54 protein-coding genes (1 of these 54 cut by a window edge) are annotated in these 55862 nt (G+C 66.7%); 33 read left to right on the top strand and 21 right to left on the bottom strand.

Translation table 11 applies throughout. The features are described 5' to 3' along the window. The 6 genes from ACP4XC_RS21185 to ACP4XC_RS21160 form a co-directional block, all read left to right on the top strand. On the top strand, positions 1-1389 hold the 3' portion of the coding sequence (locus ACP4XC_RS21185) for an NAD(P)-binding domain-containing protein (protein WP_427172702.1). It extends 12 nt beyond the left edge of the window; the window shows 1389 of its 1401 coding nt (coding positions 13-1401); its start codon lies beyond the left edge, outside the window; its stop codon occupies positions 1387-1389. Between the two features lie 45 nt (positions 1390-1434). Beyond that, a complete protein-coding gene (locus tag ACP4XC_RS21180) occupies positions 1435-1857 on the top strand; it encodes a low molecular weight phosphatase family protein (RefSeq protein WP_427172701.1) in 423 nt (140 codons plus the stop codon). A 2-nt stretch (positions 1858-1859) separates the two neighbouring features. Continuing rightward, on the top strand, positions 1860-2225 hold the full coding sequence (locus tag ACP4XC_RS21175) for a hypothetical protein (RefSeq protein ID WP_427172700.1): 366 nt from the start codon (positions 1860-1862) through the stop codon (positions 2223-2225). A 156-nt stretch (positions 2226-2381) separates the two neighbouring features. Further along, positions 2382-3128: an ANTAR domain-containing protein gene (locus ACP4XC_RS21170; RefSeq protein WP_427172699.1), complete on the top strand. Its 747-nt coding sequence runs from the start codon at positions 2382-2384 to the stop codon at positions 3126-3128. A gap of 269 nt (positions 3129-3397) precedes the next feature. Beyond that, positions 3398-4858, top strand: a complete 1461-nt coding sequence (locus ACP4XC_RS21165) for an aminotransferase class I/II-fold pyridoxal phosphate-dependent enzyme (protein ID WP_427172697.1) — start codon at positions 3398-3400, stop codon at positions 4856-4858. Positions 4859-5066: 208 nt separating this feature from the next. Further along, positions 5067-6173 carry a DUF2795 domain-containing protein gene (locus tag ACP4XC_RS21160; RefSeq protein WP_427172696.1) on the top strand — a complete coding sequence of 369 codons (1107 nt, stop codon included), beginning with the start codon at positions 5067-5069 and terminating at the stop codon, positions 6171-6173. Positions 6174-6281: 108 nt separating this feature from the next. Here ACP4XC_RS21160 and ACP4XC_RS21155 read toward each other — a convergent pair whose 3' ends face one another. After that, positions 6282-7310, bottom strand: coding sequence for a LacI family DNA-binding transcriptional regulator (locus ACP4XC_RS21155; protein WP_427175190.1), 1029 nt, complete (start codon positions 7308-7310; stop codon positions 6282-6284). A 162-nt stretch (positions 7311-7472) separates the two neighbouring features. Here ACP4XC_RS21155 and ACP4XC_RS21150 point away from each other — a divergent pair, with 162 nt between their 5' ends. Together ACP4XC_RS21150 and ACP4XC_RS21145 are read left to right on the top strand one after the other, a co-directional pair. Next, complete coding sequence (locus ACP4XC_RS21150) at positions 7473-8408, top strand: dihydrodipicolinate synthase family protein (RefSeq protein WP_427172695.1); 936 nt, start codon at positions 7473-7475, stop codon at positions 8406-8408. Between the two features lie 117 nt (positions 8409-8525). Then, entirely contained in the window at positions 8526-9923 is a 1398-nt protein-coding gene (locus ACP4XC_RS21145) for an MFS transporter (RefSeq protein WP_427172694.1), read from the top strand. A gap of 154 nt (positions 9924-10077) precedes the next feature. Here the strand turns inward: ACP4XC_RS21145 and ACP4XC_RS21140 are convergent, their stop codons facing one another. Together ACP4XC_RS21140 and ACP4XC_RS21135 are read right to left on the bottom strand one after the other, a co-directional pair. Further along, entirely contained in the window at positions 10078-10635 is a 558-nt protein-coding gene (locus ACP4XC_RS21140; RefSeq protein ID WP_427172693.1) for a YceI family protein, read from the bottom strand. Positions 10636-11091: 456 nt separating this feature from the next. After that, the gene (locus tag ACP4XC_RS21135) at positions 11092-14235 is read right to left on the bottom strand and encodes a fibronectin type III domain-containing protein (protein WP_427172692.1); all 3144 of its coding nucleotides are present in this window, start codon (positions 14233-14235) and stop codon (positions 11092-11094) included. A 647-nt stretch (positions 14236-14882) separates the two neighbouring features. On the opposite strand from ACP4XC_RS21135, the gene ACP4XC_RS21130 reads away from it, so the two are divergent. The 3 genes from ACP4XC_RS21130 (at position 14883) to ACP4XC_RS21120 (ending at position 16974) form a co-directional block, all read left to right on the top strand. Then, positions 14883-15521, top strand: a complete 639-nt coding sequence (locus ACP4XC_RS21130) for a protein tyrosine phosphatase (RefSeq protein ID WP_427172690.1) — start codon at positions 14883-14885, stop codon at positions 15519-15521. Between the two features lie 129 nt (positions 15522-15650). Beyond that, entirely contained in the window at positions 15651-16208 is a 558-nt protein-coding gene (locus ACP4XC_RS21125; RefSeq protein ID WP_427172689.1) for an RNA polymerase sigma factor, read from the top strand. Beyond that, positions 16201-16974 carry a hypothetical protein gene (locus ACP4XC_RS21120; RefSeq protein ID WP_427172688.1) on the top strand — a complete coding sequence of 258 codons (774 nt, stop codon included), beginning with the start codon at positions 16201-16203 and terminating at the stop codon, positions 16972-16974. The genes ACP4XC_RS21125 and ACP4XC_RS21120 overlap by 8 nt, the downstream gene beginning before the upstream one ends. 38 nt (positions 16975-17012) lie before the next feature. Here the strand turns inward: ACP4XC_RS21120 and ACP4XC_RS21115 are convergent, their stop codons facing one another. Together ACP4XC_RS21115 and ACP4XC_RS21110 are read right to left on the bottom strand one after the other, a co-directional pair. Beyond that, on the bottom strand, positions 17013-17591 hold the full coding sequence (locus tag ACP4XC_RS21115; protein ID WP_427172687.1) for a COG4315 family predicted lipoprotein: 579 nt from the start codon (positions 17589-17591) through the stop codon (positions 17013-17015). Between the two features lie 113 nt (positions 17592-17704). Continuing rightward, entirely contained in the window at positions 17705-17845 is a 141-nt protein-coding gene (locus tag ACP4XC_RS21110; RefSeq protein ID WP_427172686.1) for a hypothetical protein, read from the bottom strand. A gap of 61 nt (positions 17846-17906) precedes the next feature. Here ACP4XC_RS21110 and ACP4XC_RS21105 point away from each other — a divergent pair, with 61 nt between their 5' ends. Genes ACP4XC_RS21105 through ACP4XC_RS21095 form a run of 3 tightly spaced genes read left to right on the top strand, consistent with a single transcriptional unit; the run spans position 17907 to position 20275 of the window. Continuing rightward, positions 17907-18407 (top strand): sigma-70 family RNA polymerase sigma factor, encoded by a 501-nt coding sequence (locus ACP4XC_RS21105; protein WP_427172685.1) that lies wholly within the window; start codon positions 17907-17909, stop codon positions 18405-18407. Beyond that, entirely contained in the window at positions 18404-19078 is a 675-nt protein-coding gene (locus tag ACP4XC_RS21100; protein ID WP_427172684.1) for a zf-HC2 domain-containing protein, read from the top strand. The genes ACP4XC_RS21105 and ACP4XC_RS21100 overlap by 4 nt, the downstream gene beginning before the upstream one ends. A gap of 39 nt (positions 19079-19117) precedes the next feature. Continuing rightward, positions 19118-20275 (top strand): pyridoxal phosphate-dependent aminotransferase, encoded by a 1158-nt coding sequence (locus tag ACP4XC_RS21095; protein WP_427172682.1) that lies wholly within the window; start codon positions 19118-19120, stop codon positions 20273-20275. 76 nt (positions 20276-20351) lie between these two features. On the opposite strand, the gene ACP4XC_RS21090 is transcribed toward ACP4XC_RS21095, so the two are convergent. From ACP4XC_RS21090 to ACP4XC_RS21080, 3 genes are all read right to left on the bottom strand, one after another. Then, entirely contained in the window at positions 20352-21101 is a 750-nt protein-coding gene (locus ACP4XC_RS21090; protein WP_427172680.1) for a DUF1206 domain-containing protein, read from the bottom strand. Positions 21102-21337: 236 nt separating this feature from the next. After that, positions 21338-22291, bottom strand: coding sequence for a tRNA (guanosine(46)-N7)-methyltransferase TrmB (trmB, locus tag ACP4XC_RS21085; RefSeq protein ID WP_427172679.1), 954 nt, complete (start codon positions 22289-22291; stop codon positions 21338-21340). A gap of 49 nt (positions 22292-22340) precedes the next feature. Then, positions 22341-22739, bottom strand: coding sequence for a hypothetical protein (locus tag ACP4XC_RS21080; protein WP_427172678.1), 399 nt, complete (start codon positions 22737-22739; stop codon positions 22341-22343). Between the two features lie 183 nt (positions 22740-22922). Between ACP4XC_RS21080 and ACP4XC_RS21075 the strand changes: the two genes are divergently transcribed. Beyond that, positions 22923-24167, top strand: coding sequence for an MFS transporter (locus ACP4XC_RS21075; protein ID WP_427175189.1), 1245 nt, complete (start codon positions 22923-22925; stop codon positions 24165-24167). A 52-nt stretch (positions 24168-24219) separates the two neighbouring features. Here ACP4XC_RS21075 and ACP4XC_RS21070 read toward each other — a convergent pair whose 3' ends face one another. From ACP4XC_RS21070 to ACP4XC_RS21060, 3 genes are all read right to left on the bottom strand, one after another. After that, positions 24220-24618 (bottom strand): hypothetical protein, encoded by a 399-nt coding sequence (locus ACP4XC_RS21070; protein ID WP_427172677.1) that lies wholly within the window; start codon positions 24616-24618, stop codon positions 24220-24222. A gap of 177 nt (positions 24619-24795) precedes the next feature. After that, positions 24796-26085: an MFS transporter gene (locus tag ACP4XC_RS21065; RefSeq protein ID WP_427172676.1), complete on the bottom strand. Its 1290-nt coding sequence runs from the start codon at positions 26083-26085 to the stop codon at positions 24796-24798. Between the two features lie 17 nt (positions 26086-26102). Further along, a complete protein-coding gene (locus ACP4XC_RS21060) occupies positions 26103-27392 on the bottom strand; it encodes a M20 metallopeptidase family protein (RefSeq protein WP_427172675.1) in 1290 nt (429 codons plus the stop codon). Positions 27393-27565: 173 nt separating this feature from the next. Between ACP4XC_RS21060 and ACP4XC_RS21055 the strand changes: the two genes are divergently transcribed. Further along, positions 27566-28597: an Lrp/AsnC family transcriptional regulator gene (locus ACP4XC_RS21055; protein WP_427172674.1), complete on the top strand. Its 1032-nt coding sequence runs from the start codon at positions 27566-27568 to the stop codon at positions 28595-28597. Between the two features lie 120 nt (positions 28598-28717). Then, positions 28718-30103 (top strand): MFS transporter, encoded by a 1386-nt coding sequence (locus tag ACP4XC_RS21050; protein ID WP_427175188.1) that lies wholly within the window; start codon positions 28718-28720, stop codon positions 30101-30103. A gap of 9 nt (positions 30104-30112) precedes the next feature. On the opposite strand, the gene ACP4XC_RS21045 is transcribed toward ACP4XC_RS21050, so the two are convergent. Together ACP4XC_RS21045 and ACP4XC_RS21040 are read right to left on the bottom strand one after the other, a co-directional pair. Further along, the gene (locus ACP4XC_RS21045; protein WP_427172673.1) at positions 30113-31618 is read right to left on the bottom strand and encodes an amino acid permease; all 1506 of its coding nucleotides are present in this window, start codon (positions 31616-31618) and stop codon (positions 30113-30115) included. A gap of 487 nt (positions 31619-32105) precedes the next feature. Continuing rightward, positions 32106-32387, bottom strand: a complete 282-nt coding sequence (locus ACP4XC_RS21040) for a hypothetical protein (RefSeq protein WP_427172672.1) — start codon at positions 32385-32387, stop codon at positions 32106-32108. A gap of 121 nt (positions 32388-32508) precedes the next feature. On the opposite strand from ACP4XC_RS21040, the gene ACP4XC_RS21035 reads away from it, so the two are divergent. The 8 genes from ACP4XC_RS21035 to ACP4XC_RS21000 all read left to right on the top strand — a co-directional run bounded on the left by ACP4XC_RS21035 (position 32509) and on the right by ACP4XC_RS21000 (position 39946). Continuing rightward, positions 32509-33177: a response regulator transcription factor gene (locus ACP4XC_RS21035; protein ID WP_427172671.1), complete on the top strand. Its 669-nt coding sequence runs from the start codon at positions 32509-32511 to the stop codon at positions 33175-33177. A gap of 32 nt (positions 33178-33209) precedes the next feature. Next, a complete protein-coding gene (locus ACP4XC_RS21030) occupies positions 33210-34391 on the top strand; it encodes a sensor histidine kinase (RefSeq protein WP_427172670.1) in 1182 nt (393 codons plus the stop codon). Positions 34392-34490: 99 nt separating this feature from the next. Further along, positions 34491-34754 carry a hypothetical protein gene (locus ACP4XC_RS21025; protein WP_427172668.1) on the top strand — a complete coding sequence of 88 codons (264 nt, stop codon included), beginning with the start codon at positions 34491-34493 and terminating at the stop codon, positions 34752-34754. Between the two features lies 1 nt (position 34755). Then, positions 34756-35718 carry an FAD:protein FMN transferase gene (locus tag ACP4XC_RS21020; protein ID WP_427172667.1) on the top strand — a complete coding sequence of 321 codons (963 nt, stop codon included), beginning with the start codon at positions 34756-34758 and terminating at the stop codon, positions 35716-35718. Then, the gene (locus ACP4XC_RS21015) at positions 35711-36268 is read left to right on the top strand and encodes a ferric reductase-like transmembrane domain-containing protein (RefSeq protein ID WP_427172666.1); all 558 of its coding nucleotides are present in this window, start codon (positions 35711-35713) and stop codon (positions 36266-36268) included. Before ACP4XC_RS21020 ends, ACP4XC_RS21015 begins: the two co-directional genes overlap by 8 nt. Next, positions 36265-37518 carry an NADH-ubiquinone oxidoreductase-F iron-sulfur binding region domain-containing protein gene (locus tag ACP4XC_RS21010; RefSeq protein WP_427172665.1) on the top strand — a complete coding sequence of 418 codons (1254 nt, stop codon included), beginning with the start codon at positions 36265-36267 and terminating at the stop codon, positions 37516-37518. The genes ACP4XC_RS21015 and ACP4XC_RS21010 overlap by 4 nt, the downstream gene beginning before the upstream one ends. Continuing rightward, entirely contained in the window at positions 37515-37760 is a 246-nt protein-coding gene (locus ACP4XC_RS21005; protein WP_427172664.1) for a ferredoxin, read from the top strand. The genes ACP4XC_RS21010 and ACP4XC_RS21005 overlap by 4 nt, the downstream gene beginning before the upstream one ends. Before the next feature lie 287 nt (positions 37761-38047). Beyond that, on the top strand, positions 38048-39946 hold the full coding sequence (locus ACP4XC_RS21000; RefSeq protein WP_427172663.1) for a DEAD/DEAH box helicase: 1899 nt from the start codon (positions 38048-38050) through the stop codon (positions 39944-39946). A 92-nt stretch (positions 39947-40038) separates the two neighbouring features. Here the strand turns inward: ACP4XC_RS21000 and ACP4XC_RS20995 are convergent, their stop codons facing one another. The 5 genes from ACP4XC_RS20995 to ACP4XC_RS20975 form a co-directional block, all read right to left on the bottom strand. After that, positions 40039-40689 (bottom strand): MBL fold metallo-hydrolase, encoded by a 651-nt coding sequence (locus ACP4XC_RS20995; protein WP_427172662.1) that lies wholly within the window; start codon positions 40687-40689, stop codon positions 40039-40041. Positions 40690-40710: 21 nt separating this feature from the next. After that, complete coding sequence (locus tag ACP4XC_RS20990; protein WP_427172661.1) at positions 40711-41724, bottom strand: aldo/keto reductase; 1014 nt, start codon at positions 41722-41724, stop codon at positions 40711-40713. A 78-nt stretch (positions 41725-41802) separates the two neighbouring features. Continuing rightward, a complete protein-coding gene (locus ACP4XC_RS20985; RefSeq protein WP_427172660.1) occupies positions 41803-44004 on the bottom strand; it encodes a putative bifunctional diguanylate cyclase/phosphodiesterase in 2202 nt (733 codons plus the stop codon). 173 nt (positions 44005-44177) lie between these two features. Further along, a complete protein-coding gene (locus ACP4XC_RS20980) occupies positions 44178-44873 on the bottom strand; it encodes a nucleoside/nucleotide kinase family protein (protein WP_427172659.1) in 696 nt (231 codons plus the stop codon). Positions 44874-44931: 58 nt separating this feature from the next. Next, positions 44932-46053: a LacI family DNA-binding transcriptional regulator gene (locus tag ACP4XC_RS20975; RefSeq protein WP_427172658.1), complete on the bottom strand. Its 1122-nt coding sequence runs from the start codon at positions 46051-46053 to the stop codon at positions 44932-44934. Positions 46054-46259: 206 nt separating this feature from the next. Here ACP4XC_RS20975 and ACP4XC_RS20970 point away from each other — a divergent pair, with 206 nt between their 5' ends. Next, the gene (locus ACP4XC_RS20970; protein WP_427172657.1) at positions 46260-48278 is read left to right on the top strand and encodes a glycogen debranching N-terminal domain-containing protein; all 2019 of its coding nucleotides are present in this window, start codon (positions 46260-46262) and stop codon (positions 48276-48278) included. On the opposite strand, the gene ACP4XC_RS20965 is transcribed toward ACP4XC_RS20970, so the two are convergent. Beyond that, a complete protein-coding gene (locus ACP4XC_RS20965) occupies positions 48268-48933 on the bottom strand; it encodes a HutD/Ves family protein (RefSeq protein ID WP_427172656.1) in 666 nt (221 codons plus the stop codon). The genes ACP4XC_RS20970 and ACP4XC_RS20965 overlap by 11 nt on opposite strands. A 120-nt stretch (positions 48934-49053) precedes the next feature. On the opposite strand from ACP4XC_RS20965, the gene ACP4XC_RS20960 reads away from it, so the two are divergent. From ACP4XC_RS20960 to ACP4XC_RS20940, 5 genes are all read left to right on the top strand, one after another. Beyond that, complete coding sequence (locus ACP4XC_RS20960; protein ID WP_427175187.1) at positions 49054-49650, top strand: phosphoribosylanthranilate isomerase; 597 nt, start codon at positions 49054-49056, stop codon at positions 49648-49650. 46 nt (positions 49651-49696) lie between these two features. Further along, positions 49697-50731, top strand: a complete 1035-nt coding sequence (locus tag ACP4XC_RS20955; protein WP_427172655.1) for an LLM class flavin-dependent oxidoreductase — start codon at positions 49697-49699, stop codon at positions 50729-50731. Between the two features lie 81 nt (positions 50732-50812). After that, positions 50813-51358: a YceI family protein gene (locus ACP4XC_RS20950; protein WP_427172653.1), complete on the top strand. Its 546-nt coding sequence runs from the start codon at positions 50813-50815 to the stop codon at positions 51356-51358. Positions 51359-51433: 75 nt separating this feature from the next. After that, the gene (locus tag ACP4XC_RS20945; RefSeq protein ID WP_427172652.1) at positions 51434-51688 is read left to right on the top strand and encodes a hypothetical protein; all 255 of its coding nucleotides are present in this window, start codon (positions 51434-51436) and stop codon (positions 51686-51688) included. An 86-nt stretch (positions 51689-51774) separates the two neighbouring features. Beyond that, the gene (locus ACP4XC_RS20940) at positions 51775-52176 is read left to right on the top strand and encodes a YccF domain-containing protein (RefSeq protein ID WP_427172651.1); all 402 of its coding nucleotides are present in this window, start codon (positions 51775-51777) and stop codon (positions 52174-52176) included. Between the two features lie 7 nt (positions 52177-52183). Here ACP4XC_RS20940 and ACP4XC_RS20935 read toward each other — a convergent pair whose 3' ends face one another. Both ACP4XC_RS20935 and ACP4XC_RS20930 read right to left on the bottom strand, forming a co-directional pair. Then, a complete protein-coding gene (locus tag ACP4XC_RS20935; protein ID WP_427172650.1) occupies positions 52184-53053 on the bottom strand; it encodes a DUF4031 domain-containing protein in 870 nt (289 codons plus the stop codon). A 37-nt stretch (positions 53054-53090) separates the two neighbouring features. Then, positions 53091-54422, bottom strand: coding sequence for an FAD-binding oxidoreductase (locus ACP4XC_RS20930; protein ID WP_427172649.1), 1332 nt, complete (start codon positions 54420-54422; stop codon positions 53091-53093). 184 nt (positions 54423-54606) lie between these two features. Between ACP4XC_RS20930 and ACP4XC_RS20925 the strand changes: the two genes are divergently transcribed. Then, positions 54607-55017, top strand: a complete 411-nt coding sequence (locus ACP4XC_RS20925) for a TOBE domain-containing protein (protein WP_427172648.1) — start codon at positions 54607-54609, stop codon at positions 55015-55017. Next, positions 55017-55838: a molybdate ABC transporter substrate-binding protein gene (gene modA, locus ACP4XC_RS20920; RefSeq protein WP_427172647.1), complete on the top strand. Its 822-nt coding sequence runs from the start codon at positions 55017-55019 to the stop codon at positions 55836-55838. The genes ACP4XC_RS20925 and modA overlap by 1 nt, the downstream gene beginning before the upstream one ends. Positions 55839-55862 lie beyond the last annotated feature (24 nt).

Genomic DNA, 55862 nt, shown 5'->3' with positions numbered 1-55862 from the left:
CACAACTTCCCCGTTGCTGTCATCGGAGCCGGGCCCATCGGCCTTGCCGCGGCAGCGCACCTGCTTGAGCGCGGCCTGGAACCGCTCATCTTCGAGGCCGGTCCGGCCGCGGCGGCGGCCATTGAGCAGTGGCGCCATATCCGGCTGTTCTCACCATGGCAGTTCAATGTCGATGCAGCTGCGCTCCGCCTGCTGGACGCCACGGGCTGGGAATCTCCTGGGTCGGGGGACCTGCCCACCGGTGGCGAACTCATCGACGAGTACCTCGCGCCCCTGGCTTCACTTCCCGCGATCGCGTCCCGTCTGCACACCGGCGCCCGGGTCCTGGCCGTGACCCGGCAGGGCATGGACAAAACCCATAGCCGAAACCGCCGGGCCACGCCGTTCGTGGTCCGCGTCGAACACGCCGATGGAGAGGTGCGAGATTACCAGGCCGCCGGCGTCATTGACGCGTCGGGCACCTGGTCCACCCGCAACCCGCTGGGAACCTCCGGCCTGCCCGCTGTTGGTGAAGCAGGCGCGGCTGCACGTATCTCCTCTCCGTTGCCGGACGTCCTGGGCCGCGACCGCGGGATGTTCCAGGGCCGCACGTCGCTCGTGGTGGGCGCCGGCCACTCGGCCGCCAACACCGTGATCAACCTTTCCGAGCTCGCTGCCGAGGTTCCCGGAACGAAGACCGTGTGGGCGATCCGCGGTGCCTCTGCCGCCAGGGTCTACGGCGGCGGTGACGCCGACGGGCTTGCCGCCCGCGGGCGGCTCGGCAGCCGGCTTCGCCGCCTCGTGGAGTCCGGCGCCGTGGAACTTCACACCGGATTCGGAATCGCCGCCCTCTCAACGGCCGACGGCGCCCTCACCCTGACCTCCACCGACGGCCGGACGCTCAAGGCCGACGTCGTGGTTCCGGCCACCGGGTTCCGCCCCGACCTGGGTATCCTCAGCGAACTCCGGCTGGAACTGGACCCCGCCGTGGAAGCCCCCCGTGAGCTTGGCCCGCTGATCGATCCCGAATTCCACTCCTGCGGGACGGTGGAGCCGCACGGCGCCAGGATGCTGGCCCACCCGGAGGAGGACTTCTATATTGTGGGCATGAAGTCCTACGGCAGGGCTCCCACTTTCCTGCTCGCCACCGGCTACGAGCAGGTCCGCTCCGTCGCCGCGGCCCTGGCGGGGGACCAGGAAGCGGCCGACTCCGTCCAGCTCGAACTTCCCGAAACCGGGGTCTGCTCCTCCGACATCGGCACCAGCTGCGACGTTCCCGGGGCCGTGCCTGCCGGGGCCGCGCCTGCGGGGTTCGTGGCCGAAACCTCCGGCGGCTGCTGCGGAGCCCCCGAACCGGTCCTCGTCGGGTTCCCCACCGGATTGACCCACGGCCGCTCCGGCGGGAACTGATCTTGTGCCCTTTCAACCCCACTCAGACATGGAAGAATCAAACCCATGACCTCAACCCCGAAAGCACCCAGCGTCCTGTTCGTCTGCAGCAAGAACGGTGGCAAATCCCAGCTAGCCGCCGGGTTGATGAAACAGCTTGCCCACGGCGCCGTTACCGTGCACTCCGCCGGGACCCAACCCGGTAAATCGCTGAACCCCAAGTCCGTGGACTCGCTGGCGGAACTCGGCATCGACATCACCGGCGAACAGCCCAAGCCCATCACCGACGAGGTCCTGGACGCGGTCGACGTCGTCATCGTCCTGGGCAACGAGGCAAAAGTCGAACCCCGCGAAGGCACCCGTCTTGAATTCTGGAATACGGAGGAACCCTCCGAGCGCGGCATCGAAGGCATCGAACGCATGCGTCTGGTCCGGGATGACATCAAGGCCCGGGTCCAGGAGCTGCATGCGGAGCTCACCGGGAACTGACCGTGACCGCGCCCGCTCCTCACCAGGCCATGCATGTTGAGCTGCTGACCATTCCGGGCTGCCCCCACGGCGTCTCGGCCAGGGAACTGTTCGCCAGCGCATTGGAGCTGGAAGGCATTGACCCGGCGCTGCTCACGGTCAGGGAAATCGCCACAGACGCTGATGCGGCAGCAGCGTCATTCCGCGGTTCCCCCTCCTTCATCATCGACGGGACCGATCTATTCCCCTCCAACGCGGCACCGGCGCTCGCATGCAGGGTGTACGCAGACCCGCGCGGATTCTCAGGGCAGCCGGACCTGGAATCCCTTCGCAAAGCGATCCGCGGCGTCGGGCTGCGGGACAGGCTGCGGGCCGGGCCAAAGAACTGAATCGTCCGGATCCGGACAGAGCGGCCGCCCGTCTTCGCCGTGGGTCTTCGCCGTGGACTCGAGGACGTGACCATCACAGAGCCCGGACCTGTCGGTTCTGTGGCAGACTGCGGAGACCGGCCGTGCGCCGGCAGAGCTGATTTGGGGGATCTACATTTGGGTTCGGACTCTTTCGGCGAATCGCCACCCGCTATCGACGTCACGCTGCAGGAGCTGGTCCTGGAAGCCGCCCACTTCGGGGAGTTTCTGGCCGGACTGGCAGCCCTGGCTGCGACCGTTCTTTCACACCCGGGAACCCGGCTGAGCTGCGGGATCACCGTTACCCGCGCAAAGAAGCCCGCCACGGTGGGTGGCAGTGATGCGGGCGCCCGCGCTTTGGAGGAGCTGCAGACCGAAACCCGCCACGGCCCGGGCCTGAGCGCCATCGTTGAACAGGCCACCATCCTCGTCCCGGACCTGAACCATGAGCAAAGATGGCCTGACCTTGTCCACGGAGCCTCGGGACGCGGAGTGCGCTCGATCCTCTCAGTCCCGCTCCCCGCCGAGGGCAAATCCCGGGGTGTGCTGACCCTCTACGCCAAACGGGTGGACGCTTTCTCCCCCGACGATCTCACTACCGCTCAGGGCTTCACCCGCCGCGCCTCACGGGTGCTGCGGATGGCACTGCGAATCGCGCAGCTCAGCGAGGTACGCGATGATCTCACGGCCGCCATGCACTCCAGGTCAAGAATCGACATGGCCCTGGGAATGGTCATGGCCCAGAACCGGTGCAGCCGCGACAAGGCCTTCAGGATCCTGGAACACGCCGCCAACACCCGGGAAACCAAACTCCACCAGGTCGCGGCATCGGTCATCGCCTCGGTCTCGGGCGAGAAAGACATCAGCACGCATTTCAACGAATAATCCAGCGACGACGAGGTCCCGGCGGCCGGCACGCAGCACGTCCGGTGGTCATGGCCGTAGTTCCGGAAGCGTTGAAAAACACGCCGGGGGGCCGCATTCTTTCTCCACGATGGGCTACCTTGGGATGATAAGCCTGCTTAGCTTTGGCGCCCCCGGGCCCGCTTCTTTCAGGGGAGCCCCTCCCCGTTGCGGAAGCGAAACTGTCATGGGTGCGCCGTTTCGCGGGCCTGACCTGAGGCTGCCAATCCACAAGCGGAGAAGAGAGCACCATGGACCAAAGCGAAGCACCCCTCATAGAGGCCCTGGCCGAGTACCACCGTCTGGATCGCTATGGCTTCACCCCGCCCGGGCACAGACAGGGCCGCGGAGCGGACCCCAGGGTCCGTGAAATCCTCGGCGCCGATACATTCCGTTCGGACGTGCTGGCCTCGGCCGGCCTGGATGACCGTTCGTCCTCGGGCGGGTACCTGAAGAAAGCCGAGCAGCTCATGGCGGAGGCTGTCGGGGCCGAGCAGGCTTTTTTCTCCACCTGCGGCAGCTCGTTGTCCGTCAAAGCGGCGGTCCTCGCGGTCGCCGCCGGCAAGGGGGACCTTCTCGTCAGCCGGGACGCCCACAAATCGATTGTCGCCGGGCTGGTTTTTTCAGGGATCCAGCCGCGCTGGATTCGGCCGCGCTGGGACCCCAAGCTGCACCTGGCGCACCCGCCGTCTCCGGCCGATGTAGAGGAGATGTGGGAACGGTATCCCGACGCCGCAGGGGTGCTCATCGTGAGCCCGACCCCGTACGGGACCTGTGCGGACATCGCCGCGATCGCGAAAATCTGCCACGAGCGTGGCAAACCCCTCATCGTGGATGAGGCCTGGGGTGCGCATCTGCCCTTCCACGGGGATCTGCCCACGTGGGCGATGAACGCCGGTGCCGATATCTGCGTGGTGAGCGTGCATAAAATGGGCGCCGGTTTCGAACAGGGCTCTGTCTACCACCTTCAGGGGGACTTGGTGGACCCCGCGCACTTGTCCGCCTGCGCGGATCTGCTCATGACCACCAGCCCGAATGCGATCCTGTATTCGGCGATCGATGGCTGGCGCCGCCAAATGGTCCAGCACGGAACCGAGCTCCTCGGCAATGCCCTGGCCGTGGCCGCCAGGTTGCGCCGCGAGATTGACGCAATGCCGGGCATTCACGTGCTCGAAGACGAACTCCTCGCCGTCGAATCTTCCACCGATTTGGACCGCATGCAGGTCCTGATGGACCTTTCGGGGCTGGGCATCAGTGGCTATCAGGGTGCCGACTGGCTGCGGGAACATCGTCAACTCGATGTGGGCCTCAGTGATCATCGGCGCATCATGGCCACCCTGTCCATGGCGGACAACGACGCGTCAGCGCAGCGGCTGACGGACGCGCTCAGGGCCCTCATCCAGGCTGCGCCCACGCTGCCGGCCCCTCCGCGCGTCGCTTTGCCTTCGCCTTCGGAGCTGGAACTTGAAACAGTGGCCCTGCCGCGGGACGCCTTCTTCGGTCCCACCGAGGATGTTCCCGCCCGGGAAGCGGTGGGACGTGTCGCTGCGGAGCAGATCACGCCCTACCCGCCGGGCATCCCAGTGATTGTCCCCGGGGAAAGGATCAACGAAGCCGTCATCGACTACCTCGAATCGGGGCTGCAAGCGCGCATGGTTCTGCCCGATCCGGCCGACCCGTCACTGAACACGATCAGGGTGGTCCGGCGCTAGCCCGTATCCACCGTCAGACCTAACGAAACTTCCTCACGGCCGGCGGTGGCAGGGCCTGGCGTTGTACCCGTGGTGGTGATGGCTTGCCGGTACAGCGCGTTCCGAAAAGGGGCAGTCCGAGGTGTGCATACTGGCGCGTTGTGGGTACAGGGATTGTAGAGAGCAAGGCGCGGAGATCGCGGGAACCTGTCCGGAAGGGAGGTGTGCCGTGGGCCCCGGTGTGCAAGAGCAGGGAGAGCGGGTTCAGGAAAATGCGGCATCGGTGTCGGTGGACGTGCTTGTACCCACGTGCAACCGCCCGGCCGAGCTTGCCGTCACCTTGGCCGGTCTGGCGTCGCAACGGAATCCCACCTTCGGCGTGATCATCAGCGATCAGTCACTGGAAGAACCCGCCTGGCGGCACCCGGCCCCGGCGGCTATGGCCCGCGTCCTGCAGGCCCAGGGCAGGCCAGTAAGACTTCTTCGCCATCTCCCGAGGCGGGGGCTCGCCGAACACCGCCAGTTCATGCTGGACAGATCCCGGGCGGAAAAGAGCCTGTTTCTCGACGACGACGTCTGGATGGAACCAGGAGCCCTCGAGCGGATGAGCGATGCGCTGGATGAACTGCAGTGCGGATTCGTGGGCATGGCGCCGCAGGGACTGTCTTTCCTGGCAGACAGGAGACCGGACCAGACAGCTGTCTTCGAGTCATGGTCAGGCCCGGTGACCCCGGAGGTGATCCGGCCAGGCAGCCCGGGTTTTGAACGCTGGCCCCTGCACAGCGCGGCCAATCTAAGCCACCTCAGCGCGGATCTTCACCTCCAGCCGGGGGAATGGATACCCTACCGGGTCGCTTGGCTCGGCGGCTGCACCATGTATCGGCGCGAGGCACTCAACGAAGCCGGAGGCTTTCGCTTCTGGCAGCATCTTCCCCCCGAGCATTCCGGCGAAGACGTGCTCGCCCAGTGGCAGGTCATGGAGAAGTATGGGGGCGCCGGGATTCTCCCGTCAGGCGCGGTGCATCTCGAAGCACCCACCACCATCACCGATCGAAGCGTGGAAGCCTACGAACGGATACTGAAGTGCGGCCGGACACCTGCCACACCGGAACCAAGAGAAAAGGAAACGACTGAAATGAACGACACCCCCAACCCGATCCAGATTCAGAAGTTCCTCGGGGGAGTGGACTACCCCGCCAACCGCGACACTCTAGTGTCCACGGCGAAGAAGTCCGGAGCCGACGCCGACGTCATCCATGCACTGGAAAGCCTCCCGGAGAAAGAGTACGAGAGTCCCGCTTCTGTCAGCAAGGCGGTTTCCGACGCCACAAAGTGATATAGCGGTCCTCGCGCCACGATGAGCCGCTGTGGCTGGGTTCTCCGCCCGCCGCGAGCGCCTGGAAGGTTCCGGGCCCTGTGACCGGTCATGGCGGTGACAGGGGCCTTAGCCTGTGAAGTGCCTGGGAGGTCCGCTTGATTCCCGGGGGATGAGGGTGGGCATGGATTTTCGGATGTGTGGTTCCTTCCCCGGGTTGACTATGAGATCAATGGCCGTGCTGGCGATCTGGGCAAGAGGCACCCGGACCGATGTCAGGGGGGTTGGGAGCCTGGCCGAAAGGGGGGTGTCGTTGTATCCGACAAGTGCCAGGTCCTGCCCGACGGTGATCCCGAGGCGATGGGCTGCGGCGATGATGCCCAGCGCTATGTTGTCGTTCGCGGCAAACACCGCAGTGGGGCGCCGGCTGGTGTTTTCACCCAGCAGCAATTCGCCGGCCGAGAAGCCGTTTTCTATGCCGTAGCCGGCCGCTAGCAGCCACTTCTCGGGCGGTGTGATGCCGGCTTCGTCGAGCGCCCGTCGGGCGCCGGCGAGGCGGCCGACGGCACTGGAGGTGAATGAGGGCCCGGTCACGACCGCAATGTCGCGGTGGCCGAGGTCGATGAGGTGCCGGACGGCCAGATATCCGCCCACTTCGTCGTCTCCCACTGCCGAGGGGCTCACGCCGTCGGTGCGCAGCACGAGAGCGTGCGTGACGCCTCGTTGGCGCAGGAGGCGCGGCAGTTCGTCGTCAAGGCGGGCGGTGGCCAGGATCAGCCCGTCCACATTCCGGTCCAGCAGGGTTTCGGCGGCCCGGCGTTCGTCTCCCGGATCATCCCCGCTCGTGGCGACCATGGCGAAGTAGCCGCGGTCCGACGCCGCGCGCTCCAGCTCTTCGAACATGAGTGCCATCACCGTGTCGCTGAGGCGCGGGACGAGCACCCCCAGAGTTCGGGTTTCTCCTCTGCGCAGGCCCGAGGCGAACGAGTTTCGGCGGTAGCCCAGTTCCTGGGCCACCTTGCGGACGTGCTCGGCCGCGGCCGAGCGCGAGGCCGTCCCCCGTTCATCGAGAGCACGGCTGGCAGTGGAAAGACTCACCCCGCTGGCCGCTGCCACATCCCGCAGGGTGACGCTTGCGCCTGTGCCGGCCGTTTCCATGCGAAGTCTCCCGTTCATATTTGTCTTAGAAGACACTCTATTTCCTCCTTGGGGGCGGACCGCCCCTTGACAGTGAGCTGTAACACATTGCAGAATGAAAACGTTCCCGCAAACGTTCTCATATTCTACGGGACTACGATCAAGAAAACAGAGGAAGCTCTCATGACCATCGATCTCCGCGGACTTGTTCCCGCACCTGTAACGCCGTTCAACCGTGACGGCAGCGTCGACGTCGACGCAATCCACCGGCTCGGCGGCTGGCTCGCCAGCGTCGAGGGCGTCAAGGGCCTGGTGGTCCTCGGCCACGCCGGCGAGGGGACCTTCCTGACCCAGGAGGAGCAGGCCCTGGTTATCCGGGCCTTCAAGGAATCCGTCAACGGCGAACTGCCGATCATCGCCGGCATCACCGGTGAGGGCAACATGGTTGCCGCGCTGGAGGCCAGGCGCGCGGTGGAGGCCGGTGCCTCCGCCGGCCTGGTCTACCCCTCCCACGGCTGGCTGCGCTTCGGTTACCAGAAGGGCGCCCCGCAGACCCGGTACAAGGAGATCTACGAAACCTCCGGCCTGCCGCTGATCCTCTTCCAGTACCCGGATGCCACCAAGGCAACCTATGACCTGGAAACCCAGCTCGAGATCGCCGGCCAGGAAGGCGTGTTCGCCACCAAGAACGGTGTCCGGAACATGAAGCGCTGGGACACCGAAATCCCGGTCCTGCGGGCCGCCTACCCGGAACTGCAGATCCTGACCTGCCACGACGAGTACCTGCTGCACACGATGTTCGACGTCGACGGCGCACTCGTCGGTTACGGCGGACTCGCCCCCGAACCGCTGGTGGAGCTCATCGCCGCGGGCAAGGCAAAGGACTACGCGGCTGCACGCGCCATCCACGACCGCCTCCTGCCCGTGACCAGGAACGTCTACCACCGCGGATCCCACATGGAAGGCACGGTCGCCCTCAAGGAAGGCCTCGTCGCCCGCGGCATCCTCGAACACGCCACCGTCCGCCCGCCGCTGCTCCCGCTGGCCGAAGGCGCCGGGGACGAAATCGCCCAGGCCCTGAAGTCCGCCAACCTGGGAAGCGTCACCGTTCCCGCCTGATCCTCAGGATCCCAGAGGATGGCGGGCAGCCCGTCCGCCATCCTCTCCGAAAGTTTCACTCTCCCACTCTTGGTCAATGACGACCCCAGCGCCGCAGCTGGAGAAGGAGGACTCGCAGTGCGCGAGCCGAACAACACCGCAACTATGGCCGGCGGCCCGGAGGCCGCCAGAATCAACGCTGAGCTGGTGGCCAGACTCGAACGGCTCCCGGTCACCCGACGCCTGGGCCTCATCCGCATTATCATCGGATCGGCGACCTTTTTCGACGCCTACACCGTCCTGGCCATCGCGTTCGCGATGCCCCAACTGGTGACGGAATGGCACCTGAGCGCAGGCGAGATCGGCATGATCCTCTCCGCCGGCTACGTCGGACAAATCTTCGGGTCCCTCTTCTTCGGACACCTGGCCGAGAGGATCGGGCGGTTGCCCGTCCTGCTCATCACCATCCTGCTGTTCGTGTCCATGGACATCGGCTGCCTGTTCGCCTGGGGCGCCTGGTCCATGATCATCCTCCGATTCCTCCAAGGCATCGGCACCGGCGGCGAAGTGCCTGTCGCCAGCGCCTACATCAACGAATTCATCGGGGCCAAGAAGCGCGGACGGTTCTTCCTCCTCTACGAAGTGATCTTCCCCGTGGGCCTCATGTTCGCAGGCATCGCCGGCTATTTCCTGGTACCGGTCTTCGGCTGGAAGGCCATGTTCATCGTCGGCCTCATTCCCGCGGTACTCACCATCCCCATGCGGGCACTCATGCCCGAGTCGCCGCGCTGGCTCGCTTCCACCGGCCGCGTCACGAAGGCCGACGCCGTCGTCAGCATGCTCGAAAACGAGGCACTCAAAGCCGGAGCGACGCTGCCCGAACCCGTGGTGCGGCCGGTGGACGCCAAGGCCACGGCCCGCTCCGACTGGCGCGAACTGTTTAAAGGCATCTACCGCAAACGCACCTTCACCATCTGGTTCCTGTGGATCTGCGTCTATATGGTCAACAACGGCCTCATCACGTGGCTGCCCACGCTATACAAGCAGGCCTTCAACCTCCCTCTGCAGACCAGCCTGGCCTATGGCTGGGTGACGTCGGCAGTCGGCGTTATCGCCTCCGTCCTCTGCGCCCTGCTCATCGACAGGGTCGGTCGCAAGCGCTGGTACTCCGTGGCCTTCCTCGCCTCCACCGTTCCCCTCGTCATCCTCACGGCCCTGGGAGCCGTCTCCGCGACACAGGTCGTCGTGTTCGCCAGCATTGCCTACGCCATCCTCCAAACCATCTCTTTCTCGCTTTACCTCTACTCCGCGGAGCTCTACCCGACCCGCCTTCGGGCCATCGGCACCGGCTTCGGCAGCGCCTGGCTCCGCGCCGGTTCCGCTGTGGGGCCGCTGCTCGTCGGATGGATCGTCGACAACTTCGGCATCAGCTACGTCTTCACCGTGTTCGCCGCAGTAGCTCTCATCGGAGGCCTCATCACCATCGTCTTCGCCATCGAGACCAAGGGCCGGGTGCTCGAAGAGCTCTCACCCTGACCACCCTCCGCCCCCGGAAATCGCGGAAGGACCGCGGCCCGGACCCTGGGAAGGGCCGGGCCGCGGTCCTTTCGCGAGACAGTTGGCGGTTTAACGCATCGAGGAGGGCTTACACGGCGGAACGCCATGCCTCTGGCCAGGAGCCCGTGGCGGCCTAGCTCTCCTCGACCTTGACGGCCGAAACCTCAAACTCGAGAGTGATTTTGTCAGAGACGAGCACGCCGCCGGAATCAAGCGCGGTGTTCCACTTGACGCCGAATTGCTGACGGTCGATCCGGCGGGAGCCCTCAAAACCCGCGCGCAACTGCCCGGTCTGGTCCCGTTCGACGCCCAGGAACTCGATCGGCAGGCTGACTTCCTTGGTGATCCCGCGAATGGTCAGGTTCCCGGCGACGATGAAGTTCCCCTCTTCGATCTGGTCGACCCGCGTGCTGACGAACGTGATTTCGGGGAAGCTGGGAGCGTCAAAGAAGTCGTTGGTGCGAAGGTGCTCGTCGCGCTGGGTGTTGCGCGTGTCGATGCTGGCGACCTTAATGGTCACGCTCACGGATGAATTGGCGGGGTTCTCGGCGTCGGCGTTAATGATTCCCTCAACGTCGTTGAATGCGCCGCGGACCTTGGTGACCATTGCGTGCCGGGTGGAGAACCCGATGCGCGTGTGGTTGGGATCAAAGCGCCATTCCCCGGAAAGGTCCGGTGATAGTTCCGGCATGCAGTCAGCCTCCTGTGCGGCGGGGCCAGGAACTGCCGCGCAGGAGGAAGACAATGCCTGGCGACCTGACCCGACAACCACTTAGCGTCGTTGTGATGGGTGGTATTTCCCGCCCAATCGTAGCGTCATTCGCGCCCAGGTTGGGGTCCGGGCCGTTTAGCTGGACCACCGGTGCGGCAGGGATGGTACTGGCCGGGGTGCTCCCGTCCCGGGTCTTCCGGTCCGGCTTCGGTGTTCGTCCCGTGACGCCAAGGACAACCATTGCAACGAGGGCCAGGGCCGCAGACGGCAAAGATGCCCTGGTACCCGTACGCCGTCATCGAGCCGAAGCCGATGATCTGGCCGGAAGCGATGGCCCCGAGCCGCCGCGTGTGTACAGGCCGGAGGCCAGCCCCGGACGGGGAATGATCCGCTGGAACAAGGTGAGGCCGACGGCGTCGAGCCAACTGCCCACAGTTAGCCGTTGGTGAGGGTGGCGTCGTCGAGGTACATCCAGGTGTCGTCTGCTGGTGAGGTGCCGTCGAGGTGGACGTTGAACCAGAGAGTGATGGTCTGGCCTTTGTAGGCGGTGAGGTCGGCGGTGATTTGGGTCCAGGTGCCGGAGTTGCTGCAGAGTTTGAAGATGCTGCCCAGGGTGGTGCCGGTGGTGGAGCGTACTTGTGCTTCCATCCAGTCGTATTGGCAGGTGGTGCCGGTGCAGGTGTCGTCGTTGGTGTGGGGCTGGTACCAGAAGCGCAGGGTGGAGGTGCCGGTGGCCGGGACCGTGATGGTCTGGGAGAGGCTGCTGTCCCCGAGGGGTTCGGCGCCGGAGGCCAGGCCGAGGAGTGCGGAGCCGGTTCCGGTGTGGGCGGTGGTGGAGGTGACGGGGGCTTTGACGCCGCCGGTGCTCCAGCCGGTGAGGCCTGATTCGAATCCGCCGTTGGTGATGCTGGTGCCGGCTGTTGTTGCCGCGGGGGTGACGGTGTTCGAGGCGGAGGAGGCCGGGGAGGTGCCGATGGCGTTGGTGGCGGTGACGGTGAAGGTGTAGGCGGTGCCGTTGGTCAGTCCGGTGATGGTGGTGCTGGTGGCGGGCGGGTTGCCGGTGATGGTGACGGGGGTGAGGTTGGTGGTGCCGGTGTGTGGGGTGACGGTGTAGGAGGTGATGGCCGAACCGCCGTTGTTTGGCGCGGTCCAGGCCACGGTTGCGGAGGCGTTCCCCGCGGTGGCGGTGACCCCGGTGGGAGCAGCGGGCGCCGTCGCGGTTGTTTGGGTGTTGGTGAGGGTGGCGTCGTCGAGGTACATCCAGGTGTCGTCTGCTGGTGAGGTGCCGTCGAGGTGGACGTTGAACCAGAGGGTGATGGTCTGGCCTTTGTAGGCGGTGAGGTCGGCGGTGATTTGGGTCCAGGTGCCGGAGTTGCTGCAGAGTTTGAAGATGCTGCCCAGGGTGGTGCCGGTGGTGGAGCGTACTTGTGCTTCCATCCAGTCGTATTGGCAGGTGGTGCCGGTGCAGGTGTCGTCGTTGGTGTGGGGCTGGTACCAGAAGCGCAGGGTGGAGGTGCCGGTGGCCGGGACCGTGATGGTCTGGGAGAGGCTGCTGTCCCCGAGGGGTTCGGTGCCGGAGGCCAGGCCGAGGAGTGCGGAGCCGGTTCCGGTGTGGGCGGTGGTGGAGGTGACGGGGGCTTTGACGCCGCCGGTGCTCCAGCCGGTGAGGCCTGATTCGAATCCGCCGTTGGTGATGCTGGTGCCGGCTGTTGTTGCCGCGGGGGTGACGGTGTTCGAGGCGGAGGAGGCCGGGGAGGTGCCGATGGCGTTGGTGGCGGTGACGGTGAAGGTGTAGGCGGTGCCGTTGGTCAGTCCGGTGATGGTGGTGCTGGTGGCGGGCGGGTTGCCGGTGATGGTGACGGGGGTGAGGTTGGTGGTGCCGGTGTGTGGGGTGACGGTGTAGGAGGTGATGGCCGAACCGCCGTTGTTTGGCGCGGTCCAGGCCACGGTTGCGGAGGCGTTCCCCGCGGTGGCGGTGACCCCGGTGGGAGCAGCGGGCGCCGTCGCGGTTGCCGCGGGGGTGACGGTGTTGGAGGCGGAGGAGGCCGGGGAGGTGCCGATGGCGTTGGTGGCGGTGACGGTGAAGGTGTAGGCGGTGCCGTTGGTCAGTCCGGTGATGGTGGTGCTGGTGGCGGGCGGGTTGCCGGTGGTGGTGACGGGGGTGAGGTTGGTGGTGCCGGTGTGTGGGGTGACGGTGTAGGAGGTGATGGCCGAACCTCCGTTGTTTGGCGCGGTCCAGGCCACGGTTGCGGAGGCGTTTCCTGCGGTGGCGGTGACCCCGGTGGGAGCAGCGGGCGCCGTCGCGGTTGCCGCGGACAAATCGTTCATTTCGTAGTCATCTGTGGTCAGTGTGCCGTTGCTTATCAGATTCAGCCCGAAACTGACCGCATTGGCGCCGGAGGGGAGCGCGGGCGTGGACCAGGTGGCCTGCGTCCAGCCGGAGGCTGCGTTGAGCAAGGGACTGGCCGTCCAGTATTGCCACGTGCCGATGCCCGTCCGGACGTACACCTCGAACTGGGTTGGCGCAGTTGACTTGTACCAGGCTTTTAGCTGGTAGATGTGCCCAACAGTTCCGGTCGGCGAACATTCACCGAGGTCGAGTGTTGGCAACAGCTTGGCGTCGCCATCGACGTAGTTGGTCATCGTCAGTCTTTCGGCGACCGTTCCGGTGTGGCCGGGGCTGACTTCGCTGAACGTGGGCGTGTTGGACCCGTAGCTTCCCGTTGCCCAGCACTTCGGGAGCCCTGCCACGGGCCCGGCCGTCTCCAGGCTGGGGTTCTGCAGCAAGTTGCCGCTTGTGATCGGTGCCGGTGGCGGCGGTCCTGCAATCACAGGCTGCACGGGGCCGCCGATGACTCCGCGGACGGTCTTTACCGCGATCGAACCGGCATCCTGCTGGGATTTGAGCCACGTGGTGTACTGGTCGAAAAGCGCGGAGGTGATGGTCAGAGGGTCTGTGGTGCCCGTGCCAATGTGGTGGAACGTCACTTGGACCCATCCCCCGCCTGAGTTTTGGGCATTAGTGACGAGGCTTTGCAGGTCTGAGAGGGTCCAAGTGTTGTCCACCTCATCCGGAGCTTTGGTGAGGTACGGATCTGCCGGTGGGATGCTCTCGGCAAATCCACAGCCTGTGCAGCCCCCCTTGCTTTGGATGTCCCCGAGGCCCCGGGCGCTGTTGAGGCCACAGTTCTTCACGACTGTCTCGACGGATGCATTGGACGCCGCGAACGGGTAGGCGAAGTCGGTAATGACGAGCCCCCAGTTGGTGAGGTTGACCCTGTCGTTGCAGACCTGGCGGGTGGCCTCGTCGGTGGACATTGCCGTGAGGTCCGGGTGCGTAACTGTATGCCCGCCGATCTCGTTGCCGGCGCTTTGCAGGGCTTGGACCTGGGCGGTGGTCATGTAGCCAGGAGCGTTCATATATCCTGACGGCGTGAAAAAGGTGCCAAGCAGACCCTTTGAATTCATGGTCGAAGCCGCCGCCACTTGATCCGCATTGGCGTCATCGAACGTCAACGAGACGATGGTACTTGCCGCGGCTACTGCCGGGGCTGGAAAGACCGTGCCTTGAAGAACCATGGCGGCCAGCATGACAAGCACTCCGCCAAGGGCGGTCCACCGGCTCCGCGGGCGACGTGATAATGCCGAAGGCCGGTGGTTTGCAGGGAGGTTCATCTGAGTGGTCCGCTCGTTCGACAACGGCATTGCTGGATTGAACCGGGCCAAATCCAGTCCGCCGGCTGCATCGGAGCCGCGGAAGGGGACCGCTGCGCCGAACAAGCCGGGGCGGAACGGACCGCCGGAGCCGCGGACGCCTGCCACACGTCCCGAGATGTAGCGCTGAGCCGCAGGTGCGGCTCCAAAGCAGTCTACGGAGGGAAAGGACACCGGCGCGCGAGTGGGCGCCACCCGGGCTACAACATCATGTGCGGGCAAGCACTTGCTCACCACCCGGACCGTTTGTCGCCCTGATTAACATGCTCAACGGGACTACTTGAACCCCCTCAACTGCACTACTCGACCCTCCAGTTACACGCAGACATCTGTTCCGTGCCCAGCGGCTGCGGAAGAGCATTTCGACTCCGGTAAAAGAAATTTCGGCACAGCGTAACTTTTACGTACCCGCCGGCGATGTGTAGGGAGTGTGGACCGCGTCCGCACTGCTTGAGTGGCCGGATTCAACCTGGCCGTTACTGACACTGTTGTATACGTTTTCGGAGGGTTCCATGTCCTTGTTCACTGTTTTTGCCTCTAGTAAGGTCGCTGCGAGTGTATTGGCGGCCGGTACGCTGGCGGTCGGTGGCACCGGCGCAGCCGCTTTTGCCGGCGCCCTTCCCAGCGACGTCCAGCAGAGCGCCCACGAGCTGCTCGGCGCCCCCGCCCCGCACGTCGGCGGCGTCTCCGGGACTGCCACATCCGGCGCTAGCGCTGAGGCCACCGCCAGCGCCACCGCCAGCGCCTCCGCCACGCCGTCAGCCACCGCTTCGGCCACGGCTTCCGCAGACGCTGACAGCGAAAAGGCCACCGCAGCCGCGGGCCCCGACGCCACCGGCCCCGCGGCCTTCGGCCTGTGCACCGCCTTCACCCACGGTGGCCTGGACGCAGGCTCAACCGCGTTCAAGTCGCTCGCCGTTGCCGCCAAGGGCGAAGCCAACATCGACAGCTACTGCGCAGGCGTGACCGCCCCGGGCAAGTCCGCCAGCCACAAGGCGGAGGTCTCCGGCTCCGGTGACACCGCCGCGAAGGTTGAGGTCCCCGCCGCTCCCTCCGCACCGGAACTGCCGAAGCAGGCGACGGTCCCCGCAGCACCGGCACTGCCGAGCCAGGTTCCCACCGAGCTGCCCACCCAGGCTGGCCGTCCGTAGCACAACCGCTATGGTGGACCGCGGGACTCTCGTGCGTTGGTGGGGGTCCCGCGGTGCAACAGGCGCAGCTTCCAGCCGTTCCACAACCCGGAACGGCATGGCAAGTTGGGCGGGATGGAGGAGCCCCGGGTGCTAGAAGCCTTGGCTGATGAATACGTGGACATGGACGGAGCTGATCCGTCCGTGCTGTTCACGCTTGTCTACCGCAAGTTCTCCGGTGCAGTCCTGGGCTACCTGAGGGCGCGAGGGGTGGACGACCCCGAGGCCGTGACCCAAGATGTGTTCCTGGCCTTCTACCCCAAGATGGATGGCCTGCACGGCGGCATCCAGGGCGCCAAATCGCTCATTTTTTCAATTGCGCACGCTCGGATGGTGGACTACTACCGCCGCAGCGAACGTACCCCGGCCTTCAGCCCTTACGAATCGGAGCTGGACGGCCGCAGGACAGCATCAGCTGAGGATCTGGCCCTTTCAGCGGTGGACGGGGGAGGGGCAACGGCCCTGCTCGATGGCCTCAGCCCCGATTATCAAGAAGTCCTCGCGCTGCGGATCGTTGCCGACCTTTCCATTGAACAGGTTGCCGAGATCATGGGCAGGACACCTGGAGCTGTGAAACAGCTTCAACGCCGGGCGCTCTGCGCCCTCAGGGATCGAGTATCGGAAGGAAGCCAGGCACATCATGAGTGACACCTCCTCATCCCGGAACCGGCGCATTGTCGACGAGCTACTTGCCGAAGCCGGACTTGAAGATTCCGAAAACCTGCGGCCAGTCCTCCTTGATCTTCGCGCCCTTGCCGGGGAGGGCCCCCGCCCCTCTGCACGGCTGGAGGCCCTGATGAGCGGCGTGGCTGGCGGAGTTGCATCCGCCGTTGTTCCCGACGGTGCTCCCGCCGTTGGCAGTCAGGCGCCCGTTGATGAACTCGCTGCCCGACGGCGGAGCAAGCGCCGTCTGCCGCTGACCGCCCTCACCGTAGCCGCTGCGCTCGCGGCAGGAGGCGCCGCGGCTGCCGCTTCAGACGAAGGCATCCGCAACACGTTCGGAAACGTGCAGCACGCGGTCACCAACTTCGTCGGCGCCCTCACCTCCGGAACCGGCGGCCACAGCACCGGCCAACCGGCTTCCGTGCCCGGGGGGGCAGCCGCGGGCACGTCGTCCCCCGCCCCCAACATTCCGTCCTCCCTGCCCCCGAGCGGCACCGCGCCGACGGTTCACCCGGGCCAGGGCGGCCTTCCGTCTCCAGCCGAAACCACGCGCGCGGGCTCACACATCCCCGAGGTCACGTTGCCGAGCCACGCGCCGCCGACGGTCGGAGGGACTGTCCCGGGAACTGGACGGGGCCCGGACGGCAGACCGCTGCCCTCTCCGGGCGTGAGCCTGGACCCTTCCGGTGTCCCCACCGCGCCCGTGCAATTGCCGTTACCTGGCCAGCCGACGCCGACGCCGCGGGGGTAGCGATAGCGCGGTACTAGGCGGACAACGCGGGAACGGTGCTAGTAGCCGGCCCCCGACGAGGCTTTGACCATATCGCCCGCTGGGCTGACCAGATACCAGACGCCACCCACGCCCTCACCGAGGGTGTCCCCGGGTGCTTTGTCCTTGGCGAAGAAGTACAGCGGCAAACCGTTAAGAGTCAGTTGCTTCCGGCCGTCGGGCGTCGGGACGCTTCCCACCGTACCGGTCACTCCTTCAACCGCAGGGGAGTCGGACGCGGTTGTGACCGGGGGCCAGTTACTGGCGCAAGTGCCCGTGCACGTGCTGGCGGAGCCCTTGACGTCCTTCGCAAAAACGTAGACGCTGATGCCCCTCGCATCCACCACAATCTGCCCGGCAGTGGACGACGCGGTCTTGAGCACCGGCGCGGCTGCGGGGACGGAAGACGCGGACGCGGAAGAACCGCCGGACGTCGCCGCCGAAGGTGAAGCCGGCGAGGCCGATGCGGACGCCCCCATGGAACCGCCCGCCGTCGGACCTGCCGGGGACGACGACGTTCCGGAGCCTCCTCCGCCGCAACCTGCAAGCACGGCGGCCACCGCCAGAATGTAGAGGCCACTTCCCAGTTGCTTCTTCATGCCCTGCTCCTTGGCTTTGTGCCGGCGCCGTCCGCCGCTAACCATTACGACGACTGCGGGCGCAGAATGGTTCAACCAACGTTTTGTGGGAGCGGCTTTGTAGGAGCGGCGGCCTACGCCACGGCGGTAACGTTGAACCCCGTGCCGTTGAACCGCGCAGTTGAACGGTGCCGTTGAACCGTTTTGTCCCCCTCGTCGTCGTAAGTGGCGGACAGCGGCCGGATGGGCCGGCTGGCGGCAGCGACGGTGGGCATGGTGACGGCGGTCAGCTTGGGGATAGGACTACAGCGCTCAGGACAGCAGGGAGGCGCCCGGATGCCACTCGATGAAGACGTGGTGGCCGCCATCTACCGAGAACACGGTGAAGCGCTGAGGCGCTTTGTGCTGAGCGCCTCCCGCGATGCGCAGGCCGCCGAGGACGTGGTGCAGGAAACCGTGCTGCGCGTCTGGCAACAGGCACCGCAGATCACCGGCAGCCTGCGAAGCTACCTGTTCCGCACCGCCAGGAACATCATGATCGATAACTACCGGCGGGCCCAACGACGCCCGGTGGAGGCCTCCGAACGGGACGTGGTTGACCCTTCGGAGGCGGCCGAACGCGTGGATGAACTACTCAACCGGGTGCTGATGGAGGAAGCCTTGCTGCGGCTAAGCCTCGAACACCGCGAGGTGCTGGTAGCCCTGCATTACCGCCGGTTCACGGTCTCTGAAGCGGCAATCCAGCTGAACATACCCGCCGGCACCGTGAAATCGCGCGCCTTTTACGCTGTGCGGGCGCTGCGGACGATACTGGACGAAATGGGGGTGCAGCGATGAGCGGAACGGATCTGCACCAGCTGCTGGGGGCATACCTGCTCGGTGGCCTGGAACCTGCCGAGGGGAAACTTTTCGAGCAGCATCTGACAGGCTGCCAAACCTGCCGCCGGGAGCTGGATGAACTGGCCAGCCTGCCGGCCTTGCTCGATGCCCTTCCCGTGGCTGACGCCGTGGCCCTCGCTGATTCGGCAGCACAGCCGGAAGCAGCACCTTCCGAGCCCGGACCCGGCGCGCTGCTGGCTGAACTCTCTGCACGACGCCGGGCGTCCCGGCGCCGGTGGATGGCGCTTGTGGGAGCGGTGGCAGCAGCATTTCTGGCACTGGGAGTGCTCGCCGCCCCGTTGATGAACCAGCCGCCGAGGCCGGACGCCAGTTACTCCGTGCAGGCTGCCGGGGGCATGCAGGTGCAGCTGGATCTCCTGAAGAAGGCCTGGGGGACCGAGGTGTCCTTCACGGGCACAAGCCTGCCGACCCGGGGCACGCTGTCCCTGTGGGTCCGAACCGCTGACGGCGGCGAGGACCGGGCCTGCAGCTGGGCCGCCACCCCCGCAGGCAAGTCCCGGGTCACAGGTGCCACCCCTGCCCAGATCAGCCGGATCACCAAGGTGGAACTGCGTGACGAGGCGCAGCAGACCGTGGCCGTTATTTCCATGGTGGGCGGCTCGTCCTGAGCCATTGACGCGGCCTGCGCACGGTGGGACGCTGGGCACATGGTCCGCGGGAGGACCGGGCGGTTCGCCCGGATTCAGCCCTTCGGCATCGACAGGGTGGTAGCCGCGGTCGGTGATGACCCCGCCGTGCTCCGCATGGAAAACCTGGACACTGATGTTGCGCCCCCGCCGTCGGCAGTCGCCGCCACGCGAGATGCCGTGGGAAATCAGGCCGCCAACAGCTGGCTGCCGTTTACCGGCACGTTGGCCCTGCGCCAGGCCGTCGCGGCCAAGCTCCGCCACCAGACCGGGCTGTCCTACGATCCCCGCACGGAGGTGGTGATCACCGGCGGTGCATTGGCGGGAATGCTGAGCGCGCTGCTGGCCACCGTGGATCACGGGGACGAGGTCATCCTTACCGATCCCACCTACGCGGGAATGATCAACCGGGTCCGGCTCGTCGGAGCCGTGCCGGTCTTCGTGCCGCTGATTGTTTCCGGCGGACGCTGGCGGCTGCACCCGGACAGGCTGGCCGCGGCGGTCACACCCCGGACCCGTGCCATGCTTCTGATGAGCCCGTCCATGCCATCGGGACATGTGTTCAGCGACGCTGAATGGGGCGCAGTCCGCGACGCCTGCCACCACGCGGACTGCTGGCTGCTCTACGACGCGGCCATGGACAGGATCCTGTTCGACGGTGTGACCTACCGTCATCCGGCTTCCTTCCCGGAGCTGGCGCCACGGACCATCACGTTGGGCGGCGTGTCGAAGAACTACCGCATGATCGGCTGGCGCGTTGGCTGGGCAGCAGGGCCGGCCGAAGTCATGGGAGACATTGCGCTCGCGGCCATTTACAACACCACAGTGGCCAGCGGTTTCAGCCAGGCTGGGGTCTTGGCCGCCCTGACCGGCGCCGACGACGGGATCGCCGGCGCCGTGCGCGAGTGGAAGTCCCGCCGGGACCTTCTGGTCTCGGAACTGGACGGCCTGCCCTTCGTGGTGCCCGACGGCGGCTGGTCCCTGTTGCTGGACGCGGAAGCCTTGGGCATGCGGGCCCCCGAACTCTCCCGGAGGCTCCTGTCCGAAGGCCGCATTGCCGCCACGCCGATGACCGCCTGGGGCCAGGACGTGGCGCCGCGCTACGTGCGGCTCGTTTACGCCACCGAGCCGATAAGCCGGTTGCGCGGCGTGGGACAACGGGTCCGCGCCGCACTCTAACGACCCTCCTCAGGCCCCTTCACAGCGGAGCGTTACTTGCTGTGCTTACGTTCGGGCCGCTCTTACGTTCGGACGGCTACATTTTGGCGAGCTTCGCCCTGACCATCTGGAACACGCCGTAGCAGATCAGGCCGGCGCCGACGGCAGCCAAAACATAGATCCCCAAAGGCTGGTCGCGGAGGGCCTTCAGCCCGCCGTCGAGGCCCGTGGACTCCTCCGGGTGCGCCTTGACGGTGGCGACGATGATCAGCAGTCCCACGAGCAGCAGGACGACGCCCTTGGACACGTAGCCGGCCATTCCCAACCACGTGACCGCGGTGCGGGCCTTCTCAGATGCTGGCGGCCGGATGTACTTCGCAAAGGACTGGCGGAGGCCGCGGATGGCATAGATGATGCCGGCTACGGCAACAGCCAGGCCAAGGATGATCAGGAGCGCCACACCCCCCGGGGCTGTCATCAGGTTCACGGTGATGTCACGCGTGGACTTGCCGCTGTCGCTGCCCGCGCCCATGGCGAAGGACGCGAAGGTCCCGGCGAAGACCAGGAAGATGGCCGCTTGCCCGGCGGCCTTGAGTTTCTTGCCGATCTTTCTGCGCTTGGGCAGGTGGCTGAAGTCAAAGATGGCGTCGCTGGTTTGCCAGACAGCAAGAGCCAGACAGGCTACAAAGCTGCTCCACAACAGGACGGGCCCGGCGGGCTGGTTCGCCAGCTCCTGCACCGCGCCGCTGAAATCGGCCTTTCCTTCGCCGCCCATGGCCAGACGAATGGCGATTGCACCCACCAGGAAGTGAAGGATGCCGCTGACGGCAAACCCGGCGCGGGCCATGAGCTCCAGTGGCCGCGAGTTGGTGACTTCCTCGGCCGCGTCCGCAGCCTCTTTTAGTTCCTTTTTGATGTTCGGATCCCTCGTGCAAATTGGTTCTCTCGGGGGGACTGGCCCTCCGAGTCGGAATACTGCCCTAATGGTGCCACGGCAATTGGGCCCGCAACAGCTCCTGGCTGGCGGCCGGCTCTGGTCGTCTGAAACTAGAGGGAGCCCAGGCCTGGCCCCGCCAATCGGGCCTACACGCGCCGGTAACAGAGGTCGAAGATGAGCCTGCCGGCCTCGTGCGCCTTGTTCTCGAAACTGGTGCGGATGCGGCCCTCGAAGCGTGGCGCCCAGCCGCCGGTCTCATCCACGCCTTCGTTCGGCCCGGTGTGCTCGGTGCTCACCGGGGCGCGGCCTTCCTTGACCGGGGCGCCACCCACCAGGGATTCGACGCCGGACTGCCACACCTGCGTCAGCGGACTTTCCGGTCCCCTGCGCTCGCCGTCGTGAAGGTTGGTGAAATCCGGGGACGCGGCCAATACATCGCGGACGTGAACGGCGTAATTGGACCAGTCCGTGGCCACCCGGAAGAGTCCGCCGGGCTTCAGGGCGGTGGCCGCCAGGGCGGCAAACTCTGGCTGGATCAGACGGCGCTTGTGGTGCCGGGACTTGTGCCAGGGGTCGGGAAAGAAGACCCACAGTTCGCTAACGGACCCCGGCGGCAGCATGGTGGCGAGCACCTCGGGGGCGTTGGCCTCCACCACCCGCACATTGGTGAGCTTCCGGCCGTTGATCTTGATCATGGTGTTGGCGAGGCCCGGGGTGTAGACCTCCACGGCCAGGAAGTCGCTGCCGGGATTCTCCTCGGCGGCATGGCAGACGGCGTCGCCCAGTCCCGAGCCGACCTCCACTATCAGGGGAGCTTTGCGGCCGAATTCGGCCTCGGCATCGAAAACGTAGTCCGGGTGAACGGAGGTGTTGGCGATGTGGCGCGGAACATCCACGGCCCAACGGTCCGAGTGCTCCTCCCAGGCCTGCTGGCGGCGGCCCTGCAGGCGGGTACCGCGGCGTACGAAGCTCACGGGCCGTCCTCCGTAGGTCCCGAAGGAGGCCTGGGTGCCGGGGGTGACCGGGCGCGTTGGCTGCGTGGGCTCGGAAGCAGACTCCGGGTGCTCCGGCTGCCGTGCGGATTCTGGGGATTCACTCATTCCCTCCAGAATAGTGGAGTTTGGGTACCGGCCCCGGATCGGCGGTCGTTCACCAGATGATCCTGACGCTGCCGTGCAAGACCATCAGGGCGATAACCAAGAGCGCCTGCAGGGCCAGGACGGAGAGCCCCAGTACTCCAGCGGTCCAGGCGTCCGTCCGTGGCGGAAACCGGATCACGGCGCGGATGCCGAGGATGGCGGACAGCAGCCCGAACAGCACCGGCAGGCTCCAGAAGACCGCTATTGCAACCCACTGGAGCCGGTCCGTGCCGGTATCCGGACGGGTGAACAAGGCGGCGATCGTACTGACGGGCAGGGTGAAGAGCGTGCTGCCGAAGACCAGCACGCTGAACACGAGGCCCGCGACAGCGCCCCCGGCGCCCTTGGTCTCCGGGGTCATGGTTCCGCGAGGGTCTTGGCGGCTGGGAGTTGGCATCGCAGGGTTCATGCTGCCCACGCTAGGCGCGGTCCTGGGGTGCCCCACAGGGGCCATGTATGCGATGTGGAAAACTTCCGGAACGCTGTTTTGCCCCGGCGCGGAGCGCGGCCGCGGGGAGCCTGCAAGAATGAGCGCGTGACCGAAGCACAGAATGCAGCATCGAAGAACGACGTTCGCCGGCACGTGGGCGGCGTGAATCGCAGTACGCTCGTTGACGCCGAGATCGATGAACTCCCGGCGGCGGAGCCCACACAGGTTGCCACGAGCCGAGGACTGATTTACCTGGGCGTTTGCCTGGTCCTGATCGGGCTGAACCTGCGTACCGTGTTCTCCAGTTTTTCGGCGGTACTGCCCGAAATCACGGCCGACGCGGGGCTGCCGGGCTGGGCCGTGGTCGTCCTCACGACGGTGCCGGTCACGTTGCTCGGCGTCTTCGCGCCGATCGCTCCCATCCTGGCCCGGCGCTTCGGGGCCGAACGCGTCCTGCTTGGCGCGATGGCGGTGCTCACGGCCGGCCTGCTGCTGCGTCCGCTTGACCTTCCCGGCGTGGCCCATCTGCCGGCGCTGCTCGCGGGCACCGCAGCCTGCGGCGCGGCCATAGCGCTGTGCAACGTGCTGCTGCCGGGCCTGGTGAAGCGCGATTTCCCGCATCGGCTTGGCCTGATGGGCGGCCTGTACACAACGGCCATCTGCGCCTCGGCCGCCCTGGGCGCGGGATTCACCTACCCTGTCTTCAGCGCAACGGGCCAGTGGACCACGGCGCTTTGGTTCTGGGCGGTGCCCGCCGGCGTCGTGCTGCTGCTATTCCTGCCCCTGGCCCTCAGGCAGCGGCATCCGCGCCATCAGGCCGTCACCGACGGCGTGAATGTGTGGAGATCGGCCATCGCATGGCAAGTCACCATCTTTATGGTGCTGCAGGCCATGATGTCCTTCAGCGTATTTGCATGGCTGGCACCCATTCTGCGGGAGCGCGGAGTGGACGGCGGCACGGCGGGCCTTATCGTGTCCGCCTCCATCGTGCTGCAGATGCTGGGCTCACTGTTCGCTCCGGCGCTCGCCACCCGGTTCCGCGACCAGCGGGCCATCAACACCGTGGTGGCCCTGATGACCGGCGGCGGGTTTGCCCTGAGCATTTTCGGCCCGCTGGACCTGATCTGGCTCTGGACCGGTTTGCTGGGGCTGGGCCAGGGAAGCCTCACGGCCGTTGCCTTGACCATGATCATGGTCCGCACCCGCGACGGCCACACCGCTGCGCACCTTTCCGGGATGATGCAGGGCGTGGGTTACGGGGTGGGCTCCACAGGAACGCTGATGGTGGGCCAGCTGCACCAGGCCACCGGATCCTTCGCCGCCGCCGGGATCCTCTTCCTGGTGGTTGGCTCGTTTGCCGCGGTATTCGGGTACAGGTCCGGACGGAACCGGTTCGTCGGCGACTGACCCGCCCCGGCTGCCCCCCGCGAAGGGGCGCACGGGGATTCGATAAAGCCGCTCAGCCCGAGGGGGTGATGATGTGGTCCGGTTGCCAGCCGCTGCCGTAAACCCAGCGGTTCCCCTTGGCCAACTGCCGGTCGCTGGGGCTGAACCACCACAAAACCTTGACCTTGCAGTGATAGGTGACCGTCACACGGGCCATGGCGCCTGCTTCCGGAACATCCAGGATTGAGGTGGGCGCGTTCTGGGTGGTGTTGGCGAAGTTCTGGCTGGCGTGCATCCCGCCGTCGCCGTTGACGTCCACATGCGAAATTCCATAGACGCCGTACTGCGGGCAAAAGTCACCCGACACCGAAAACCGCACCAGCTGCGTTGACGCGGCCTCCGCCGGGGGAGCCAGAAGCATTGATCCCGCGAGAACCAGGACTGCGGCCGGAACAGAAGCGCCGAACTTCATGACACACCTGCTTTCGGCGCCCACTCGAAGACCTGGGCGCGTGGGCTGAACCACCCCCCGCGGGCTGAAAACCGTCAATCTACCACGCACTTCCCGCGGAGGGAAGCCTTGGATAGTAGACGGCCCGGCATTGGCGCACTGGTGCTCGTGGCGCCTGGCCGCCGCGGGGGGCTCACGTCAGTCGCGCAGGTCTTTGCCTCTCGTTTCAGGAATGGTGAAGATGAACACCGCGGAGATGACGAGGAGAATCACGGCGTACATGTTGAACAACTGCGGCGCCTGGAGGGATGTGCCCAGCCACTGCTGCAGATAGGGCGCGGTTCCGCCAAAGAGCGCCACGCAGATCGAGTACGGGACGCCGACGCCCACGGTTCGGATGCTCGTGGGAAACATCTCGGCATAGACGGCGGGAACAATCGCCGCGCTCGCTGCAATAAAAATGAGCATGACGGACATGCTGACCGCCAGCTGCCAGGCCGAATCCTTGAGAAGCCAGGTCATGGGGAAATGCATCACGGCCGCACCGATGGCTCCTGACCACAGCACCTTCTTGCGTCCGATCCGGTCGGACAGCTTGCCCCAGAACGGCAGGGCCGCGATGAACACGATATTGCCGACCACGCCGGCCCACAGGGCTTCGCCGCGGTCGATCTTCAGCGCCGTGGTGGCGTAACTCGGAGCCACCACGCCCCAGATGTAGTAGATGACTGTGAGGCCCACGGTGAGGCCGATGACCTGGAGGGCCTGCTTGCGGTACCGGACGATCTGCGGCCAGATCGGCTCGCGTTTCTCCGCAAGGCTCTCGCCCTCGAAGACGTCGCTCTCATGCAGTCGGGAGCGCATGATCAGGGCGTACAGGCCCATCGCGGCACCGATCAGGAACGGAATGCGCCAGCCCCAGGCGTTCATGACCTCCGGGCTGAGGGCCATGTTCAGGACGGCGCCGAGCAGGGTGCCGAACAGGATGCCGACCGTGCCGGACGTGTAGATCAGCGTGGCCCAGTATCCGCGGTGTTCCTTCGGCGCGATCTCGGACAGGTACGTCTGGGACGAGGGCAGCTCCCCGCCGTGCGCCAGCCCCTGCACCAGCCGGGCCACCAGGAGCACCAGGGAGGCCCAAACCCCGACGGCGGCGAAGGTGGGTGCGATCCCGATCATCAGGCTGCCGAGTGAGGCCAGCCCCACGGCCATGGTCATGGAGGCCTTGCGGCCGATTCTGTCGCCGATCCAGCCGAACAGGAAGCCGCCGAAGGGGCGTGCCACGAAGCCGACGGCGAAGATCGCCAGGGTGGACAGGACCGCCGACGCCGGATCCGCCTTGCTGAACAGCTGGCTGGCGATGAACGGGGTGAAGGTGGCGTAAATGGCCCAGTCGTACCACTCGACGGCGTTGCCGATGCCCGTGCCGACGATGGTCTTGCGGGTGGACGCCCGGGCCGCGAGCCGCGGATTGGCAGTGGTTGTCATGATGGTCTCCAGAGTGTCTATGACCGGGGGGCCATGTGGGTGGCTTCGGTGGAATCGGCGGTGACGCCGGGGATGGCCGCCTGACGGGCCGATGAGGCAAGTGTGGCGATCCGGGACAGCGCCAGCTCCGCGTACAGCGCCGCGCCGTCGGCGAGCACTCCGTCGTCGAACGTTGCGTTGGGGGAGTGGTTGAACGCGGCGACGGCGTGGTCCGCGCCCGGAGGCACGGCGCTGAGGCCGATGAACGTGCCGGGTACCTCGGCAAGGACACGTGAAAAGTCCTCCGACCCGCTCAGCGGGGTGGCCAAGCGCGAGAGCCGGGAGCCGTCGAAGAGTTCGGCAATGACCTCTTCCGCTATGTGCGTTTCGTCCTCGTCCGTGACGGTGAGCGGGTACTCCTCCTGGTAATCGACATCGACGTCGAGGCCGTGCGCCGCCGCGATTCCCTTAAGGAGGCGGGGAACCGTCGCCATCATCTTCCGACGGGATTCCCCGGAGAAAGTGCGGATGGTGGCCTCGATGCGGGCAGTTTCGGGGATGATGTTGCGCTTGGTGCCGGCTTGGAGGACACCCACGGACAGGACCACTGGATCGAACATATTGAACTGGCGCGTGACCATGACCTGCAGGGCGGTGACCATCTCTGCGGCTGCCGTGACGGGGTCCTTCGCGGAGTGCGGGGCCGAGCCGTGGCCGCCGGCGCCCAGAACGGTGACCACCAGGCCGTCGGAGGAACTGAGCATCACACCGGGCTTGGTGCAGAACCTGCCGTGCGGCTCCAGCGCTGAGAACACGTGCATCCCGTAGGCCGCGTCCGCCCGTCGTCCGGCGGCGTCCAGGACGCCTTCGCGGATCATATGGCTGGCGCCGTCATACCCTTCTTCTCCCGGCTGGAACATCAGGACGACGTCGCCAGCCAGCTGGTGACGGCGCTCGGCCAGGAGTGTTGCCGCTCCGGTGAGCATGGACGTGTGGAGGTCGTGGCCGCAAGCGTGCATGGCGCCGTCGAGCCTGGACGTGTAGTCCACGCCCGTCCTCTCCTGCACCGGCAGGCCGTCCATATCCGCACGAAGCAGGACGGTGGGCCGGGCGGCGTGACCGGCCGGCCCGCCCTGGCCCCGGAGCACGGCTGTCACGGACGTGGTTGCCGTTCCCAGGGTGATTTCGTACGGCAGCCCGTCCAGGGCCTTGAGCACTTTCTCCTGGGTGCGGGGAAGCTGCAGGCCGATCTCGGGCTCCCGGTGCAGTTCGTGGCGGAAACGGGCAAGGTCTGCCTGCATTTCACGGGCGTCCGTGGTGATCGGCACGTGTTCTCCTCTGATGTGGATGGAACGGATGGGCGAAGCGGGCTTTACCGAGCGGCTAAAGACTGCCTGCGTCTATTCTGGAGTGACATGATTCACAGACGCCCAAACGGCTGGAAAAATGCAAAAGACCGGGCATAGAGCTGGATTCGTGCATTTTGGAAGGGGAACACCCGATGGAACTCAGCGAAGACGACCTCGCCCTCATCAACGTTCTGCAGATCGCCCCGCGCCTGAGCTGGGCGGACGCCGCCGCGGTGCTGGGCGTTCATGCCACTGCCCTGGCAGGCCGCTGGGAGCGGCTTCGGTCCGGCGGCCATTCCTGGGTCACGGCTCACCTCATCGGTGATCCGCACCAGATGTGCTTGGCGTTCGTCGCCGTGGACTGCGAGATGCACCGGCGCGGGGAAGTCATGGCCAGCCTCGCCGAGATGCCTGAGATTGTCACCGTGGAGGAGGCGGCCAGCAGCCGGGATGTGATGTTGACCGTTATTACCGCCTCCCTCGAGGAATTCAGCAGGAAGGTCATCTCGAGGCTGAAGGACATCGAGGGTCTCGTCAAGTATCAGACGGCACTCTGCACGCGGTTGCACTCCAGTGCCGGCTCCTGGCGGGTCAACGTACTGAGCCGCACGCAGGAGGCCACCGCGCGGACCCTGGCCGGACCCGGAGCCACCGGCGCCACACAGGCGGCAGCGGCGGAACCCCTGCCGCAAAGCCACCTTGCGCTCCTGCCTTTTCTGGCCAAGGACGGACGGGCCACTGCGGCGGACATCGCCCGCGGGCTGGGCAGGCACCCAGCCACGGTCCAGCGGCAGCTCAACCGCGTGCTCGCGAGCGGGATACTGGCATTCCGCTGCGAGGTGGCTCAGAAATTCTCGGGGTTCCCCATGACCTGCCAATGGTTCGTCAACGTACCGGCCGGCCAGCACGAGGCAGCTGCCGCCGAGCTTCGGACCATGCGCAACGTGCGGCTCAGTGCCTCCACCACGGGGTCCACGAACTTCGTGATCATCATGTGGCTCCAGTCCCTGGCCGACGTCATGAACATTGAGCTTGCGTTACAGCAGAAGGTGCCCGGGATCGTGCTTGTGGAAAGCGTGGTGATGCTGAGCACAGTGAAACGCGTGGGCTGGATGCTGAACCCGGACTCGACGGCGAGCGGCGCGGTAGTGGTGGACGCGGGCGGACTGGACCTGGCCGGCTGAGCCACGTATTCCGGCAGGTGGCCGGGCAGTGCAGTGCACTCTCGGCCGGTGATGGATGCGATCCGGGCGCTGCTGTGGCATGCTTCTCCAACGCCCACCCCTACCACTCAGGTCCGCACCGTGCACCGTAACGCCCCCTCAGAAGCCCCCCAGGAAGCAGGGATCCTGCACCGGCACTACCTGCTGGTGACTGTCGGCGCCTGCGCACTGGTGTTCCTGGCCGCCTTCGAATCTCTTGCGGTGACCACCATCATGCCGGTGGTCAGCCGGGAACTGAACGGTGCCGGGCTCTACGCCCTGGCCTTTGCCGGCCCGCTTGCCACCGGCGTGATCGGTATGGTCGCGGCAGGCAACTGGGCGGACCGGCGGGGGCCCGCGGCACCCCTATATGCTTCGGCGGGCATGTTCGTGCTGGGGCTGCTGATCGCCGGAACCTCGGGGAGCATGCCTGTCCTCGTGGCAGGCCGCCTGGTGCAGGGTCTGGGCGGCGGTGGCATGACGGTGGCACTGTATGTGGTGGTGGCCCGCGTCTACCCGCCGTTGCTGCATCCGAAAGTCTTTGCGGCGTTTTCGGCTGCGTGGGTGATCCCGTCGCTGGTGGGCCCGTTCGCCGCCGGAATGGTTGCCCAGCTCGCCAGCTGGCACTGGGTCTTCCTGGGAGTGGTGGGCCTCGTGCTCCCGGCCCTCGTGATGATCGTTCCGGCCCTGCGGGGACTCCATGGCGCAGCTCCCGGGAAACCGACGCCCTGGTCCTACGGAAGGCTGGCGTCCGCGGCACTGGCGGCGATTGCGGTCCTGGGCCTGAACCTGTCGTCGCAGGTACCGGTGGCCGGCGGTGCCCTGGCGGCGGCCGCCGTCGTCGTCGCACTGGTTGCGGTGCGCCCGCTGGTGCCGGCTGGAACCCTCACCGCGCGCCGGGGGCTGCCGAGCGTGGTTCTTGCGCGAGGGCTGATTTCAGCGGCCTTCTTCGGGGCCGAGGTCTATCTTCCCTACCTGCTGGTGGAGCGCTACGCGTTTTCCCCCACCTTCGCCGGGCTGACGCTCACCTTCGGGGCGGTGGCCTGGGCGGCGGGCTCCGCCATCCAAGGCCGGCTCGGCGCGCGGCTGAGCCACCGGCTGGCGGTAAGGGCCGGGTCCGCAATGGTGCTGGGTGCCGTGGTCCTTGCCCTGGTGACGGCGCTGCTCGCTTGGTCCGCCGTCGTAGCCATAGCGGGCTGGGTAGTCGCAGGCGGCGGCATGGGACTGATGTATCCGCGCCTGAGCGTGATGACCCTCGCACTGTCCACGCCGGACACCGAAGGCTTCAACAGTTCGGCGATCTCCATCTCGGATTCCCTGGGAGGAGCCCTCGCGCTCGCCACCACCGGGATTGTGTTTACGGCGTTAACGACGACGACGGCGGGCGTCACCGGTGCGTCCTTCGCAGGAGTCTTCGCACTGGCGGCTGCCATCGCCGTCGTCGCCGTGGGTGTTGCCCCCCGGGTTGCCGCGAAGCAAGCGGGGTAGGTCGCGCGCCTAGGCGGTGGTCCTCACGTCCGCGGCCTGTGACGCGGCCTTCTTCTCGGCCGCGAACAGAGCCTTCCATTCCTCGATGCGGGCCTGCTGGAGGGGCGTCTGGCGGTTGAAGTGCCAGGCTGCGCCGAGCATCAGGAACCAAACGGGAGCCACCACCAGTGCCATGCGGGTGTCGTCGGCCTGAGCCAGGGCCACCAGCATGAAGATGAAGAACGCCAGCACCACGTAGGGCATAAAGCGTGAACCCGGCATCTTGTAGGCCGAGGCGGCGTGGAGTGCGGGCCGGCGGCGGCGGAACATGATGTAGCTGATCAGGATCATGGACCAGACGAACATCGTCAGGACGGATGCCACCGAGGTGACGATGGTGAACGCGCCGATGACCGAATCGCCCGCGTAAAGGAGCACGAGGCCGGCGAGCAGGAAGATGCAGGAGAAGAGCAGGGCGTTCTGCGGAACCTTCCGGAGACTCAGCTTCCCGAACGCCTTGGGCGCGTTGCCGTCCTGGGCAAGGCCGTAGACCATGCGGGACGTCGAGTAGATTCCGGAGTTGGCGCTGGAGGCGGCGGAGGTCAGGACCACCAGGTTGACGACCACGGCCGCGATGCCCAGGCCGGCCAGGGTGAACATGCCGATGAAGGGGCTGCTGGCCGGATCGATGCTGTGCCACGGGTTGACTGCCATGATGACCACCAGCGCGCCCACGTAGAAGAGCAGGACGCGTACGGGGATGGAGTTGATGGCCCGCGGAAGGTTCTTTTCCGGATCCTTGGTCTCTGCCGCCGCGGTGCCCACCAGTTCGATGCCGGCGAAGGCGAAGATGGCGATCTGGAAACCGAGGATGAAGCCGAACATCCCGTGCGGGAACATGCCGCCGTCGTTCCACATGTTGGCGATGTTAGCTACCGCGCCGTTGGGGGACGTGAAGTGCGTGGCAATCATGATGATGCCGGTGGCGATCAGGGCCACGATGGCGACCACTTTGATGATGGCGAACCAGAACTCGGCCTCACCGAAGGCTTTGACGCTGGGCAGGTTGAGCAGGATCAGCACCAGGGGTGTGATGAGGGCCGGGATCCACAGAGGTGTTCCCGGAGCGAGCTTGTCCACGTAGCCGGCGATTGCCACTATGTCCGCCACTCCGGTGACCACCCAGAAGAACCAGTAGGACCAGCCGGTGAAGAAGCTCGCCCATGGTCCCAGGAGTTCTCCGGCAAAATCGCTGAATGATTTGTAGTTCAGGTTGGAGAGCAGGATCTCGCCCATGGCCCGCATGACGAAGAACAGCATGAAGCCGATGATCATGTAGACGAAGATGACGGACGGACCCGCCAGCGAGATTGTCTTGCCCGAACCCATAAAGAGTCCGGTGCCGATGGCTCCGCCGATGGCGAGGAGCTGGATGTGGCGGTTGCCAAGCGCCCGGGCAAGGTGCGGTTCCTGCCCTGGCCCCCCGGCGGATTCCGTTGCAGCGCTGGCGGCAATGGTTGTGATTCGTTCAGACATAAGGCTTCTTTCCTTGTCACGGGCTGGGCCCCGGTCGCGTGGGCGGCGGGCGGATTACGCCGCTCCGCCTGCCCCGCGGATCCGTCGTGAATGTGACGGAGATAACAACTGGGCTCGTGGATTAAGACTAGGGCCGGGATTTTGGCACCCGTGGTGCCAGGGCTGCGGCCCCTCCGGACACTTCCGGGCGGCTTCGGCGGCGCCGCTGCCGCCCGGGCCGCTCCGTGGCATCCCCGGAAAGGGCATTCTCCGGCTAGGCGTGGGGATTCATGGCGACGGCGGAGAAAGGCTGCCGTGGCTTCTGCCTCCGGCGTCGGGGCATCACTCGCCGCCCCGGGAGACTCGACAACTGTCGACCATCATAGCCTCAATTGTCGTCCGCTGTCCGACGTCACAATGATGGGGGCCGGGGGCGCCGCGGACCGCAGCGGCACCACGGACTCCAGCGGCACCGCCGCAGTAAGCAAGCCGCGGTGCTGGCAGCCGATTACCGGATTTTGGTCGGAAGGCTGGCCACGACGGCAACTCCGCCGGCGATCTGGGCCACGCTCAGGCCCCGCATCACCCCGGGATGCTCGTTGAGCCGCTGGAGAAACTCGCGCCACGGCTGGGGCAGCGGCGCCTGCGCCCACCTGGCCGTGTGCTGGGCAGGAAAGAGCGCCCCGACAACGCCGTCACCGATGACCATAATGGCCCATAACTCCGCAACTAGAACACCCAAGGTAACCTCCTGAATGGTGGCCGGCGTGAGCGTGGCCTCCGCGCCCATGCCATCAGTCTCCCGCGTGCGGTCTGAGGAGTGCAGAGTCTTTGGGCCCGCAGGGAGAGAGTCCCGGGGGCGCCGCCGCACCCTGACTCCGCCGGACCGTGGCACACCTATACTTCACACCATGAACGACGGCCCGAAAGTCCTGCTGGTGGAAGACGACGCCGGACTGGCTTCGATGTTGCGGGAGTTGCTGCTCGGCGAGGGCTACGAGGTGGTCCTGGCGGCGGATGGGCAACGAGCCCTTCATGAGGGGCTAAGCCAACATTTTGACCTCCTGCTAATGGACCGCGGGCTCCCGGCCATCGAAGGACTGGACGTGCTGGGCCGCCTCCGCAATAAGGGAATCTCGACGCCGGCCTTGATCCTGTCGGCGCTGAGCAACCCCGCCGACAGGGTGGAGGGCCTGGACCGCGGAGCCGAAGACTATCTGGGCAAGCCTTTCGACATCGACGAGCTGCTGGCGCGGCTCAGATCCCTCCTGAGAAGGCACTCCACCCACGCCGATGCGGTACCGGTCCCCGGCGGGATGCTGGACATCAACGGCCGCACGGTCACGCTGGGAAGCGGAGCAGAGGTGGTCCTGTCCGAACGGGAAAGCGGACTGCTGGCCCACTTGGGCCGCCGCCCGCGGCAGATCTTCACACGGGAGGCGCTGCGGACCGCGGTGTTTCCCGATGCCGACGACGACGGCGTGGTGGACACCTACGTGCATTACCTGCGCAAAAAGCTGGGACGGACCTCCGTGCTCACCGTACGGGGGATGGGATACCGGCTTGGTGAGCTCCGGTGACCACACGGGACCAGTCCGAATTCAGGCGCGCCGTGACACGGCTGGCAATCCAGTTCACTGCGCTCATCGTGACCCTCCTTGCCCTCATGGGCGGCCTGCTGTACTCGGTGGTTACCACTGGCGCCCGCGAATCGGACAACCGGAAACTGGCGGCTGCCACCCTGATCGACTCGCCGAGGGACGCCCCGCTGGATGTCTTCGTGGCCATACTCAACAACGGCCAGCTGACGGTATCGCGCAACATGCCTGCGGGACTTCCCGATACCTCCGCCATTAACCGCGTGCTGGCATCGCACCACAGCGAAACGGGGACCAGCCAAGTGGCGGGAAGGAGCTACGCGGTGCTGACCGCCTTCCATGACGGAAGGGTGGCCCAGGCCGCGGTGGACCGCCATGAAAGTCAGGAAGAAACAGACCGGCTGGTCCTGGCCATGGGCTCCACCGGAGCGGCGGCTGCCGTCCTTGCCGCGCTGGTATCCGTGTGGATGGCCGCCAGGGCCCTGCGCCCGCTCGCCGAGAGCCTGGCTCTGCAGCGCCGGTTCGTGGCCGACGCCAGCCACGAGCTGCGCACGCCGTTGACGTTGCTGAGCACCCGGGCGCAGATGCTGCGAAGGAAACTGACCCGCACGGGCGCCCAGCCGGCTCAAGAAGAACTAGTGGACGGGGTGGAGCGCATCGTTGAAGACTCAAAGCTTCTCACCGGAATCCTGGATGATCTGCTGATCTCGGCCGATCCCCGCGCGGCGGCTGACTACGAGCCTGTCGATCTGGGCAGCATTGGGGCGCGCGCGGCCGCCCTCGCCGAAGCGGAGGCACAGAAACGATCCATCGGGCTGGACTCGCGGTTTCCTTCGGCGCCCGTGACCGTGCGCGGCTCCGAGGTGTCCCTGGGGCGCGTGTTCACAGCATTGATTTCCAACGCCCTGGATCACGCAAAGAGCACTGTGACCATCCAAGTCAGCACCCGGGGCCGCGAGGCCGTCATCCGGGTTGCCGATGACGGGCCCGGCTTCCCGCCAGACTTTGATACCAGGGCCTTTGAACGCTTTGCCTCCTCACGCGCCGACGCGGGAGTGGAAGGGGTGTCCCGGCACTATGGACTCGGCCTGGCCCTCGTGGCTGAGATCGCCACGCTTCACAAAGGCCGGGTGGGGATCGCTCCTGGCCCGCCGAGCGGGGGCGCCGCCGTGGTGGTCACCCTGCCGCTTGCCTGAAAGTAAAGCACGCTGACAGGAACGTCTAAGAAATCACAAAGAATCCGCGAGGATTATTGGTTTAACGGCATTCTCATCAAGGACAGGGTGGAACAGGCCATGAACATTCGAAGTAACGGCAAACGGATGGCCGCCGGGATCACCACCGCGGTCACACTGGGCAGCCTTGCCACCGCGGGCGTGGCGTCCGCCGTCGTGTACGCCAATACAACGGCCGTCAAGTCCACGGGCACCACCACCTCCACCGATTCGAGCAACGGCGCCACGAACAACAGCACCCGGCCGGCGAAGAGCTACTCCAGGGTGAGCCCGGTCCAGCCCGGCAGCGGGGGTGCGGTCCACGGAAAATCCTCAGGATCCTGAGATGGAAGCCCACTCCTCCTGGACGGTCTGGGGCCTCGAGGCCGCCGTCACCGTCACCCGCCCCGACGCGATCGCCGAGGCTGTCCGGGTGGTCCGAGCGGTGGTGGCCGAGGTGGATGATGCCTGCAGCCGCTTCAGGACCGACTCGGAACTGGCACGGCTCCAACCACAGTTCGCTGGTGGCGCGGAAGCCAGCCCGCTGCTTGCCCTCCTGGTCCAGCGCGCCCTTGAGGCCGCCATCCTGACCGGGGGCGACGTCGACCCCACCTTGGGACGGGACCTGGACGCTTTGGGGTATGACCGGGACATCGTCAGCGTCCGCCTCTCCACAGATGGAGCTGCGCCCGTGGATCACGGGCCTGTCCGCACCCGGAGTGCCCGCAGGTCGGAGGGATGGCGGCGCGTGAGCGTCACGGAACAGACCATCACGGCGCCTGCCGACATCCGGCTGGACCTTGGAGCCACCGCAAAGGCGATCGCCGCGGACCGGGCCGCTGCCGGAGTCCATGCCGCGCTGGGGTGTGGCGTCCTGGTTTCCCTGGGCGGAGACCTCGCCACCGCCGGCCCGGCCCCCCGGGGCGGCTGGCAGGTCGTCGTCCAGGACCTTGAGGACGACCCGGCACAGCAGACCACCCTGGGACCGGGGTTCGCCATGGCCACCTCCAGTACGCAAAAGCGCCGCTGGCAGCACGGCGGGGCACAGGTCCACCACATTCTTGATCCCCGCTTCGGCCTGCCCGCGGAGCCGGTCTGGCGCTCCGTTACCGTGGCCGCCTCGACGTGCCTGGAAGCAAACGCCTACAGCACGGCCGCCGTGGTCCGGGGCTATGCCGCCGTGGACTGGTTCCGGCGCGAGGGCATCACCGGGCGCCTCGTCGACACGCATGGGCGCACTATTCACACCGGCGGATGGCCGGAGGCGGCGGAAGACCACGCGATCGCGGGAGGGCAAGCCGATGGATGAGGCTCTATGGGCCTTTGGCCGCGTGAGCGGGTTCATTTCACTGGCCCTGTTCACTGTTTCGGTGTTGCTGGGCATCGTGAACCGTTCGGGGCGCCCACTGCTGGTGCTGCCCCGGTTTTCGATCTCGCTGCTTCACCGCAATATCGCCCTGCTCGCCACCGTGTTCCTGGGCCTGCACGTGGGCTCACTGCTGCTGGACTCCTATGCCAAGCTCAACGTCATCGACGTCCTGGTTCCTTTCCTAGGCGCATACCAACCATTCTGGCAAGGGCTGGGAACCGTTGCGCTGGACCTCGTTGCCGCCGTCGTCGTCACGGGACTCCTGCGTCACAGGCTCGGCCAACGCACGTTCAAAGCTGTGCACTGGCTCACATACGCCATGTGGCCCATCGCCTTGGCGCATGCAATCGGCAATGGGACAGACGGAACCGGCAAATGGTTCCTGGTGTTGGCGGTCGGTTCCGTGGCGGCTGTTGGCGGGGCTGTCACCTGGCGCCTTTCCGCCGCTTTCCTCGAAACAGCTAAAGCCCGCGAAGGAGGCCTGCAATGACATTCAAGGAGACCGCCCTTCCCGAGTCCACCAGACGGCGCGCGCCGTTCGGCACGTTTCGGCTTTTCGCCGCCGGTAATAATGCCAGCCACGCGCGACATCTGGAGACGTACGGCCCCCTGGACATGGACAGGGTGGGCCCGGACCTGATCAGCGTGTTGGAAGCCTCGGGCCTGACCGGGCGCGGCGGCGCAGCCTTTGCATCGTGGCGCAAGATGGCCGCGACGGCGCAGTCCCGTCCCACCCGGATCCTTGCGCCGCGGCCGGTGGTCATCGGCAATGGCGCCGAGGGGGAACCGCTCAGCTTCAAGGACAGAACGCTGCTGGCCGAGGCCCCGCATCTGGTGATCGACGGGCTGCTGGCGGCCGCACGCGCCGTCGGCGGCTCGCAGCTATACCTCTACGCCGGGGCGGCAAGTTTTCCTGCCATGGAACGGGCCATCTCCGAGCGGCCGGCTGCCCGCGGAATCCGGTTGGTGGAAGCCTCGGAGCGGTTCATTGCCGGCGAGGCAAGCGCCGCCGTCAACGCGATCGCCACGGGCTCCGCGCTGCCATTCGACAAACGCCGCCGCCTGAGCGAATCCGGGCTCAAAGGCCGCCCCACGCTGGTGCTGAACGTGGAGACATTGGCGCACATCGCCCTGATTGCCCGCTACGGGGCGGCTTGGTTCCGGACCGCGGGATCCGCGGGAGATCCGGGCACCCGGCTGATTTCCGTCTCGGGCCCGGCGCCGGACCAGGTTCTGGAGGTGGCCGGAAACGCATCGCTGGGGGAGATTCTGTACAGCTCCCACATCGACGCGGCCAACGTAGCCGCCGTACTGGTCGGCGGCTATCATGGCCGCTGGGTGAAGCCGCTTGATTACAAGCTGTCCGTTTCCGGGCCGGCAAGCCACGTGGTCCGCCCGGGCGCCGGTGTGTTTCACATACTTCCCACCGGCTACTGCGGACTGGAAACCACGGCCCGGATCGTGGATTACCTGGCGGGGGAGTCCGCAAGGCAGTGCGGCCCCTGCATGTTCGGACTGCCCGCGATGTCGGGGATCCTGGGCCGGATTGCCTACCGTGAACGGGACCCCCGCCTGGTCAGGGAGCTGGAACGGCTGGGCAAACTGGTCGCGGGGCGGGGAGCCTGCCACCATCCGGATGGAACCATCCAACTGATCAGCAGCGCGCTGGACGTCTTCTCCGAGGACATCAAGGCGCATCTGGCCGGCAGTTGCACAACCCTTGACGGGAGGTCCGCATGAGCCGGACCCTGCACATCGACTGGACCAAGTGCGACGGCCGCGGCCTGTGCACGGAGCTGCTGCCGGGGCTGCTGGGGCGGGACGACTGGGGTTACCCCGTGGCCAGGCGCGGCAACCGCACGGATATTGCGATCGGCCGTGACGATGCGGAAGCCGCGGACGAGGCTGTACAGCTCTGCCCCAAGCTGGCCCTCCGGGTGGTGGACGGCACTGCCGGGTCGGGTGGGCGGTCCGCCGGATGATAGACTGGTGAAACTTGATGTGCAGTGATGCCCACTTTGGTCTTGATTGACCAGTTCCGGTTCATCAACCGGATCCCCCGAAGGACTCGTCCGGCAGGGAGTGGGTTTTTTTCATGTGAGAGGCACATCCTGCGTCGATGAACGCGTTCTATTTGGTCCCGGCCGCCGCCTTTGCACGTTTGGCAGCAGCCCGGTTGATCACCTGACTTTTCTTCGGCGAACCCTTGGGCCAACCGGCACCGGGGGCCGATATCCGTATGGATACCGCCTGAAAGACCTTGAAACACATGACTACTTTTGCTGCCCTCGGCACGCCCAAAGCACTTGCCGACACGCTGACCGCCCAGGGAATCGTTGAACCGTTCCCCATCCAGGTCAAGACCCTCCCCGACACCTTGGCCGGACGCGACGTCCTGGGCCGCGGCCGCACGGGCTCCGGCAAGACCATTGCCTTCGCCATCCCGCTTGTAGCACGTCTCGCTGAGCGGGAAGCCAAGCACTTCCGCAAGCCCGGCCGCCCCATGGGCCTGGTCCTCGCGCCGACCCGTGAGCTGGCCACCCAGATCAACGCGACCATCGAGCCGATGGCCAAGGCCATGGGCCTGAACACCACCGTGATCTACGGCGGCATCTCCCAGGCCCGCCAGGAAAAGGCGCTGCGCGCCGGCGTCGACATCGTTATCGCCTGCCCGGGCCGCCTGGAGGACCTGATCCGCCAGCGCATCCTGACCCTCGAGGGTGTCGAAATCACCGTCCTGGACGAGGCCGACCACATGGCCGACCTCGGCTTCCTGCCCGTGGTCAAGAAGCTCATGGACATGACGCCCAGCCAGGGCCAGCGCCTGCTGTTCTCGGCCACCCTGGACAACGGCGTGGACAAGATCGTCCAGCGCTACCTGTCCAACCCGCTGACCCACGCCGTGGATGAATCACAGGCCGCGGTGACCACCATGGAACACCACGTGCTCGTCGTCAACGACCAGACCGTGAAGAAGCAGCTGATCGTCGAGCTCGCCTCGGGTGCCGGCCGCCGGGTGCTCTTCCTGCGCACCAAGCACCACGCCCGCAAGCTTGCCAAGACCCTGACTGACGCCGGCATCCCCGCCGTCGACCTGCACGGCAATCTCTCGCAGAACGCCCGTGACCGCAACCTGGCCGAATTCTCCTCCGGCGAGGTCCGCGTCCTCGTGGCCACCGACGTCGCCGCCCGCGGTGTCCACGTGGACGACGTCGAACTGGTCATCCACGTTGACCCGCCCACAGAGCACAAGGCGTACCTGCACCGCTCAGGCCGTACCGCCCGCGCCGGTTCCGACGGCACCGTGGTCACGCTGACGCTTCCGGAGCAGCAGTCCGACGTCAAGAAGCTCATGAAGGCCGCCGGCGTCGAGGTCAACTTCGAGCGCGTCACCGCCAGCTCGCCCCTGGTGGCCCAACTCGTGGGCGAAATGGCCGACAAGATTGACCCGCGCACCCGCGCCGCGCTCCTGGCCGCCAAGGCCCGGCAGCAGGGCGGCGGCACCTCCACCGGTGCCAACGCCGAGCGCAAGCGCGCACGCCGCACAACGCAGGCCGCACCCACAGCCGGCGGCCGTGGCGGACGCGGCGGGCGTGGACGGGTCTCGGCTGAGGCTCCCCGCACCGACCTTGCCCGTGCCGATCGCCGCGCCGTGGCGTACGAGGGCCAGGCTGCGGCGCGCAACGCAGCAGAGCGCGTCATCGAGCGTAACGAGGACCGGATGGATGCCGAGCGCGCCGAACGCCGCAGCGTCCGCAGCCGCTCAACCTCGTATGGCGCCCACCGCAACGACGTCCCGGCCGCAGGCGGCCGCGCCGCGGCAGGCCGCGGCTCCGATGGCCGCGCCGCCGAAGGCCGCAGCGACGCCCGGGGCGCTTCGGCTCCCCGCAGCGGTGCACCCCGCAGCGGCGCTCCGCGCACGGGTGGCGCAACCGGCGGCCAGCGTGGCGGACGCCCGGCAACGGGCCAGCGTGCAGCTGCTGGTGCCAAGTCCGGCGCAAGCAAGACCGGCGCAAACGCCGCTGTCTGGTCCTCCAACACGGGCGGCACCTCCGGTGGATCCTACGCAGGTGGCGGCAACGGCCGCTCCAGCGAAGGCCGTCCGGCACGCACCGGCGGACCGCGGCGCGCGTCAGCTCCGGCGTCGAACGAACGCCGCAGCCGCTAAAGTAGCTGGCGATACGCAAAATGCCGGTCGCTGCGGGTATACCCGTAGCGACCGACATTTTGCGCAGCGCAAAGCACAAAGCGTGGCGAAAGCTACCAGCCCCGTGCTCGCCACTCGTCCAGATGGGGGCGCTCCGCACCCAGGGTGGTGGGCTTGCCGTGTCCCGGATGCACGATCGCGTCGTCCGGATAGACGTCGAACAGCCGTTCGCTCACATCCGTGATGAGCTGCTGGAACCGTGCGGGATCCTTTTGGGTGTTGCCCACCCCGCCCGGGAACAACGAGTCACCGGAAAAGATGTGGGCCGGGCCTTCGGGATCCTGGTACACCAAAGCGATTGAGCCCGGAGTATGCCCGCGAAGGTGAACTGCCGTCACGTCGAAGCCGTCGAAGTTGCCGACGTCCGCGTGATCCAGCAGCACATCGACCGGCACCGGCAGCTCGGGGGCGTCCTGCGTCCCCGCCGCCGTCTTCGCGCCGGTGGCTTCCACGAGCCCGGGCAACGCCCGGACATGGTCCCAATGCTGATGTGTGGTGGCGACCAGCGCCAGCTTCGGCGTCGCGGACGTATCCGCGGCAGCATCCGCGAGCAGCTCCTGGATGGCGGCCAGATCATCGGCCGCATCGATCAGGAGTTGCGCGCCGGATGCCTTGGCGGTGAGCAGGTACACGTTGTTGTCCATCTCGCTGACCGAAATCCGGCGGATGGTGATGTCACGTAAGGAGTGAATGAGCGAGTCCATGGGCGTCAGTCTACGGACTCGCTATTCACGGCCCTCGGACACCCAGTTGGGGTCCGCGGAGCGGGAGCCGACGACGGCGTCCGCGGCGGCGTCGAGCTTTTCCAGTTGCGCTGTGGTGAAGTTCAGCGACAGTGCCCCCAGGTTCTCATCGATGCGCTCCGCCTTGCGGGTGCCGGGGATGGGGACCACCGGCAGGTTTAGCCTCCGGCCCTGCGCCAGCAGCCACGCGAGGGCCACTTGGGCAGGAGTGGCGTGCTGCCCGGCGACGGACAGTTCGGCCGCGACTGCCTGGACGGCCGCAACCACGCCGCGGTTCGCGTCGGCGGCCTCCTCGGCGAAGCGGGGGATCTTTCGGCGGAAGTCGTCGCTGCCCAGCCGGGCGGCGTCCACGGTGCCGGTGAGGAATCCCCGGCCCAGCGGCGAGTAGGGCACAAAGCCCACCCCAAGCCCGGCCGCCGCGGGTACAACGTTGCGTTCCACATCGCGGCTCCAGATGGACCACTCGCTCTGGACGGCGGCGATCGGGTGAACGCCGCTGGCCTCCCGCAGCTCCTCCGCTGTCACCTCGGACAGTCCAAGGTGCCGCACCTTGCCTTGCTGCACAAGCTCTGCCATGGCCTCCACGGTTTCCACAATCGGAACGCGGAGGTCGCGGCGGTGCATGTAGTACAGGTCGATGGTGTCGGTGCCAAGGCGTTTCAGACTGGCTTCGACGGCCTGCTTGACGTAGGCCCGGTCACCCCGGATGTCGGTATACCCGGCGCTCGGGGTGCCCACCAGGCCAAACTTTGTGGCCAGCTGGACTTCGCCGCGGCGCTCCTTGAGCAGCTGCGCGATCAATTCCTCGTTGCTGCCGCCGCCGTAGATATCCGCGGTGTCGATGAAGCTAACGCCCGCGTCGACGGCATGGTGCAGGGTCCGGAGCGCCTCGGCCGGGTCCACCGCCCCGTATACAGGGGTCAGTGCCATGCCACCGAACCCCAGTGGGCTGACGCTCAATCCGTCGCCGAGCTGAACTGATGATGCAGATGCCAATGTGGGTCTCCTTCTCGCTGCTACCTGTTCCTGGAAATACCTTCCATGCCAGAACCCCGGCGCGAAGGCCAGTATTCCTCATGAATCGACGGGTTGCGCCCGCTCCGCCCGGCCAGGTTGAATGTGGGCTCCTGTGGCCAGCAGCGTCTCGATCGCCTCCGCGGAACCCGGGCGCGCCAGGAAGTAGCCTTGGCCCATCCGGCACTCCAAGGCGCGAAGAAGATCCAGCTGTCCGGGTTCCTCGACCCCTTCGGCGATCACTTCGAGGGAGAGCATGCGGGCGAGTCCCAGGATGCCCTCGAGCATCGCCGCCGATTGCGCCTCGGAGGCTTGCGGCCCGAGGAACGAGCGGTCGATCTTGAGGATGTCAGCAGGCAATACCGCCAGCGAGCTCAGCGATGAAAATCCCGTCCCGAAATCATCGATGGCCACCCGGACGCCAGTCTCTTTCAGGGTTTTGAGGGCGGCGATGCCGCCGTCCGTGCTACCCGCGAGTGCTGTTTCCGTGACTTCGAGCACCACTTTGTCCGCCTGTGCCGCGGGGTCGGCAAGGATGCGTTTGATGGCGGCCAGGTTCCGCGGGTTGGGTAGCTGGATGGTGGAGAGATTGACGGCAATCCAGAGGTCTGCGCACTGGGGCAGGGATTTCCGCCAGCTGGCAGCCTGGCGGGTCGCGGTGTCCAGCACCCAGCAGCCGACGGCGTCGATGTCGCCTGTCTCCTCGGCCAGCGGAATGAACTCCGACGGCGCCAGCAACCCCAGTGTGGGGTGCTCCCAACGAACCAGTGCTTCCATGCCGAGGATGCGCCCGCTGATCAAATCGGCAACCGGCTGGTATTCGAGGCGGAGCTGACCTGCGGGCACCGCGGTGGCCAAGTCCCTCTTGAGTGCGGCGCGGTACGTCATGTGGTCATAGCCCTCGGCGTCAAAGAGCTGGAATCGGGCCTTTCCTCCGTGCTTGGCCAGGTACATGGCGAAGTCGGCCTGCCGCAGCAGCTCGGCAGCGTCCGCGGTTTCCGGGCGGCGCTGCGCCGCACCCATGCTGGCCGTGACGGTCAGGCGGTCGTCGCCGACGAAGAAGGGTGCGCGCAGCGCCTCGTGGATCCGTTCGGCGATTCCGGCGGTGACGGAGCCGGCGTCGTCGTCCATCACAACGATCGCGAACTCGTCCCCGCCGAGGCGGGCCACCAGATCGTCGGAGCGAACGCAGCCTTTGAGGCGCGTGGCCAGCTGGATGAGCAGGGCATCTCCCAGCGCGTGCCCCAGTGAGTCGTTGACCTCCTTGAAGTCATCGATGTCGATGAACAGCAGTCCCTCGTTCCGGTTCCTGCGGGTGCTTCCCGCCCCAAAAGAGGCCGTGAGGTGTTCCATCAGCGCCGCGCGGTTGGCCAAGCCGGTGAGGGGGTCATGGGTCGCCCGGTGCGTGAGCGCCTCGTGGCTGTTGTGGACAGCGGCGGCCATGCCGTTGAACGCCTCGGCCAGCTCGCCCAGTTCGTCCCGCCTGAACACCTCGATGCGGTGGTTATAGTTCCCGCCCTGCAGCTTTCGAACGCCTTGGTGCAGGCTCCCCACCGGACGCATGAGGTCCTTTACCATTCTGCGGCGGAAGTACAACGTGGCGCCCAGCGCCACCACGAACAGGGCGCTGCGCCCGATGGCCAGGAGCCGTTCGAGGTCGGCGCTGTGCGCGAGTCCGTTGTCCATTTCCGCCAGGGAGAAGCGCCGTACGTCAGCCAACTGCTTGCGAATCCCCGCGCCGGAGGCGGCAAAGGCGGGTGTCTCGTCCATATGGTTGCCTTGGAGCGATTGCACTTGGGCGCCCCAAAGACCATGTTCCGTCAAAGCTTCCTGCCAGGATTGCCGGGCGGCGATAATCGGGGCCAGCGTCTCCGTCCTTCCGGGCAGGCCAGAGATGGCATCCTCGAACAGGCGGGAGACCGCTTCCTGTTGCCGGACAAAAGCGGAGCGGTCCACGGGTGCGTTGGAGAGCAGCTGGTGCCCCAGCTGCTCGTGGTCATCGAGAGCTGACCCCAGGAGCTCCACTCGTTGGAGTTCGAGCCGGAGTCGGGTTGAGGTTTCCTGCACTTGGTCCATCAGGCCGTGCACCCCCACGATCGTGACCACAGCGCCGATCAGTAGCGCGGCGAGCATCAGCAGGAACGCCCTGGACCATTCGCGCTGTAGGCTCCACGAACGGCCGGACCCCGCAAGGCCGTTCCCGGGGTCCGCCGGCGGCGTGGCGGCCGGTCCTGAAGCATTGTCCGGCGCTTTCGCATCCATGCTGTTGTCCTCTGCGTCCAGGAGCCACGGGGGACCCAGCCACCGGCTGAGACCCCAATGATGGGCCGGTGATCCTAGGAGCAGGCTAACAGGGCCGCAGGGCCTTGACCGTTTGCCACCGAAAAGAGTCTGGCTGACCCTCAATTCCCCACATGATGAAGGACCGGGAAAATCTAGGACCAGGGAATGACGCGGTCCGCGGCGGGGCGGGTGGATTCGATCACGCGCGCGTTGGCCTCATCGGAGCCCGCGGCCCATTCCTCTGCCGCCGGCCGCTCCATGCCAAAGAGCATGTGCCGGTCCACCAGCCGCTTCAGGCGGAGGTCCGGGGGAGTGTCCATGAACCAGACCTCGTCCAGTTGCGCCCGGACCCGCCGCCACTCAGGGTGGTCCGCCAGGAGGTAGTTCCCTTCGGTGATCACCAGGGAAATCGAGGCCGGTACCGCGATTGAGGCCGCCACTGGCTCGTCGATCTGACGGCGGAAATCCGGCGCATAAACCACAGGCTCGTCCCGCCGCACCAGCCGCTGCAAAAGAGAGAGGTACCCGCCGACGTCGAAAGTATCGATTGCACCCTTCCGCAGCCGCAACGGAGTGCCGTCGATGATGGAGCTGCCCAGGTGGAACCCGTCCATGGGCACCACCACGGTCTCGGCGGAGCCGATGAGGTCCCGCAACGCGGCGGCGAAGGTCGACTTGCCGGACCCCGGTGAACCCGCGATACCCAGAAGTAACCGCCGCCCGGACACCAGGCGGGCGCGCAGGTTGGCCACGGCTGCCGTCACGTCCGGACGCAGGAGTGCCTCCGGACGCAGGGGCGGGGCGCCGTCCAGTCCCGGGAGGGAGTTGGGAGCCGGGGAAGTTGCCATGGCCAACAGCCTAGTCCGGGACCTGGAGGCCACCGGTTCAAGGACCCCGACAAAGTGCTTAGCCGCTGCCCGGTGCCGCCAGTGGAAGCGGAATCCGTTCCACCACGTGCGGCGTGAGGAGAATCTGTTTTTCCGGAGGGACATCGACCCCGGCGGCGCTGTCCAGCGCGGGGAGATCGTTCGGAGCGGAGGCGCCGTCGCACGCCACCTCATGCGTCAACACCCGAATGAGGTGGCGTGCGGCATCCTCCACCGGCTGTGCAACACTCGAGAGTCCCAGCGCCGCCGCCACCGGAGTGTCGTCAAAACCAACAATGGCTGCGTGGCTGGTCGGCCCGGGGCTCCGCCCCTGGAGCAGGGTCGCAGGGGTGAGCTCGCGGAGGGTTTCCAGGGCTCCGAGCGCCAGCGAATCACTGGAGCACACCATCGCCGTGGCGCCCCTCAAGCCCAGCAGGGCCGCTCCGGCTGCTCCGCCGGCAACCGTGTCCTCGGCCTCCAGCCGGAGGGCGGACACATGCGTGCCCAAGCCCGCTTCCCGCATTGCCCTCTCCCAACCAGAAGCGCGGTCTGCCCCAACCGGGCTGTGCGCGGACCAGCCCAGGAACCCGATCTTCGAATGCCCCTGCGCCAACAGCATCTTCACCGCCGAATCCGTTCCCGCGGCACCGTCCACGTCCACCCAGGGATGGTCGACGGAGGAGACGTGACCGTCACCGTCCCAGGGCCGGCCGAAAACGGCAAAGGGCGTGCCGCGCTCCTGCAGCCAGCGGGTCCGCGGATCGTTGGGCGTGCTGGAGGTGAGGATGAAACCGTCCAGCCCTGCGACGTCGAGAAGCTGCTGGTACTGGCGGATTTCGTCGCCGTCCGAGTCGGCGCAGAACAGCGTGAGCCGGTAGCCGGCCCGCTGGGCTGCTTCCGTGAGTGCGTGCAGGAAGCGGTCCAGGATGGCGCCGTTAATTCCGTTCGACGAAGGAAGAAGCCGTAGCCCCAGGTTCATGGAGCGCCGGGTTCGCAACTGTCGGGCGGCTGCATTGGGCCGGTAGCCCGCGGACGCAATGGCGGCCTGAACGCGCCTCCGGGTTGCGGGTTTGACCCTGTGCGGCGCATTGAGCACGTTGGAGACCGTTTGCCTCGACACGGCGAGTTCCTTGGCGAGGCTGGCGAGGGTGGGCCGGGGCAAGCGGGGCTCCTTAGCGTTTCGGGGCCGGGGCAGGCAGTCTTGGGCATCCCGGGCGGCCGCCAAGAGAGCCGGCCTTTCGCTTCCCACAGTAACGTGTGAGAGTATTTAACCGCGCAAATTTGATCGTTCAAATCTTCAGGTTCACGCCCGGTAATGCGGACGCCAGCCTCCGCACCCAATCCAGCAGCATCAGGAGTTGTTTCACCGTGGCCTCTGAACAGCCATACCTGCATAACCTTTCCGGCGTTTTCAGCGCCCCCATCCAAGCCTGGTCCGACGCCCATGGCCAGATCCGCCACGTCGGCGCACAGGGGATCTACTGCGGCGATGACCGCGTCCTCCATACTGCGGTCCTCACCGTGGACGGCCGGGAGCCCGAATGGGTCTCTACCCAGCTGCGTTCTTCCAAGGAAACCGACTACATCTACTTTGTGCGCGCCGATGCCGAGGTGGCCGATCCTCTGCTGTCGCTGGTGCGTACCCGCACCGCCGATTCCGGCCGTATCCGGCATGGCGAAGACACCGAGAACCTCACCGGTTGCTCGGGCCGGGTGGCGGAGACGCTGCGCCTCGAATCGGCCATGCGGGAGCCGGTGGCGCTGACGATCCGGCTAACCCTTGGTGCGGACAACACCACCATGGAAGACATCAAACAAGGCGCCCCGGGAGGCGCAGTGGTGGAACCGGCAGGAACCACCTGGTCCTGGCGGGACAAGGACACTGTCCTGGCGCTGACGGCGGCCAATGCGGCAGTCAGCATCCACGGTAGCAAGGTGACCATCGAATGGGCGGTGGAGGTCTTTCCGGGGGTGCCCTTGGAGCTGGCATGGGCGGTCGACCTGACGGATGCGGATTCCCCGATGCTCGCCGCCGACGGCGAGCCCATCGTGGCGCCGGCCTCGGAGGATCCCCGGATCAGCCGGCTTCTGCAACGCTCTGTCAGCGATCTGAACAGCTTGCGCCTGGCCCACGTTTCCCATCCCCATGACACCTTCCTTGCCGCCGGCGCCCCGTGGTTCTTCACCATGTTCGGCCGTGACTCCATCATTGCCGCGAGGATGATGCTGCCGATCAACACGGCCATCGCCGGAGGTACCCTGCGCGCGCTTGCGGGCCGCCAGGGCACGGAGACCGACCACACCACGGCAGTCCAGCCCGGCAAGATCCTGCACGAGGTCCGCCGGACGGTGCTGACCATGGCGGAGAGCGGCCACGCACTGCGGCTGCCGCCCGTGTACTACGGCACCATCGACGCCACCCCGTTGTGGATCTGCCTCCTGCATGACGCCTGGAAGGCGGGCATGCCGGACGCCGAGGTGGAGGAGCTGCTACCAAACCTCCAGGACGCCCTCGAGTGGCTGAGGGACCACGGCGACCTCGACGGCGACGGCTTCCTGGAATACCTCGATGCCTCCGGGGCAGGCCTGGTCAACCAGGGCTGGAAGGACTCCGGGGACGCCATTCGCTGGCACGACGGCACCCTGGCCAAGGGGCCGATCGCCCTGGCCGAGGTTCAGGCGTACGCCTATGAGGCCGCCATCATGGGTGCGGACCTGCTGGAGTCCTTCGGACGGTCCGGCGCGGAGGAGTGGCGCGACTATGCCGCGGGCATGGCCGAGCGGTTCCGCGCGCAGTTCTGGTGCGAGGACGAGCTCGGCCCGTACCCGGCGCTGGCGTTGGATGCGGACAAGAAGCCGGTTGACGGAGTGACCTCCAACATGGGCCACCTGCTCGGCACCGGGATCCTGAACGAGGAGGAACAACGGACTGTGGTACGCCGCGTGATGGACCCCACCATGTTCTCCGGTTACGGAGTGCGGACGCTGTCAACCACCAACGGCGGCTACTGGCCCACGCGGTACCATGCTGGTGCCGTCTGGAGCCATGACACCGCCCTGATCATCGGCGGCATGCTGGCGGACGGGTTCAAGGCCGAAGCGGCGCAGCTGGCCGCCGGCCTGCTCCATGTGGCCGAGGCCAACGACTGGCGGCTGCCCGAGCTTTTTGGCGGCCACAGCGCCGACACCATGCGCAACCCCGTGCCGTTCCCCGCGAGCTGCCGCCCGCAGGCCTGGGCTTCGGCCAGTTCAGTGGTGATCGCCGCGGCCCTCGGCCAGGACGAGCTTGGCCGGCAGGATCAACGGCGCAACGGAACCGTACAGGAAGCCGCGGCCAAGAGAGGATCTGCTGGCTGGCGTTATCAGCAGGTAGTTCTCAGCTCGTAACACGGTCGATCGACACGACGGCAAGGAAGCCGCGGCCAAGGATCTCCGGTGTCCGGTGGTCCGAGCCCACCACGGCGTCGTAGCGGTCCAGTGTTTCCGGCGGCGCGCCGGGGGCGGCTGCGGCGTTTGCACCGCCGTCGTCCGTCTCCGCCCCGGCACCGGCGGCTGAATCGTCCCCGGCACCGGCGTTGCCCAGGCTCACCGTGGCCTGTCCCTGCAGCAGGATGCCCAGCTGCCCTTCGAACACGGGGTGGGCCCGCTTCTTGGAGAGTTCGATGATGGAGGTGTAGCCCTTGAAGGCGCCGTTCCGGGTGATGACGTTGAGGTCGCGGATGTCTCCGGTGGGAAGCGCCGCGGTGGCCTCGGCGTCACCGGGGAACCTGAAAGGCCGGTACCTTTCCAGCGGATGATCCGCGCCGTCCACGGTCAGGAGCAGCAGCTCGCCGTCGATCACGGTGAGCACGCGGTCCATTCCGTGGAACGTGGAGAACGCTCCGGCCCTTGAGATCTCGGCGATGCTCACGCGCCAGTCCCAATCGCCGTCGGGTGCCGTGCCGCCGCCTGCCGGGGTGGGATGGCTGGCCAGCTCGCGGGTGACGCCGCCGCCGTTGCGCCAAGGTTCGGCCCGGAGGCTGGCATAGCGAATGATCTCCATGCCTTCAGCCTAGCCGGACACCGGGGCGGGCCCCGCAGGGGTTGGCCGGCCGTAACGTCCGCGCGGGCGGCCGTGGCTTGCTAACGTCAGATGCAGGAAGATGTGCAGGAGGAGTCGGTGATGTTCGTCAAAGTGTGTGGCCTGAGTACGCCGGAGTCCATCCGGGAGGCGGCCGGCGCCGGTGCCGATGCCGTCGGCTTCGTGCTGACCAAGAGCCCGCGCGAAGTTACCCCGGCACAGGTGCTCGGGCTCCTTCCGCACGTCCCGGCGGGGCTTCCCGCCGTCGGCGTTTTCCGGCACGAGCCCGTTTCCGACGCGGTGGCCACCGCCCTCGCGGCCGGTCTGGAGTGGATCCAGCTGCACGGGGACCGCACTCCCGAGGACGTAAAGACCGCGCGCGACGCCGGCCTGAAGGTCATCCGGGCCGTGACCATGGCCGCCGCCCCGGACGCGTTCGATTTTTGGGGTGAGGAGCTGCTCCTCATCGACGCCGCTGTGCCCGGATCGGGCGAGGCATGGGACTACGCGTCGGTGCGCGCCAAGGGGCTCCGGGGCCGGAAGTGGCTGCTGGCCGGCGGCCTTGATCCCGCAAACGTCGCCCACGCCGCGGCCGATGCCGGTGCCTGGGGTGTGGATGTCTCCTCCGGCGTGGAAAGCTCCCGCGGGGTAAAGGATCTGGCCAGGATCCGGGCCTTCGTGCTCGCAGCCAAGGCCTGACGGTAACCCAAGGAATTCGGGAGACCCCGGCCTTGTTGGGCCAGACATGAAGCGTATTGGGTTCTTGTCGTTCGGTCACTGGGGCAACGTGGAGGGCTCGCACGCGCGCACGGCCCGTGACGCGCTGCTGCAGGGCATCGAACTGGCTGTTGCCGCCGAGGAACTGGGCGTGAACGGCGCGTTTTTCCGGGTCCACCACTTCGCCCGCCAGCAGGCCTCGCCGTTCCCGCTGCTGGCAGCCATCGCCGCCAGGACCAGCCGGATCGAAATGGGCACCGGGGTGATTGACATGCGGTACGAGAACCCGCTGTACATGGCCGAGGAGGCCGCAGCCACCGACCTGATCAGTGGCGGCAGGCTGCAACTGGGCGTGAGCCGCGGTTCACCCGAACCGGCCCGCGACGGCGCCAGGGCGTTCGGATATGTGCCGGCCGACGGGGAGACTCCTGCCGACATGGCACGCCGCCACACCGCCCTGTTCCGGCGTGCGCTCTCCGGTGCGGGAATGGCCGAAGCTGATCCGCGCTACGCGGGGGGCGCCACTGGCAAGCTGCCCATTCAACCAAACTCGCCCGGCCTCGAGGACCGAATTTGGTGGGGCGCGGGCTCGCGCGCCACGGCCGTCTGGACTGCGGAACAGGGCATGAACCTGATGAGCTCAACCCTGCTGACCGAGGACACCGGCGCGCCGTTCGACCAGCTTCAGGCGGAGCAGATCAGCATGTTCCGGCAGGCCTGGGCGGCTGCCGGTCACGCCCGTGAGCCGCGCGTCTCGGTCAGCCGCAGCGTCCTGCCCATCGTCGATGCTGAAGACCGGAGGTACTTCGGCCTCAGCGCCCTCCGGGAAAATCGCGACCAGGTGGGGATCGTTGACGGGCTCACGGCCCGGTTCGGCAAGAGCTATGTGGGGGAGCCCGATGCGCTCGCCGCGGAGCTGGCCGCCGATGCCGCCGTGCAGGCCGCGGACACCTTGCTGCTTACGGTCCCCAACCAGCTGGGCGTTGACTTCAACGCCAAACTGCTGGGCAGCATCACCGCCCATATTGCCCCTGCCCTTGGCTGGGAGGCTAGCCGGGGGTAACGGTCTTCGCTAGCATTCAGCTGGGGGCTACCCCGAACAACCGGCGGCAGTTAACTGCCAGGCAGTCGAAGGAGACCAGCTGTGACTCTTCCCCAAGGTTTGACCCCCGGCGTCTGGACGCTCGACAAGTCTCACAGCGAGGTGGGATTCAGCGTGCGCCATGCCGGCATCAGCAAAGTCCGCGGCCGGTTCACGGATGCCTCCGCGGAGGCCCACGTGGGGGAGTCCCTGGCCACGTCCAGCCTGCACGCCACTGTGAAGACCGCCAGCTTTGATTCCGGGGACGCGAACCGGGACGCGCACGTGCGCGGAGCCGACTTCTTCGATGTGGAGAACTTCCCCGAGATGACTTTCCGCGCCACGGGTGTGGAGGGCGACGGCGAGGATTACACTGTCACGGGCGATCTCACCATCCGCGGCATCACCAAGCCCGTGGAGCTGGAGGTTGAATTTACCGGGGTGGCCGTGGACCCCTTCGGCGCCACCAGGGCCGGTTTCAGTGCAGAGGCCGAAATCAGCCGGAAGGATTTCGGCCTGACCTGGAACGCGGCGCTCGAGGCTGGCGGACTGCTGGTCAGCGACAAAGTCAAAATCAATGTGGAGGCGGCTTTGGTCAAGCAGGGGTGATGTGACCGGCGGCACATTTGCGGTATGGTTTTTTCAGGTTATGCAGTTGGCCTCAGTCTGGACCGAGGACCCCACATGACCAGCAATCCACACAGCGCCCGCGGCGCCCCGCACGGAGGCCGCGTTGCCGGTTCGCGCGCACGCCGATCCTTCGTTTTTCACGAATCGTTGTCGCGTGTCCCCACCCCCGAACTGCGGCATCTCGCGTCCATGCTGGCGCAGGACTCGCGCATACCGGAGCGGAGCGCGGCCGCGGGGGTCCTGTACCCGCGCGTCCTCGCCGAGATCCACCGCAGGGAGCGGACGCCCGCCCGAAACGACCCGCACTAGTCCGGCCATCCGACTTCGGGCAGGCTCACGGCAATCTCAGGGAAACCCCTGACGCCAATCGGTACCTTGCGGGGGACAATGGCTTCATGAAGACATTGCTCAACATCATTTGGCTGGTATTCGGCGGACTCTGGCTCGCGCTCGGCTATTTCTTCGCCGGAATCATCTGCTGCCTGCTGGTCGTGACAATTCCCTGGGGCATCGCATCGTTCCGGATCGCCTCCTACACGCTGTGGCCGTTCGGACGAATGGTGGTGGACAAACCCGGCGGCAACAGTGTGTTCTCCCTGCTGGGTAACGTGATCTGGCTCCTCGTGGCCGGCATCTGGATCGCGATCGGCCATGTGGTCACGGCCTTGGCCATGGCCATGACCATCGTCGGCATTCCCCTCGCCATCGCCAACCTGAAGCTCATCCCGGTGTCGCTGATGCCGTTGGGTAAGCAGATTGTCCCTTCCAACCGGCCGTTCGTCAGCACTTACCACTAGTCCGGACTCACCCGAGTTCGCACTGCAGGTTCCGGCGGGCAGCAGCGAGCCAAAGTTCGCGTCCGCGGCTGGTGTGGAAGAGCGGCTCCAGTTCCAACAACTGGCGCACGACGGCGGCGCGCCCGGCGGCGAAGTCGTCGTCGCCGATGTGCGCGAAGTCTTCCCGGACGGCGGAGAGGTAGCGGCCGTAGGCCTCCGGGTTTCCGCCGAGGACTGAAAGGTCCGCATCGCTGAGCAGGGCGGCGGCATGATCCCCTAGGTCCGGGCGGTGCTCCGCCGTCATCCGCACCAGCCGCCCCACTTCATCGGCCTCGCTGTCGGGCAGTCCCGCGTGCCGGAGCCTGTCCTCGGCAAGCCGGGCCGATGCCTCCTCGTCCTCGCCTGCGATTCCGCGGTAGACGGCGTCGTGGAACCAGGCCGCCAGCAATACCGTGCGCGGCGGCCGCTCCGGTTCGGTGAGCAGGTCCAGGGCCTCCAGGACGGCCAGGAGATGGGTCCGGCCGTGGTACTTGCGGTGCTCCTCGCCCCAGCGGTCCAGGAGGTCGAGGAAAAGCGCATCGTGGCCGGGGAGCACCTCGTTCCAACGATGCAGGAGCGGCAACTTCAGCGAGGTTCCGCGCCGGCGGGCTGGGATCCGCAGCCCGCTGTCAATGAGCTTGCGGACCAGGATCCGTCCTTCCACAGGCACGGCACCGGCCGCCACGAGTGCCGCGTACCGGGACTGGGCGACGTCGTAGTGGTCGCCGTCGAACGCCCGTTCCGTGATCCCTGCGCCCGCGGCGAACGCCTGCAGCTCCGCCAGCGAGGTGTCCGAGATCAGGTGCGAGAAGTGGGTCCCGTGGGCGGGCCAGAGCGGCGGATCAACATAGACGGCCATGGAAGCAGTTTAGTGCTGCTGCCAGCTGTCGAATCCGCTAGGCGGGGGCGGGGAGGATGTTCTGGTTGCCGCGGAAGAAGTTATCCGGATCGAACGCGCGCTTAACCTGGGCGAGCCTGTTGTAGTTCTCGTCCCCGAAGGCTGCCCGGATGCGGGCCTGGCCCTCGTCGCCCACAAAGTTCAGCCACACGCCGCCGGTGGCATACGGGGCGATGTCGTGGCGGAACCGTTTCACCCACGCCTTCGCGTCCTCACCGCCTTCGGGTGTCTCCTCGATCCCGAAGGGATGGCTCACCCAGGTGGCATCCCGGTTCTGCAGTGGAGTGGCGTCCGGCGTTCCGCTCACCGCCCCGCCCCAGCGGACCAGCAGGCTTTGGGAATGTGGCCCCGGGAGATTCCGCGCTGAGTCGACGATCACGTCCAGGGCCTCGTCTGTCAGCTGATCGTGGTAATCCGCGCTCCAGTAGTTGTACTGGTCCGGCGCGTTATCGAGCATGCATTGGAAGTCCGTGTAGTTCATGGCACCCACCAGATCCACGGCCGGAGCGAGTTCGCGGAATGGCGCCGCATGCTCGGCTCCCTCGCCGGCATCCCCTGCGTAGAGGTACACGAGTCCCACCGCGAGCCGGCCCACCATCTCGGCAGGGACAAACGGTTCCGGCGGGGCCGTGAGGTAGACCAGCGCAGTCCCCACGGCGTCGGGGGCTGCCAGCGTCAGATCGCGGTAACCGCGGGCCAGGTCGCGGGCGGCGTCGCCGGGCCAGAGCATCAGGCCAGCCTGGACCGTGGGTCCGAGCTCATGCAGCTTGAAGGTCAGCTCGGTAGCGACGCCGAAGTTGCCGCCCCCTCCGTGGAGGGCCCAAAAGAGTTCAGGGTTCTCGTGGGCGCTCGCAGTGACCCGCTCCCCTGCGGCCGTTACCAGGTCCACCGAGAGCAGGTTGTCACAGGCAAAGCCGAACGAACGTTCCAGCCACCCCGAGCCGCCGCCCAGGGTGAAGCCCGCCACTCCGGTGGTTGAAACCCGGCCGCCCGTCGTGGCGAGGCCGTGCGGCTGCGTGGCGCGATCGAACTCACCCCACGTAACGCCGGCTCCGACGCTTACGGTCTGCCTGTTCCGGTCCAGCGAGATTGATTTCATCGGGCGGACGTCCACCACCAGGCCGCCGTCGTTCGTGGACATCCCGGCCGCGGAGTGGCCGCCGGCCCGGACGGCCACATCGAGACTATTGGTGCGGGCGTACGCCAGGGCCTCCGCCACCTCGCCGGGATCTGCGCATTGGGCAATGACGGCCGGCCTCCGATCGATCATCGCGTTGAAGAGCTTTCGTGTTTCGTCGTAGTCCGCTTGATCCGGCCTGACCCATTTCATGGCAGTGCTCCCTTGGTGCTCGCGTTGGCGACCATGGCTCCACCCCACCTCAAAGCGTACGGCTGTGGCCTGCCGGAGGCTATGGGGAAGTCCTTGGATCAACTCTTGGACAGCGCAGCCATGATTTAAGCACTTGCGACTAAAAGTGCATGCAAACACCGCAAATGAGGAGATAAGGTTGACTATGCCCACTTTTCGCATTGCCGAGGCGGCACGCTTCCTAGGCGTCAGCGACGACACCGTGCGCCGCTGGACCGAGAACGGAAGCCTGACACCACTCAAGGATGACTCAGGCCGCCTTGCCGTGGACGGGCTCGAGCTCGCGACGCTTGCCCGCGGACAGGCCCAGCTCCCGGAGGACCCGGCCAATGTGGGCAGCTCGGCGCGGAACCGCTTTGTAGGACTCGTCACCGCCATTACCGCGGACACCGTGATGGCGCAGGTTGAACTGCAGTGCGGGCCGTTCCGGGTGGTGTCCCTGATGAGCAGCGAAGCCGTCCGCGAACTTGGCCTGGAGCTGGGGTCGGTGGCCACCGCCGTCGTCAAAGCCACCACAGTGATCATCGAAACTCCCCGGGGAAAGGGGACCGTCTGATGCGCGCGGGCAAGGCCTGTGCACTGCTTCTGGCGGCCTCCCTCGCCGCAGGCGTCAGCGGGTGCTCGGCCGGCCCCGCGGGCCCCGCCGGCCCCGCCAGCTCGGCCGGCCCCGCCGGAAGCGCCGGGAGCACGAGCGCATCCGGAACCATCACCGTCTTCGCCGCCGCCTCCCTCAAGGGGACCTTCACCCAACTTGCGCAGCGGTTCGAGGCCGAGAATCCGGGGACCAAGGTGGCGCTGAGCTTCGCCGGGTCCTCGGACCTCGTCACCCAGATCACCCAGGGTGCTCCCGCCGACGTCCTCGCCACGGCAGATACCAGCACTATGGCCAGGCTTGCCGACGCCGGGCTGCTGGACGGCTCCGCGACCACCTTCGCCACCAATGTCCTGGAGATCGCCGTCGCGCCAGCCAATCCTGCCTCGATCAAATCGTTCAACGACCTTGCCAGACCTGGCCTGAGGGTTGTGGCCTGCGCCCATCAGGTCCCCTGCGGTGCCGCCGCCGAGGCAGTGGAAAAGACCGCCGGCACATCCCTTCGGCCGGTCAGCGAGGAATCATCGGTCACCGATGTTCTGGGCAAGGTGGTTTCCGGGGAGGCCGACGCCGGCCTGGTCTACCGCACGGACGTCCGGTCAGCCGGGGCCAAGGTCCAGGGCGTTCCTTTCCCCGAAGCCAGCCGGGCGGTCAACTCCTATCCGATCGCGACGGTGGCCAGCAGCAGGGCGAAGACTCTCGCGGCGGCATTTATCACCCTGGTCACCGGCAGCGAGGGCAAAAAAACCCTCACTGACGCCGGATTCGGCACGCCCCAGCCATGATGCCCAACGCTAGGACCGCCCAGC

It is taken from the genome of Arthrobacter sp. 92 (assembly GCF_050260325.1).
In the GTDB taxonomy this organism is placed as follows: Bacteria; Actinomycetota; Actinomycetes; order Actinomycetales; family Micrococcaceae; genus Arthrobacter.
The sequence above is the reverse complement of the archived record's forward strand: the minus strand, read 5'-3'. Positions and strand labels throughout refer to the sequence as shown.

What these genes read in the sequence shown, in the direction of transcription:
- ACP4XC_RS21095 (WP_427172682.1), top strand. Translation starts at nt 19,118, where the DNA reads ATGGTCCGCGGGAGGACCGGGCGGTTCGCCCGGATTCAGCCCTTCGGC.
- ACP4XC_RS21020 (WP_427172667.1), top strand. Translation starts at nt 34,756, where the DNA reads ATGGAAGCCCACTCCTCCTGGACGGTCTGGGGCCTCGAGGCCGCCGTC.
- ACP4XC_RS21080 (WP_427172678.1), bottom strand. Translation starts at nt 22,739, where the DNA reads ATGAACCCTGCGATGCCAACTCCCAGCCGCCAAGACCCTCGCGGAACC.
- modA (WP_427172647.1), top strand. Translation starts at nt 55,017, where the DNA reads ATGCGCGCGGGCAAGGCCTGTGCACTGCTTCTGGCGGCCTCCCTCGCC.
- ACP4XC_RS20930 (WP_427172649.1), bottom strand. Translation starts at nt 54,422, where the DNA reads ATGAAATGGGTCAGGCCGGATCAAGCGGACTACGACGAAACACGAAAG.
- ACP4XC_RS21130 (WP_427172690.1), top strand. Translation starts at nt 14,883, where the DNA reads ATGTCCTTGTTCACTGTTTTTGCCTCTAGTAAGGTCGCTGCGAGTGTA.
- ACP4XC_RS20960 (WP_427175187.1), top strand. Translation starts at nt 49,054, where the DNA reads ATGTTCGTCAAAGTGTGTGGCCTGAGTACGCCGGAGTCCATCCGGGAG.
- trmB (WP_427172679.1), bottom strand. Translation starts at nt 22,291, where the DNA reads ATGAGTGAATCCCCAGAATCCGCACGGCAGCCGGAGCACCCGGAGTCT.
- ACP4XC_RS21025 (WP_427172668.1), top strand. Translation starts at nt 34,491, where the DNA reads ATGAACATTCGAAGTAACGGCAAACGGATGGCCGCCGGGATCACCACC.
- ACP4XC_RS20925 (WP_427172648.1), top strand. Translation starts at nt 54,607, where the DNA reads ATGCCCACTTTTCGCATTGCCGAGGCGGCACGCTTCCTAGGCGTCAGC.
- ACP4XC_RS20940 (WP_427172651.1), top strand. Translation starts at nt 51,775, where the DNA reads ATGAAGACATTGCTCAACATCATTTGGCTGGTATTCGGCGGACTCTGG.
- ACP4XC_RS20965 (WP_427172656.1), bottom strand. Translation starts at nt 48,933, where the DNA reads ATGGAGATCATTCGCTATGCCAGCCTCCGGGCCGAACCTTGGCGCAAC.
- ACP4XC_RS21180 (WP_427172701.1), top strand. Translation starts at nt 1,435, where the DNA reads ATGACCTCAACCCCGAAAGCACCCAGCGTCCTGTTCGTCTGCAGCAAG.
- ACP4XC_RS21000 (WP_427172663.1), top strand. Translation starts at nt 38,048, where the DNA reads ATGACTACTTTTGCTGCCCTCGGCACGCCCAAAGCACTTGCCGACACG.
- ACP4XC_RS20955 (WP_427172655.1), top strand. Translation starts at nt 49,697, where the DNA reads ATGAAGCGTATTGGGTTCTTGTCGTTCGGTCACTGGGGCAACGTGGAG.
- ACP4XC_RS21045 (WP_427172673.1), bottom strand. Translation starts at nt 31,618, where the DNA reads ATGTCTGAACGAATCACAACCATTGCCGCCAGCGCTGCAACGGAATCC.
- ACP4XC_RS21140 (WP_427172693.1), bottom strand. Translation starts at nt 10,635, where the DNA reads ATGCCGGAACTATCACCGGACCTTTCCGGGGAATGGCGCTTTGATCCC.
- ACP4XC_RS21055 (WP_427172674.1), top strand. Translation starts at nt 27,566, where the DNA reads ATGGAACTCAGCGAAGACGACCTCGCCCTCATCAACGTTCTGCAGATC.
- ACP4XC_RS20945 (WP_427172652.1), top strand. Translation starts at nt 51,434, where the DNA reads ATGACCAGCAATCCACACAGCGCCCGCGGCGCCCCGCACGGAGGCCGC.
- ACP4XC_RS21120 (WP_427172688.1), top strand. Translation starts at nt 16,201, where the DNA reads ATGAGTGACACCTCCTCATCCCGGAACCGGCGCATTGTCGACGAGCTA.
- ACP4XC_RS21105 (WP_427172685.1), top strand. Translation starts at nt 17,907, where the DNA reads ATGCCACTCGATGAAGACGTGGTGGCCGCCATCTACCGAGAACACGGT.
- ACP4XC_RS21005 (WP_427172664.1), top strand. Translation starts at nt 37,515, where the DNA reads ATGAGCCGGACCCTGCACATCGACTGGACCAAGTGCGACGGCCGCGGC.
- ACP4XC_RS21115 (WP_427172687.1), bottom strand. Translation starts at nt 17,591, where the DNA reads ATGAAGAAGCAACTGGGAAGTGGCCTCTACATTCTGGCGGTGGCCGCC.
- ACP4XC_RS21150 (WP_427172695.1), top strand. Translation starts at nt 7,473, where the DNA reads ATGACCATCGATCTCCGCGGACTTGTTCCCGCACCTGTAACGCCGTTC.
- ACP4XC_RS20935 (WP_427172650.1), bottom strand. Translation starts at nt 53,053, where the DNA reads ATGGCCGTCTATGTTGATCCGCCGCTCTGGCCCGCCCACGGGACCCAC.
- ACP4XC_RS21110 (WP_427172686.1), bottom strand. Translation starts at nt 17,845, where the DNA reads ATGCCCACCGTCGCTGCCGCCAGCCGGCCCATCCGGCCGCTGTCCGCC.
- ACP4XC_RS21090 (WP_427172680.1), bottom strand. Translation starts at nt 21,101, where the DNA reads ATGGCCCGCGCCGGGTTTGCCGTCAGCGGCATCCTTCACTTCCTGGTG.
- ACP4XC_RS21155 (WP_427175190.1), bottom strand. Translation starts at nt 7,310, where the DNA reads ATGGAAACGGCCGGCACAGGCGCAAGCGTCACCCTGCGGGATGTGGCA.
- ACP4XC_RS21165 (WP_427172697.1), top strand. Translation starts at nt 3,398, where the DNA reads ATGGACCAAAGCGAAGCACCCCTCATAGAGGCCCTGGCCGAGTACCAC.
- ACP4XC_RS21070 (WP_427172677.1), bottom strand. Translation starts at nt 24,618, where the DNA reads ATGAAGTTCGGCGCTTCTGTTCCGGCCGCAGTCCTGGTTCTCGCGGGA.
- ACP4XC_RS20980 (WP_427172659.1), bottom strand. Translation starts at nt 44,873, where the DNA reads ATGGCAACTTCCCCGGCTCCCAACTCCCTCCCGGGACTGGACGGCGCC.
- ACP4XC_RS21135 (WP_427172692.1), bottom strand. Translation starts at nt 14,235, where the DNA reads ATGGTTCTTCAAGGCACGGTCTTTCCAGCCCCGGCAGTAGCCGCGGCA.
- ACP4XC_RS21065 (WP_427172676.1), bottom strand. Translation starts at nt 26,085, where the DNA reads ATGACAACCACTGCCAATCCGCGGCTCGCGGCCCGGGCGTCCACCCGC.
- ACP4XC_RS21035 (WP_427172671.1), top strand. Translation starts at nt 32,509, where the DNA reads ATGAACGACGGCCCGAAAGTCCTGCTGGTGGAAGACGACGCCGGACTG.
- ACP4XC_RS20985 (WP_427172660.1), bottom strand. Translation starts at nt 44,004, where the DNA reads ATGGATGCGAAAGCGCCGGACAATGCTTCAGGACCGGCCGCCACGCCG.
- ACP4XC_RS21100 (WP_427172684.1), top strand. Translation starts at nt 18,404, where the DNA reads ATGAGCGGAACGGATCTGCACCAGCTGCTGGGGGCATACCTGCTCGGT.
- ACP4XC_RS20995 (WP_427172662.1), bottom strand. Translation starts at nt 40,689, where the DNA reads ATGGACTCGCTCATTCACTCCTTACGTGACATCACCATCCGCCGGATT.
- ACP4XC_RS21040 (WP_427172672.1), bottom strand. Translation starts at nt 32,387, where the DNA reads ATGGGCGCGGAGGCCACGCTCACGCCGGCCACCATTCAGGAGGTTACC.
- ACP4XC_RS21015 (WP_427172666.1), top strand. Translation starts at nt 35,711, where the DNA reads ATGGATGAGGCTCTATGGGCCTTTGGCCGCGTGAGCGGGTTCATTTCA.
- ACP4XC_RS21010 (WP_427172665.1), top strand. Translation starts at nt 36,265, where the DNA reads ATGACATTCAAGGAGACCGCCCTTCCCGAGTCCACCAGACGGCGCGCG.